58 protein-coding genes, 1 rRNA gene and 4 pseudogenes are annotated in these 57,671 nt (G+C 30.1%); 15 read left to right on the forward strand and 48 right to left on the reverse strand.

Features of this window, described 5'->3' with window-relative positions:
* From LGK95_RS12335 to LGK95_RS12350, 4 genes and pseudogenes are all read right to left on the reverse strand, one after another.
* A 16S ribosomal RNA gene (locus LGK95_RS12335) occupies positions 1 to 328 on the reverse strand; the annotation flags it as partial.
* 735 nt (positions 329 to 1,063) lie between these two features.
* Positions 1,064 to 1,174, reverse strand: a pseudogene (locus LGK95_RS12340) (ribonuclease Z); the annotation flags it as partial.
* Between the two features lie 51 nt (positions 1,175 to 1,225).
* A complete protein-coding gene (locus tag LGK95_RS12345; RefSeq protein ID WP_226125096.1) occupies positions 1,226 to 1,480 on the reverse strand; it encodes a hypothetical protein in 255 nt (84 codons plus the stop codon).
* A 254-nt stretch (positions 1,481 to 1,734) separates the two neighbouring features.
* Positions 1,735 to 2,271 (reverse strand): DUF7010 family protein, encoded by a 537-nt coding sequence (locus tag LGK95_RS12350; protein ID WP_226125097.1) that lies wholly within the window; start codon positions 2,269 to 2,271, stop codon positions 1,735 to 1,737.
* Between the two features lie 147 nt (positions 2,272 to 2,418).
* Between LGK95_RS12350 and LGK95_RS12355 the strand changes: the two are divergent.
* A pseudogene (locus LGK95_RS12355) lies at positions 2,419 to 2,535 on the forward strand (8-oxo-dGTP diphosphatase MutT); the annotation flags it as partial.
* A gap of 161 nt (positions 2,536 to 2,696) precedes the next feature.
* Here the strand turns inward: LGK95_RS12355 and LGK95_RS12360 are convergent.
* The 6 genes from LGK95_RS12360 to LGK95_RS22830 form a co-directional block, all read right to left on the reverse strand.
* Entirely contained in the window at positions 2,697 to 3,353 is a 657-nt protein-coding gene (locus tag LGK95_RS12360) for a DUF975 family protein (RefSeq protein ID WP_226125098.1), read from the reverse strand.
* Between the two features lie 233 nt (positions 3,354 to 3,586).
* Complete coding sequence (locus LGK95_RS12365; protein ID WP_226125099.1) at positions 3,587 to 3,964, reverse strand: GerW family sporulation protein; 378 nt, start codon at positions 3,962 to 3,964, stop codon at positions 3,587 to 3,589.
* A 56-nt stretch (positions 3,965 to 4,020) separates the two neighbouring features.
* On the reverse strand, positions 4,021 to 4,638 hold the full coding sequence (locus tag LGK95_RS12370; protein WP_226125100.1) for a DUF2953 domain-containing protein: 618 nt from the start codon (positions 4,636 to 4,638) through the stop codon (positions 4,021 to 4,023).
* Between the two features lie 539 nt (positions 4,639 to 5,177).
* On the reverse strand, positions 5,178 to 5,450 hold the full coding sequence (locus LGK95_RS12375) for a UTRA domain-containing protein (RefSeq protein ID WP_264174546.1): 273 nt from the start codon (positions 5,448 to 5,450) through the stop codon (positions 5,178 to 5,180).
* 197 nt (positions 5,451 to 5,647) lie between these two features.
* Positions 5,648 to 6,055 carry an RrF2 family transcriptional regulator gene (locus tag LGK95_RS12380; RefSeq protein ID WP_226125101.1) on the reverse strand — a complete coding sequence of 136 codons (408 nt, stop codon included), beginning with the start codon at positions 6,053 to 6,055 and terminating at the stop codon, positions 5,648 to 5,650.
* A 74-nt stretch (positions 6,056 to 6,129) separates the two neighbouring features.
* Positions 6,130 to 6,825 carry a C40 family peptidase gene (locus tag LGK95_RS22830; RefSeq protein WP_404814437.1) on the reverse strand — a complete coding sequence of 232 codons (696 nt, stop codon included), beginning with the start codon at positions 6,823 to 6,825 and terminating at the stop codon, positions 6,130 to 6,132.
* Between the two features lie 382 nt (positions 6,826 to 7,207).
* On the opposite strand from LGK95_RS22830, the gene LGK95_RS12395 reads away from it, so the two are divergent.
* A complete protein-coding gene (locus LGK95_RS12395; RefSeq protein ID WP_226125102.1) occupies positions 7,208 to 7,525 on the forward strand; it encodes a hypothetical protein in 318 nt (105 codons plus the stop codon).
* Between the two features lie 89 nt (positions 7,526 to 7,614).
* On the opposite strand, the gene thpR is transcribed toward LGK95_RS12395, so the two are convergent.
* The 7 genes from thpR to LGK95_RS12430 form a co-directional block, all read right to left on the reverse strand.
* Positions 7,615 to 8,178 (reverse strand): RNA 2',3'-cyclic phosphodiesterase, encoded by a 564-nt coding sequence (gene thpR, locus LGK95_RS12400; RefSeq protein WP_226125103.1) that lies wholly within the window; start codon positions 8,176 to 8,178, stop codon positions 7,615 to 7,617.
* Between the two features lie 144 nt (positions 8,179 to 8,322).
* The gene (locus LGK95_RS12405) at positions 8,323 to 9,204 is read right to left on the reverse strand and encodes a hypothetical protein (RefSeq protein WP_226125104.1); all 882 of its coding nucleotides are present in this window, start codon (positions 9,202 to 9,204) and stop codon (positions 8,323 to 8,325) included.
* Positions 9,205 to 9,517: 313 nt separating this feature from the next.
* On the reverse strand, positions 9,518 to 9,859 hold the full coding sequence (locus LGK95_RS12410; protein WP_226125105.1) for a cupin domain-containing protein: 342 nt from the start codon (positions 9,857 to 9,859) through the stop codon (positions 9,518 to 9,520).
* Positions 9,860 to 10,104: 245 nt separating this feature from the next.
* Entirely contained in the window at positions 10,105 to 11,541 is a 1,437-nt protein-coding gene (locus tag LGK95_RS12415; protein WP_226125106.1) for an MDR family MFS transporter, read from the reverse strand.
* A complete protein-coding gene (locus LGK95_RS12420) occupies positions 11,525 to 12,439 on the reverse strand; it encodes a TetR/AcrR family transcriptional regulator (protein WP_226125107.1) in 915 nt (304 codons plus the stop codon). Before LGK95_RS12420 ends, LGK95_RS12415 begins: the two co-directional genes overlap by 17 nt.
* Before the next feature lie 658 nt (positions 12,440 to 13,097).
* Complete coding sequence (locus LGK95_RS12425; RefSeq protein ID WP_226125108.1) at positions 13,098 to 13,934, reverse strand: nitroreductase family protein; 837 nt, start codon at positions 13,932 to 13,934, stop codon at positions 13,098 to 13,100.
* A 124-nt stretch (positions 13,935 to 14,058) separates the two neighbouring features.
* A complete protein-coding gene (locus tag LGK95_RS12430) occupies positions 14,059 to 14,367 on the reverse strand; it encodes a hypothetical protein (RefSeq protein WP_226125109.1) in 309 nt (102 codons plus the stop codon).
* Between the two features lie 722 nt (positions 14,368 to 15,089).
* Between LGK95_RS12430 and LGK95_RS12435 the strand changes: the two genes are divergently transcribed.
* Entirely contained in the window at positions 15,090 to 17,513 is a 2,424-nt protein-coding gene (locus LGK95_RS12435) for a hypothetical protein (RefSeq protein ID WP_226125110.1), read from the forward strand.
* Between the two features lie 194 nt (positions 17,514 to 17,707).
* Here LGK95_RS12435 and LGK95_RS12440 read toward each other — a convergent pair whose 3' ends face one another.
* Positions 17,708 to 17,881, reverse strand: a complete 174-nt coding sequence (locus LGK95_RS12440) for a hypothetical protein (protein WP_226125111.1) — start codon at positions 17,879 to 17,881, stop codon at positions 17,708 to 17,710.
* Positions 17,878 to 18,123, reverse strand: a complete 246-nt coding sequence (locus tag LGK95_RS12445) for a helix-turn-helix domain-containing protein (protein ID WP_226125112.1) — start codon at positions 18,121 to 18,123, stop codon at positions 17,878 to 17,880. The genes LGK95_RS12440 and LGK95_RS12445 overlap by 4 nt, the downstream gene beginning before the upstream one ends.
* A gap of 160 nt (positions 18,124 to 18,283) precedes the next feature.
* Between LGK95_RS12445 and LGK95_RS12450 the strand changes: the two genes are divergently transcribed.
* Positions 18,284 to 18,682, forward strand: coding sequence for a (deoxy)nucleoside triphosphate pyrophosphohydrolase (locus LGK95_RS12450; protein ID WP_226125113.1), 399 nt, complete (start codon positions 18,284 to 18,286; stop codon positions 18,680 to 18,682).
* Between the two features lie 110 nt (positions 18,683 to 18,792).
* Here LGK95_RS12450 and LGK95_RS12455 read toward each other — a convergent pair whose 3' ends face one another.
* The 8 genes and pseudogenes from LGK95_RS12455 to LGK95_RS12490 form a co-directional block, all read right to left on the reverse strand.
* Positions 18,793 to 22,122, reverse strand: coding sequence for a DUF3427 domain-containing protein (locus LGK95_RS12455; protein ID WP_226125114.1), 3,330 nt, complete (start codon positions 22,120 to 22,122; stop codon positions 18,793 to 18,795).
* A gap of 170 nt (positions 22,123 to 22,292) precedes the next feature.
* Positions 22,293 to 26,684 carry a metallophosphoesterase gene (locus LGK95_RS12460; RefSeq protein ID WP_226125115.1) on the reverse strand — a complete coding sequence of 1,464 codons (4,392 nt, stop codon included), beginning with the start codon at positions 26,682 to 26,684 and terminating at the stop codon, positions 22,293 to 22,295.
* 587 nt (positions 26,685 to 27,271) lie between these two features.
* Complete coding sequence (locus LGK95_RS12465; protein WP_226125116.1) at positions 27,272 to 27,592, reverse strand: topoisomerase DNA-binding C4 zinc finger domain-containing protein; 321 nt, start codon at positions 27,590 to 27,592, stop codon at positions 27,272 to 27,274.
* 76 nt (positions 27,593 to 27,668) lie between these two features.
* The gene (locus tag LGK95_RS12470) at positions 27,669 to 28,178 is read right to left on the reverse strand and encodes a nuclease-related domain-containing protein (protein ID WP_226125117.1); all 510 of its coding nucleotides are present in this window, start codon (positions 28,176 to 28,178) and stop codon (positions 27,669 to 27,671) included.
* Between the two features lie 902 nt (positions 28,179 to 29,080).
* On the reverse strand, positions 29,081 to 29,641 hold the full coding sequence (locus tag LGK95_RS12475) for a flavin reductase family protein (protein WP_226125118.1): 561 nt from the start codon (positions 29,639 to 29,641) through the stop codon (positions 29,081 to 29,083).
* A gap of 261 nt (positions 29,642 to 29,902) precedes the next feature.
* The gene (locus tag LGK95_RS12480; protein ID WP_226125119.1) at positions 29,903 to 30,475 is read right to left on the reverse strand and encodes a cyclase family protein; all 573 of its coding nucleotides are present in this window, start codon (positions 30,473 to 30,475) and stop codon (positions 29,903 to 29,905) included.
* A gap of 13 nt (positions 30,476 to 30,488) precedes the next feature.
* Positions 30,489 to 30,959, reverse strand: coding sequence for a MarR family transcriptional regulator (locus LGK95_RS12485; protein ID WP_226125120.1), 471 nt, complete (start codon positions 30,957 to 30,959; stop codon positions 30,489 to 30,491).
* A 352-nt stretch (positions 30,960 to 31,311) separates the two neighbouring features.
* Positions 31,312 to 31,407 (reverse strand): annotated as a pseudogene (locus LGK95_RS12490) (ClbS/DfsB family four-helix bundle protein); the annotation flags it as partial.
* Between the two features lie 513 nt (positions 31,408 to 31,920).
* On the opposite strand from LGK95_RS12490, the gene LGK95_RS12495 reads away from it, so the two are divergent.
* Complete coding sequence (locus LGK95_RS12495; protein WP_226125121.1) at positions 31,921 to 32,418, forward strand: hypothetical protein; 498 nt, start codon at positions 31,921 to 31,923, stop codon at positions 32,416 to 32,418.
* A 746-nt stretch (positions 32,419 to 33,164) separates the two neighbouring features.
* The gene (locus LGK95_RS12500; protein WP_226125122.1) at positions 33,165 to 34,322 is read left to right on the forward strand and encodes a GmrSD restriction endonuclease domain-containing protein; all 1,158 of its coding nucleotides are present in this window, start codon (positions 33,165 to 33,167) and stop codon (positions 34,320 to 34,322) included.
* A 165-nt stretch (positions 34,323 to 34,487) separates the two neighbouring features.
* Here LGK95_RS12500 and LGK95_RS12505 read toward each other — a convergent pair whose 3' ends face one another.
* The 7 genes from LGK95_RS12505 to LGK95_RS12535 all read right to left on the reverse strand — a co-directional run bounded on the left by LGK95_RS12505 (position 34,488) and on the right by LGK95_RS12535 (position 40,030).
* Entirely contained in the window at positions 34,488 to 34,871 is a 384-nt protein-coding gene (locus LGK95_RS12505) for a PH domain-containing protein (protein WP_226125123.1), read from the reverse strand.
* 456 nt (positions 34,872 to 35,327) lie between these two features.
* On the reverse strand, positions 35,328 to 35,648 hold the full coding sequence (locus tag LGK95_RS12510) for a topoisomerase DNA-binding C4 zinc finger domain-containing protein (protein WP_226125124.1): 321 nt from the start codon (positions 35,646 to 35,648) through the stop codon (positions 35,328 to 35,330).
* Positions 35,649 to 35,693: 45 nt separating this feature from the next.
* Positions 35,694 to 36,218, reverse strand: a complete 525-nt coding sequence (locus LGK95_RS12515; RefSeq protein WP_226125125.1) for a nuclease-related domain-containing protein — start codon at positions 36,216 to 36,218, stop codon at positions 35,694 to 35,696.
* Positions 36,219 to 36,336: 118 nt separating this feature from the next.
* A complete protein-coding gene (locus LGK95_RS12520) occupies positions 36,337 to 37,032 on the reverse strand; it encodes a hypothetical protein (protein ID WP_226125126.1) in 696 nt (231 codons plus the stop codon).
* Between the two features lie 357 nt (positions 37,033 to 37,389).
* The gene (locus tag LGK95_RS12525; protein ID WP_226125127.1) at positions 37,390 to 38,100 is read right to left on the reverse strand and encodes a hypothetical protein; all 711 of its coding nucleotides are present in this window, start codon (positions 38,098 to 38,100) and stop codon (positions 37,390 to 37,392) included.
* Positions 38,101 to 38,102: 2 nt separating this feature from the next.
* Complete coding sequence (locus LGK95_RS12530) at positions 38,103 to 38,975, reverse strand: HNH endonuclease (RefSeq protein WP_226125128.1); 873 nt, start codon at positions 38,973 to 38,975, stop codon at positions 38,103 to 38,105.
* Positions 38,976 to 39,697: 722 nt separating this feature from the next.
* The gene (locus tag LGK95_RS12535) at positions 39,698 to 40,030 is read right to left on the reverse strand and encodes a hypothetical protein (RefSeq protein ID WP_226125129.1); all 333 of its coding nucleotides are present in this window, start codon (positions 40,028 to 40,030) and stop codon (positions 39,698 to 39,700) included.
* Between the two features lie 459 nt (positions 40,031 to 40,489).
* Here LGK95_RS12535 and LGK95_RS12545 point away from each other — a divergent pair, with 459 nt between their 5' ends.
* Entirely contained in the window at positions 40,490 to 40,777 is a 288-nt protein-coding gene (locus tag LGK95_RS12545) for a hypothetical protein (protein WP_226125130.1), read from the forward strand.
* A gap of 159 nt (positions 40,778 to 40,936) precedes the next feature.
* Here the strand turns inward: LGK95_RS12545 and dhaK are convergent, their stop codons facing one another.
* The 3 genes from dhaK to LGK95_RS12560 all read right to left on the reverse strand — a co-directional run bounded on the left by dhaK (position 40,937) and on the right by LGK95_RS12560 (position 45,082).
* Positions 40,937 to 42,697, reverse strand: a complete 1,761-nt coding sequence (gene dhaK, locus LGK95_RS12550; RefSeq protein WP_226125131.1) for a dihydroxyacetone kinase subunit DhaK — start codon at positions 42,695 to 42,697, stop codon at positions 40,937 to 40,939.
* Positions 42,697 to 43,833, reverse strand: coding sequence for a glycerol dehydrogenase (locus LGK95_RS12555; protein ID WP_226125132.1), 1,137 nt, complete (start codon positions 43,831 to 43,833; stop codon positions 42,697 to 42,699). Before LGK95_RS12555 ends, dhaK begins: the two co-directional genes overlap by 1 nt.
* Positions 43,834 to 44,044: 211 nt before the next feature.
* Positions 44,045 to 45,082 carry a PocR ligand-binding domain-containing protein gene (locus LGK95_RS12560; RefSeq protein ID WP_226125133.1) on the reverse strand — a complete coding sequence of 346 codons (1,038 nt, stop codon included), beginning with the start codon at positions 45,080 to 45,082 and terminating at the stop codon, positions 44,045 to 44,047.
* A 396-nt stretch (positions 45,083 to 45,478) separates the two neighbouring features.
* Between LGK95_RS12560 and LGK95_RS12565 the strand changes: the two genes are divergently transcribed.
* Positions 45,479 to 45,766 (forward strand): type II toxin-antitoxin system PemK/MazF family toxin, encoded by a 288-nt coding sequence (locus tag LGK95_RS12565; protein WP_226125134.1) that lies wholly within the window; start codon positions 45,479 to 45,481, stop codon positions 45,764 to 45,766.
* 724 nt (positions 45,767 to 46,490) lie between these two features.
* Here the strand turns inward: LGK95_RS12565 and LGK95_RS12570 are convergent.
* The 3 genes from LGK95_RS12570 to LGK95_RS12580 form a co-directional block, all read right to left on the reverse strand.
* The gene (locus LGK95_RS12570) at positions 46,491 to 46,688 is read right to left on the reverse strand and encodes a hypothetical protein (RefSeq protein ID WP_226125135.1); all 198 of its coding nucleotides are present in this window, start codon (positions 46,686 to 46,688) and stop codon (positions 46,491 to 46,493) included.
* Positions 46,689 to 47,396: 708 nt separating this feature from the next.
* Positions 47,397 to 48,443 (reverse strand): phosphodiester glycosidase family protein, encoded by a 1,047-nt coding sequence (locus LGK95_RS12575; protein ID WP_226125136.1) that lies wholly within the window; start codon positions 48,441 to 48,443, stop codon positions 47,397 to 47,399.
* Positions 48,444 to 48,556: 113 nt separating this feature from the next.
* The gene (locus tag LGK95_RS12580) at positions 48,557 to 48,838 is read right to left on the reverse strand and encodes a hypothetical protein (protein ID WP_226125137.1); all 282 of its coding nucleotides are present in this window, start codon (positions 48,836 to 48,838) and stop codon (positions 48,557 to 48,559) included.
* Positions 48,839 to 48,934: 96 nt separating this feature from the next.
* Between LGK95_RS12580 and LGK95_RS12585 the strand changes: the two are divergent.
* The 3 genes and pseudogenes from LGK95_RS12585 to LGK95_RS12595 all read left to right on the forward strand — a co-directional run.
* Positions 48,935 to 49,098, forward strand: a pseudogene (locus LGK95_RS12585) (YjjG family noncanonical pyrimidine nucleotidase); the annotation flags it as partial.
* Between the two features lie 44 nt (positions 49,099 to 49,142).
* Positions 49,143 to 50,000, forward strand: a complete 858-nt coding sequence (locus LGK95_RS12590) for a MurR/RpiR family transcriptional regulator (protein WP_226125138.1) — start codon at positions 49,143 to 49,145, stop codon at positions 49,998 to 50,000.
* A 170-nt stretch (positions 50,001 to 50,170) separates the two neighbouring features.
* Positions 50,171 to 50,389 carry an alpha/beta hydrolase gene (locus LGK95_RS12595; protein WP_226125139.1) on the forward strand — a complete coding sequence of 73 codons (219 nt, stop codon included), beginning with the start codon at positions 50,171 to 50,173 and terminating at the stop codon, positions 50,387 to 50,389.
* Between the two features lie 216 nt (positions 50,390 to 50,605).
* On the opposite strand, the gene LGK95_RS12600 is transcribed toward LGK95_RS12595, so the two are convergent.
* Together LGK95_RS12600 and LGK95_RS12605 are read right to left on the reverse strand one after the other, a co-directional pair.
* Positions 50,606 to 51,016, reverse strand: a complete 411-nt coding sequence (locus LGK95_RS12600; protein WP_226125140.1) for a peptide deformylase — start codon at positions 51,014 to 51,016, stop codon at positions 50,606 to 50,608.
* 151 nt (positions 51,017 to 51,167) lie between these two features.
* Positions 51,168 to 52,541, reverse strand: a complete 1,374-nt coding sequence (locus LGK95_RS12605; protein WP_226125141.1) for a DUF4317 domain-containing protein — start codon at positions 52,539 to 52,541, stop codon at positions 51,168 to 51,170.
* Between the two features lie 339 nt (positions 52,542 to 52,880).
* Between LGK95_RS12605 and LGK95_RS12610 the strand changes: the two genes are divergently transcribed.
* The 3 genes from LGK95_RS12610 (at position 52,881) to LGK95_RS12620 (ending at position 54,546) form a co-directional block, all read left to right on the forward strand.
* Positions 52,881 to 53,066, forward strand: coding sequence for a hypothetical protein (locus LGK95_RS12610; protein WP_226125142.1), 186 nt, complete (start codon positions 52,881 to 52,883; stop codon positions 53,064 to 53,066).
* A gap of 606 nt (positions 53,067 to 53,672) precedes the next feature.
* Positions 53,673 to 53,858, forward strand: a complete 186-nt coding sequence (locus LGK95_RS12615; RefSeq protein ID WP_226125143.1) for an H-type small acid-soluble spore protein — start codon at positions 53,673 to 53,675, stop codon at positions 53,856 to 53,858.
* 37 nt (positions 53,859 to 53,895) lie between these two features.
* Complete coding sequence (locus LGK95_RS12620) at positions 53,896 to 54,546, forward strand: HAD family hydrolase (protein WP_226125144.1); 651 nt, start codon at positions 53,896 to 53,898, stop codon at positions 54,544 to 54,546.
* A gap of 147 nt (positions 54,547 to 54,693) precedes the next feature.
* Here LGK95_RS12620 and LGK95_RS12625 read toward each other — a convergent pair whose 3' ends face one another.
* The 6 genes from LGK95_RS12625 to LGK95_RS12650 form a co-directional block, all read right to left on the reverse strand.
* Entirely contained in the window at positions 54,694 to 54,855 is a 162-nt protein-coding gene (locus LGK95_RS12625; RefSeq protein WP_226125145.1) for a hypothetical protein, read from the reverse strand.
* 201 nt (positions 54,856 to 55,056) lie between these two features.
* Entirely contained in the window at positions 55,057 to 55,449 is a 393-nt protein-coding gene (locus LGK95_RS12630; RefSeq protein WP_226125146.1) for a PTS sugar transporter subunit IIC, read from the reverse strand.
* Between the two features lie 115 nt (positions 55,450 to 55,564).
* The gene (locus LGK95_RS12635) at positions 55,565 to 55,768 is read right to left on the reverse strand and encodes a hypothetical protein (RefSeq protein WP_226125147.1); all 204 of its coding nucleotides are present in this window, start codon (positions 55,766 to 55,768) and stop codon (positions 55,565 to 55,567) included.
* Positions 55,769 to 55,814: 46 nt separating this feature from the next.
* Positions 55,815 to 56,153, reverse strand: coding sequence for a hypothetical protein (locus LGK95_RS12640; protein WP_226125148.1), 339 nt, complete (start codon positions 56,151 to 56,153; stop codon positions 55,815 to 55,817).
* An 11-nt stretch (positions 56,154 to 56,164) separates the two neighbouring features.
* Positions 56,165 to 56,536, reverse strand: coding sequence for a 4-fold beta flower protein (locus LGK95_RS12645; RefSeq protein ID WP_404814446.1), 372 nt, complete (start codon positions 56,534 to 56,536; stop codon positions 56,165 to 56,167).
* Between the two features lie 31 nt (positions 56,537 to 56,567).
* The gene (locus LGK95_RS12650; RefSeq protein WP_226125150.1) at positions 56,568 to 56,897 is read right to left on the reverse strand and encodes a hypothetical protein; all 330 of its coding nucleotides are present in this window, start codon (positions 56,895 to 56,897) and stop codon (positions 56,568 to 56,570) included.
* Positions 56,898 to 57,079: 182 nt separating this feature from the next.
* Between LGK95_RS12650 and LGK95_RS12655 the strand changes: the two genes are divergently transcribed.
* Complete coding sequence (locus LGK95_RS12655; RefSeq protein WP_226125151.1) at positions 57,080 to 57,478, forward strand: hypothetical protein; 399 nt, start codon at positions 57,080 to 57,082, stop codon at positions 57,476 to 57,478.
* Positions 57,479 to 57,671 lie beyond the last annotated feature (193 nt).

A 57,671-nucleotide genomic window follows, 5' to 3' on the forward strand; every position in this document is an offset into this window, starting at 1 on the left:
TTCCAATGTGGCCGATCACCCTCTCAGGTCGGCTACGCATCGTTGCCTTGGTGAGCCGTTACCTCTCCAACTAGCTAATGCGCCGCGGGTCCATCTCAAAGTGGAATAATCCGAAGAAAATTCCTTTGATGTTTCGATCATGCGATCAAAACATATTATGCAGTATTAATCTCCCTTTCGGGAGGCTATTCTCCTCTTTGAGGCAGGTTACCCACGTGTTACTCACCCGTCCGCCGCTAATCCACCCCGAAGGGTTTCATCGCTCGACTTGCATGTGTTAGGCACGCCGCCAGCGTTCGTCCTGAGCCAGGATCAAACTCTCAATTTAAAAGTTTACACTTTTTATTTGAAATGAATAATCTGCGACAACTGTTAAGTTAATTCGCAAGCTCATTACATACTTTTTAGTCTTACGACTAAAATATTACTTTTACTAAAGTAATTAACTGGTTAAAACAAAATGTTATTTCGTTTCTTTACCTATTTCTCTGTTTAATTTTCAAAGACCAACTTGTTTTGTCATCATGTGACGACTTCTACTATATTACTAGGTTTTTCTTGTTTTGTCAACAACTTCTTAGAAATAAATTTTCATTTGAAAACCTATTAAATTGTAATTGACATTTAGTTTAGTGTGCCACTCGTTCGTGACGACAAGGAGTATTCTATCACATTAATAACAGTATAGATTGACCAGATATATGTTCTAGTTAGAATACCTTCATATTTCTACATGTATGTCTATATAATTCAATATTTCGTATTGTGATACGCATGGCTAAATATTAGAAGTCCATCTTATCTACCATTGAGAACTTACTCCCACTTTAGAAATGGGGACTTCTTGATACTACTTTCTACTGGGCATAAATTCACCGAGCTAATAAGGTATAACAACCTCTTTTTATTTATAATGTGAAAATTAAACTAGCTAAAAGTTATGCCAATTATTATAACCGGTTCCGTTTTAGGATTCTAATCATATAGTAGTGTTTATGAAAATCTCCTCTGACTATACTTGAATTTAAAAGGTATAGCAAAATTTTGCTATACCTTTGATTTTAAGCCAATTTAGTTTTTTTATAATGTCTGTAATACCAATAGGTCCAATTATGGTAATGGGTTCAGTTATACCACTATTACCAATTGTTATAAGAATCCCAATTAAATTCAATCTTAAATGTATGATTATCTATAGTTAAGACATCTATAAAATATAGATGTCTTAACTTTTCTTTACACCATCAATAAACTCAGCGCCTTTCATTTCTGATAAAGCATCTTCTACCGATATACTGTCTAATATCCTTCCAGTAAGAATTAGACCCTTTTTTAAATCTTCATCCCATTGAAAATCAGTCATCACACTATCAATGCCTAGCTCCTCAGCCATATCTTCTGCACTAATATTATACTTATGATAATTATCTAGACCTTCTTCATCAATCATTATTTCGTAGATTGTGTTTTTCTCTGTCATTCTTATTCCTCCATAAATCATAATGTAATATTTAAAATACTACATATAATATTCTACAAAGGGCCGAATAATATTCCTATATTTTTGATTTAGGATATAAACTAAGAACACTAATTTATAAGCAAGTTATCTACTAATTAAATTTTATTGTCTAAACCTTTTTTCTTAAATTTAAAACTACAGTAAATATAAAACGCTTCTTTGGCTCTAATAACAGTGTTGGTAATATGACAATTTTTATTATGCTCATGATTCTATTTGGCTAATGATTTATTTTCAAGCATTAGCCATATACAAAATATAATTTCAAACGCTACCATAACTATTGAAACTACAACCGCATTAAAAATAATGCCAATAGTAATCGCAGTAATAGATATAAGTATAGACATTACTGAATATGCATTTGATTTATATAACCATCCAAAAGGTAGTAAGTGTGCTCCGAAGATAATTGCCAAAACCATTACCATTTTATCTGGCACTGTCGGATATATCCACATTGGAATTAATAGATATAGAAATTGATTACAGGAAAATAAAACTCCTAATTTATTTAAAGGGTTATCACTTGTTGAAAATTCTGCTTTTATTATCTTTGAAATCATATATGCAAGTGGTGGAAGCGGTGCTGTAAAACAGAATGTCAGTAAATTTTTTGTTTGAATATCTTTTATTGGCAGTAACGATACAACAAGCACAGCACACCAAATAATTACAGATGCAATAATAAAATGTAGCCCTTTTTTACCCCTTTTTGCAATATCAATTCTTAATTCATCTAAATTCACTTCTTTTTCCCCCTATTATAATGTATAAAAAACTTTGAGTTATATAACTATTGTGTCCTTATTCAATTATACAACGTGTTGATGGAATTATTTACTATATTATCTAGTGGATTATTAGCAAAATCAACTTCTACTAGCTTATTAACTCCTACAGCCAATGAACATTCAAAATTGATATGGTTACCTAGAGAGAATTTACTTTCTCTAAAATGGGCACCAGCAGATATAAAGGCTGTAAATCAGCTTGCATTAGAAAAGGTATAGCAAAATTAAGCTATACCTTCTTTGAATTTAAGTTTCTTGTGCAACCGTGTTGTAAAACATCAAACCGTGTGTGGCCAGATTTTACTTGCTACCTGTCCAATCAACACATATGATTGCAGTTGTCTATATCTTGCGATGTAAGTTTTAGCGGTTTCCGAAGGCTAAATTAAATTATATTTTAAGTCTTGATAAAAATTAGCCTTAGCCGTCTCGTAGTATGGAATAATCCAAAGAAATCCTATGCCTAAAGTTACTATTCCTAATATGAACCACCCTAAATAGCTACACCATAAACTAAACAGTTTAAATTTAAAGCCAGCCATCATGAGTTTACTTTGGTTTAATGATTCAAATGCACTTAGCTCAGGGTTATCCATCATAATATAGTATGACATAGAATATCGCAAAGTAGCAATAATTCCTGGAATGATTAGAAGCAAAGTCCATAAAATTGTAAAGATCGTAACAAGGAAATTTAGAACAAATGATTTTATGAAAAATTTAAACCCACCAAACATATTCTCAATGAGCGGTCCTTCATTCCTTATCAACTTAAGAAAGTAGCATGATACCCCCAGTGTTATTGGTCCCGACAAAACAAAACTTAATAAACCACCCAAGTCATTAGCTGAGTTTGTAGTATTAACCCTAACTAATTCTCCATTCTGCCAAACATTTTGAACGGAGTGTACTGCATCCCCACCTGTAAATGTCATTGTAACTACCCAAGCAATGAAACACACAATTCCAGCTTGAAGCCATTTCCCATGTAACTGTTCCCTTGCCTTACGTTTTAAATCATAGCTGTTTTGAAGCATGTTTTTCCCCTCTCCTTTATAATTTATCTAAAAACACTTAAATTGCTGGGCTATTCATATTATTAGCCCTTATTAATAGTATTCATTTATTGAGTTAAATAAGCCTAAAAAAGTCGGTACAGTTGTAATAATCTTTGCCTTTCCTTAAACTGTGCTAACAAGTAACTTGCATATATATATGTTTTTTAAGTTCTAACTAAAACCAACAAGATTCTTTGCTGGTTTTAAATGTTCTATTCTTCTTTACTCTTCTCTTTCTTTTTAGAAAATTTTATCTTTTCTATAATGTCTGGTACCATATTTAAGAGATAATCTAAATTGCTTTTGTCCTTTACAGGAAGCATAGTAACTTCGTTATTCTTAATTACAACAATAGCATTTGGAATTATTTTTGCAGCTGAACCTAGTCCTGAACCTGACCCGTCATTTCCTTTCGGATCCTTTCCTGAACCACCTCCAGTACCACATCCAAACATAACTGAAACTATCGGTACTAAAGTGGTTTCTCCTATAACTATTGGCTGGCCTATTACAGTCTCAGACTTTAAAAACTTTTCAAGCTTATCAAATAGAGTCTCAAGGTTTTCCTTTACTACATTCACATTATCCATATTTCCCCTCCAACATATATTAAAATTATTTTGAGTACTTATACCTATTAATACACTTAAACTTTATTTAATGTTTCAATTTTTCTAGATTTATGAAATAATACTTTTCTAACTTCTTTCTTGAACACATATTTGGGCATTATAAGAATCAATATGATCAAGCTTACGCTTCCATAAGTCCTGATTTCAACCCGCATTACCTCTTCTTCAAATACTGGGTTTAAATCAATTTGTGCCCAAGGTATGACTTCAGCAATAAATATTAATACAATATTAAGTATTCCAGTTATAGATGGATCTTCAAAGCCATAAGTCCCCGTTGCTATAAATTCCTTAGGTTTAATAACTTTAAAAACCTTCTTGCTTAATGAGAACATTTCAATAAAAAATTCTTTATTAGGCATTTCAGTCTTTTTCTTTTCACGCTTGTTTTTTAGTTGAGATTTTTTTCGAATAGGTGAATTAATCCTTATGTGTTTTCCAAATATATAAATTTTTATATTAGGATTCTTTTCTTCAATTAAAAACTCAACCTTCAATATTGCCCAGTTTAAATATAAATTAATATTAGTTTTTTCTTCTATTAATACTAAAACAGAATATTTGAATGGAGCAAATAAAATTAAAAGTATAAGCCCTAAGATTATAAGTAATATTATTTGAAGTATTATCATCTACCATCAACCTACCTTCAATAATTTTAACAGGTTAAACTTTAGTTTCTTCCTATTTATATAATGCTTTATGATAAGTTTAATGGTATTTAACTCTTTGTTGCATTTCACACAATACTTAATCAAAGCCTGATAAATTATTAAAGACTTTTATAAATGTTTCTTGCATCATATCTAACTCTTCCTGTTCATTTTGTGTATAACTACCCCTCCTCTCCATATCATATACAATACTATATACATTTACATTATAAAATGTTACTCTTCCACATTTAGGATCAACCGTTGAGAAAACTCGTTCTAATATGGCTATTTTAGCTGCAAAGAGTCTTGTTAAGGCACTATTAGGACAAATGCCTTTATGAAAAATTTAAACCCACCAAACAAATTCTCAATTAACGGCCCCTCATTCCTTATCAACTTAAGAAAATAGCATGATACTCCGAGTGTTATTGGTCCCGACAAAACAAAACTTACTAATCCCCTCAAGCTATTGGATGAATTTGTAGTTAAGTTTTTATTTTTATCTAAAATACCCATTACATACAAAGTAAGACTAATAATAATTTTCGCTGAATATTCTTTGAATATTCAAAGATTTTACCATTTTCGAGGAAAGCTATCTTTTCGATTTCCATAATAAAGTCATAATCAGTTAAATTTAAATACTTCTTATCATTAGAGTTAGCTTTATCGCCTCTTATAGATATATGTGAACTTTGAATTTTAAACCCAAGCTCATTATTTATATAATCATAAACCGATTCTTCTAAGTGTTTTTCTTTTAGTCCAGGTATAACATAAATAGGCATATAAGTTTCTTCTAGTATTTGAGGGATATTAATTTTTTTGAATAACCAGAAAACTGCTCGAGCTCTATAGTTGTTCTAGAAGGAAAATTTTCTTTTACATATGTGCCGGAACCTTGCCTTCTTATTAGCTCTTCCAGACTATACTATACCTTTTTGGTGTTGTATTACTTAAAAAAAATGGTTTTACCCTATTTTTTTTACCATACACCATTTTTTAAATCTTCGAAATTTATACTTTCTAACTCATTAGACAATTTTTCTTGAACATTACATAATGCTCTATGAATACAGCAGTTACCATTCATTTTTGTATTACAAACCTCTGCGTCATATAAGCATCTGTTTATTGCTATGTTCCCCTCTATTTCTTCAATTATCATTTTTAAGTTTACTGCTTTAGGTTCTTTATTAAGTTTATACCCACCATTAACGCCTCGATAGGATTTTACAATACCAGCCTTCACAAGTTTTCCTAGAAGCTTCAGCAAAAATCTAATGGGTATATTCCCAATTCGACTTATAGAATTAGCATCTAAAACTTCATTATTATTTGTTAATATGAGAACTGCTCGTATTGCATAATCGCTTTCTTGAGTAATATTCATAGTTTCACATCCATTTTTAAACTATACCATTTAAGTATAGTTCTTATAATATTACATTACATTTTATTTGGTCCTCACTTTTTCAAATTAACTCTACGGCCATATGTAAAATCACTATTTAATGTTTGAATTCTAATTACAGCACCTGTGTGAGGTGCATTTATCATTTTACCGTTCCCAACATATATCCCTACATGATGAGCCGGCCTTCCGAAAAACACCAAATCACCTGGTTGAAGATTAACTCTAGATACAAGTGTTCCTACATTTTGTTGGTCTTCTGAAACCCGTGGTAAATTTACTCCAAAATGTGAAAATACATATTGTGTAAAGCCTGAGCAGTCAAATCCTAAAGGGCTTGTACCACCCCACACATAAGGAATACCAAGAAAATTCGAAGCATATGCTAAAACTGAATTAGAAGAAAATGCAGCCGCATTACTTATTTTATCTAGTTCAACTTGCTTTGCTGCAGTAGTAGCAGCGCCTTTATTTTGTAGCTTTTGCTGTATACTAGGACTACTTTTTATTGAAATATTAAGAATTTGCCCTACGAAAATAGAATGATTCCGTTTATTATTAGCTTTCATTAAATTATTTAATGATTCTCCATGCTCTTGCGCTATTACAGATAAGCAATCCCCACTTTTCACAGTATAGGTATTAGTTGTTAATGTAGCTGCAAATAAATTCACTGATGTAATTACTGAGATACCAATTGTTAATACTGATATTAAGAAAATAGATCTAAAACTTTTAAATTCAATCATTATTTCCCTCCTTGTGCCCATCAGTAAGTATTGATGAAGTAATAAAACAACTCAATGCAGTATTTATCATCAATTTAATAATAGGTTGGTTATTTAAATTATAGACTATTTTTCAAATTCTATTCACCACATCCTAACGAACTCATATTGGGGCTACGCAATTATAAAGTTCATGTTTGTATACTCATGGCTTATACCTGCTTCACTAGCTTTTGTAATTATTGAAAATCAGTCATCACACTATCACCGTCAATTTTACAGCTAGTGATATTTTCCAATATAAAAGCTGTAGAATAGTTTTTATTAGAAACTGAATATTTTTAATGAATATAATCAATTCTATAGAATATATAATAATTTTAAATTTGTAAGGAGGTATCCTATGATAACAAAAACTGATTTAACCTGCTTAACCTGGCATGAAGTTTTAATAAAGAAAGGAATTAACCCAGAAATGTCAAAATCATTGATTGGGTTTACATCATGGAACCAAAACGAATTTCCTGATAAACTCGGAAAACATATTACAGCTATTTTACAAGAATATCGTGGTAAAGTAATTGTAAAAGATGTTATTGGCACTAGATATAACGATATAGGATTATTATTTTTAAATAATGACATGCCAGAGGATGTGGCAACTAAGGTTTTTGATATAATTATAAAATATGAGCAAGAAGAAGTTTATGATATTTTATAAATAAATCATTATTTTAAAAAACTCCCTTTGGCTTTAACAGTAGTGTTTGCCAAAGGGAATTAATTTTCGCTTATTAGTCATCTAATCTATTAATCACACCTATTCATAACTAGAGGCAATGTCGCAATCGGTACATATATTAATTTCCCATTCTCCTGTTTACTTTCCATTATCGTAATATTATTAACGGGAATTATTATCTTATCTACAGTTAGTAAGTTTATAGGTTCACCTATTTCTTTTTTAAATATAATGTGCCTGCCTAAAGTTATATGAGGTCTAAGTGGTTTTTCATCAAAAGCTATTCCCTCCTGTTTAAGTACAAGGAATAATTTTTCATAAATTTTCACTAGATCTTCACTATAATTTATACCTATCCATACTATATTGGAATTTCCTTTTTTAAAAATTCCGGGTTTATCTAATGTAAGTCTAAAGGAATCATGTTGTGAAACACATGCTTGTATCGCATCGAGTAAATCTGGAATGTTGCATTCTTCTAGTTCACCAATAAACTGTAGAGTCAAATGGAAGTTTGCTATATCTGTAAATCTCCCCTTACTGCAATATTGCTCTAACTTGTTTTTTACATGTTGAAAGTAAAGTTTTGTACTTTTATCAAAATTAATAGCAATAAATATTCTTATTTTCATCACCCTCCTTATATAATCTAGTTATAAGTATTATTATAGCGAAAATTTCTACCAATCAATACATAACAACCTTAAAACATACATCTCTTTTCTAATTAATTTTATTTAGTATTTCCTTTATTTAGACTTTTATGAGAACATGTTTTAATTATTTATAGCCGTTATCATTAATTTATGAATCCCAACAGTAGGAGTCACCTCATTAATCCAAATATTAAATACATCCTGACCAAACATTATTCCTTGATAGTTTACAAATAGATACTTTGTAAATGAATTACTAATTGCTATCTTATAATTTGGATAGAAAATTTGATCATAATTCTTAATAAAATAATCTTTATTTTGTATTTTGACAACTTTACCATTAATTTTAGCATTTATAGGATATTTTATTTGCTCAGCTAATTGCTGCTTATCCCCATTTACTACATAGCTTTGAATTTTGCTAACAAATTCCTCAACCTCTTTGTCACTTTTAGTATTCAAAGCTACAGCATATCTTTTCCCATATACGTCTGCCACAATGTTACTTTTAAGTGTTAATGTAAATGGATAACTAGTTTTATTATCAGCACTTACCCATTTTCCCTCAATTTTATCAACTGTTTTCATTGTTCCCATAAATATACCCGTATTTTTACCTGCCGCATCATATTCATATAGAATAATATCTTTTTCATCCGACTTTCCTTTTAGTTTAATTTCCTTCCCCTGCTTTTCATAGAAATATGTCCCAACGATCTCTTTGTCTTGCTTATAAATACTCATTTGAATTTTAATATTATTATTTATAGTTCCCTTATAATCATAATATCCTTTTTCAAATAAACTTTTATTAATATCTATACTTTCAAGCAAACTAGAAAACGCTTTACTAATAGTATCTTTATCACTTTGGACTGTGTTTACTGATTTTGTCTGTTCTTGTTTACTATTGCTTTGAGTATTATTAACGGTCTGTTTTACACTTGAACACCCTGTCATTATAGTGGTTAACATAATAATCAGTATTATTTTTCTCACATTAATCCCTCCTATATATAGCATTTACATAAAAGCTGTAAAAAATTTATGGCTCTGTTATTAACCCTTGCAATATAGTACCTATACTAATTCAAACAGTTTCACCTGACAATAAAACACTTAAATTTGTATTTTTTTCCTTATTATAACATAGGCTATGTTCTTTTTATTAGTAACATGAGCTAACATCAGAAAAGGTATAGCAAAATAAATTGCTATACCTTTTCTATCCCCTGAAACTTCCACACTGTGGTCCAAATATTCCTGAGTTATAAAAATCACGTTAATAATTAAATTTAAGTTAGATTTTTTACTAACCATTCACTATAACTAACATCATTTTAAATCTCTCATTAGCCTCTAATCCATGAGGTGTATTTGCTGGCATTAATATCATTTCACCTTCGTTAACTTTAACAGGTTCATTATCTCCTATTGTTATTGTAACTTGTCCCTCTGTTACATATACTAAGGCGTCTCCAGGTGCTGAATGTGTACTTATTTCTTCGCCCTTATCAAAAGCAAATAGTGTTATGCTAACGTTACTAGTCTGTGTTAGTGTTTTACTCACAACTTGATTTTCTACATATAATACCTCTTCTTTTAGTCCTAATGCTTTTGCAGCCTCTATATTCTTGAAAAATTTAGTGTTCATATTTTTTCCTCCTAATATTTTATTCTCACATATTCTTGCTTTCCTATGACTCTATTCTATATCTATTTAAGTTATAAGAATGTGATTTGAATCAAATTATTAGGATTAAGCCTTATTATGTTGAATATTTTCATCCATTTTATCCACAATATCATGATAAAAAAAGTGTCATCAATTTTTACATTGATGACATTTTTCTTTATAAATGTGACTATTTTAAAAAGTTTAAGTAATCTTCATTTTATTTATTCATTTGGCTCCACTGCGCAATTCCCAAGATTTACAATTTCTTCTTTTGATCCGCCATCCTTTACATAAAGGATTATACCTACAAGGCCAATTGCAATTAGAATTGAGGCCATTCTAAAAGACACATTCATTCCATGTATACTCGCAAGTATAGATGACGTTTGTCCACTATGCTTAACAGCATTTGTCATGACAGTAATAAGAATAGCTGAACCAATAGCACCCGATACCTGACGTAATGTGTTATTAATTACAGCACCATGTGCAATATGTTGGTTATCAAGTGAATTAATTCCCCAAGTTGTAAGTGGGGATAAGATCATGACCAGACCTATCATTCTAAAACAGTACATAATAGATACGTAGATTACTGAAGTATTTTCACCTAAATATGAAAAAGCATATGTTCCTATACCTAACATTGACATACCAACTATACATAAAATGCGTGGACCATGTTTATCTAGAATTCTCCCAGTTGCAGGGCTTAATATAGCTAGAAATAAAGCACCTGGCAACATTATAAGCCCAGAACTAACAGCAGAATACCCACGAATACTTTGGATATAAATAGAAATCAGAATTGTAGCTGACATCATAGCAGCATAAATAATACAGGTTAAAATAGTACTAACTGTAAAAACACTAGTTTTAAACACTCTTAAGTCTAAAAATGGAGTCTTAGAACTAATTTGTATTCGCGTAAAAACAATAAGCGATATCACGCCAACTACTAATGGAACATATGTAATTGGATTCGCCCATCCAAAACTTCCTTGATTACTAACACCAATAAGTAGTCCTCCAAATCCTAATGTAGATAAAATGAGAGACCTTATGTCCAATTTATCTTTCATTGTTTTGCCAACGTTTTTTAATAAGAAAAATGCCGTTACAATATCCAAAATAGATATACCTGCAAGTATATAAAATAAACTTCTCCACCCAAAGGCGTCGATTGCAAATCCCGAAAGTGTAGGCCCAATTGATGGAGCAAACCCAACTGTAATCCCGATTATACCCATAGCAGCACCCCTGCTCTCAATAGGGTATAGCTTTAGTATAACAATTTGTACCAATTGTACAAGAATACCAGCTCCCATGGCCTGAATAATACGTGATATTATCATAAGATTAAATGTTGTAGCAAATATAGAAAATATACATCCTATTAAAAAAAGTCCCATAGCGCTAAGATATAATTTTCTTGTGCTAAACCTATTTACTAAATATCCTGTGGTTGGAATAGTTATACCTAAAACTAGTAAATAAATTGTAGTCAACCACTGACCTATATTAGCATCCACTTTAAAATCTTTCATTATACTTGGTAGTGCTGCCGTAAGCACTGTCTGACTAAGCAAACTTAAAAACGACCCTACTATTACTATAGTTACAATTATATTTCTTTCTTTTTTACTTATTACCTTCACGAGTATCATCCCCTAATTTACTTTTCAACTTATTAAATATAGCTATCTCTATTTTTAACGATTTTTCTTTTTCCAAAAATGAGAGCATTGCATCCATAATTAAAGAATCATACAATCCTAATTCAGCTTCTTTTTCTACCATGTTTACTGCCTCTGTTAATTTTTTTTGATCAATAACAGTATCATGTTTTACAATAAGATCTTTTATCTCTTTTATTGTTTTATAAATAAGCAATTGCTCAGAAGAGAATAAATTATCCTCTATATCACCATTCTCAGAGTAAAAAAAAGATTTATCTATAACAGCTGGAACTTTTTTCAGCTCTTCAATTGTCATATCTATTATTCGTATAACATAATCTCCAACAAAGTTAGGTTCAAATTCTTCCTTCTTAAGGCGCATAATCAAAATAAATTCATGCACTAAACTGTCTATTAAAAAAACCGTTTCCCACACAATAGATTCTATTTCCTCTCCATATAGCGTAGTTAAACTCTTGTGATACTCTGATAATAAATTATCTCTTATTGTTTCTTTAAATTTATACATTGGTTGTCCTTTGATCTGAGAAAAATTTTCTATTATAAATAGATTAAAAGGAGTATTAGAAACCAAATACTCCCACACTAGAATTATCTTCTTTTTTAATTTATCTTTATTATTTATTTCAAGATTTTCATCAATAGCTCTCGCTCTACTTAGAAAACTTTTATTAGAATAAGCTAATATTTCATAAACTAAATCCTCTTTTGTTGAAAAATGTTTATAAAAAGTTGCTTTGGATATTTTACACGTTTTTACAATATCATATATTGAAGTAAATTGAAGTCCCTGCTTATTAAAACACTCTTTTGCTACATCCATAATCAATTTTTGTTTTTCGTCTATCTTAATCATCTCCCATTAGAACTTACAAGTACTATCTAGTACACTATAGTACTGTATTAATATACCCCTTTTTTAGAAATAAATCAAGGTTCTTAAATAAATAAAATGAAGGAATGCATAGGATTTCTCCTGCATGTCCTTCATTTTTTTGATAATAAATGCTATAAAGAATCCAAATATTTATTTTAAAATACATTATGTTTATCTCTTAATCTTTTATTTGTAGATATTTATTATTAATTGAAAATAAGTCTTTACAAATATTGATTACCGTGTTATTATTAGTTCATAAACAAAGAAACAGAATTAACTTAGTACAAGAAGTGGAAGTAATTCCACAAAGATATTAACTTTCATTAGATAAATTAAAAGAACCGCTAATAGAAAGGGGATAGTCCAATGTATCCAAGTAAATCTTCAGTGTTTTTAGAGGGTAGTAAGAATTTATAAATAACAGGTCTTTATGATATGTGATAAGACAAAGAAAAATTTCTTAAATTAAAATAAATCACTATACTCTACTTAGTTTAAAATTGAATATACGAATATATTAAAAGGGAATTCAATAAATGAATTCCCTTTTGTTGATAAAAATTTTAAAAACAACTTATGCTCGATTTACACTGAACCACTAACCATTTTATCCACAATATGATGATAAAAAATATTATTTAGACCAGCTGCAACAATATTCCCAGTCATTTGGTATACTTATACTTTTTATTTCTACCCACGTGCCTTTTAAGCCAAGTTCATTTGCAGATAACTCAAAATGGCATTTAGCTATACCAATGTCGTTTTTTTGCATATCATAACCAGCTACTCCATAGCCTTTTGTTCTGCAAAGGAAAAAGTGATATGCATTCTCATCCTTTATAATTCTCCAAGGTTGTTTGTTTGAAGCAGAAGGTCCAAGTCTTACCATCTCTAATGGAACAGCATATTGACCCGCACTATCTTCACTTAGTGGTACTAAACTATCTGTTTCAAAAAACAATTCACTCCATGGTTTTCGTTTATTAGCACCAATAACTTTTCTCATAACTGATTCAAAAACTCTAGGCTTTTCTTTTTTTATTCCCACAGGAGAAACTATAGGTATGAATTCATTATCAACTAAACTCATATTTTGTTCAAAATTACCCTTATTAAAAGTTCCACCGAGCCAACATGTTTGAAGCCCCAAATCCGTTGCGAAGAGAATAATTTTTTCGAATAAATACCCAAATTCAAGCGCATCTTTTTCTTCTTTTTCAAATATTCCAATAATAAATGAATTAGCACCTGATATAACCCCATATGTCCCTAATTTTTTTGCTTTCCTAGAATCATTATCATTACTTTGTATAAATATAACCCTAGCCCTTAATTTTGTTTCTTCATTACTCATTTTAATATAATCCTTTAGCTTTTTAAGGGTTATACTTTCAATATATTTTTGATCAAAAGATCTGCTTGACGTCCTCATCTTTATAAGTTCAATAACTGACTTTTGAAATTCCATACTTGCTCCTTTTAAGTTATCATTGAGTTTGGGCTTAGATATATCCCTAAACTTCCAAATTTCAATTCTAAACTTCTTTTATTTTTAAAAATTCATATACATTTATTTAAAGCTAATAATTTTCTTATTGAGTTATTTTAATACTTTGTATAAATTCAGAATTTATAAGTTCTATACCTTTTTTAGTCTCAACCTCAATCCAGTTTTCTTTCACATCTATTATTTTTCCAGTTGCACTTGTACCAAATTCACCTGTGGATATACTAACTGTTTTTCCTTTATATTTTTTAATTAACTCGTTCGTCATAATTATTAACCCCTTCCTCTTCTTTCTTTTTAGAATTATTAATTTTTTCATTTCATGTTTTTGCGGTAAAACAATAAAAAATATTACAAACAATGGTATACATATCGCAATCCACGATGAACTCACCTAAATACACCCTCCTCATAATTGCCTTATAATTATCTCTTCGCAATAAATACTCAGTTATAATCTATTAATAACAATCCAAACAACTATCTACTGAATTATAATGTCTTTATTTACTAATGGTAACATTTGTTTTCTGTAATTAGTTACTATTTTTATATTTATTAAAATTTGTGTACTATATCAATCATATCTATAAAAACTATGTAATTTGTTTCTTCTTAGTAACAAAAAAATTCAGCAGCACTATAAATTACTCTGCCATTACAACTTATTCTAATTTATTACCCCCTCCTGTAATCTTCGCGATCCCCTAAGATACCTAGATTAGAATATAAATATACATATATATTACAAAAAAACAAAAATACCTTATTTATATAAGTATAAAAATTCACTATATAAGTGAGAATTAAAATTTAAAAACTCTAATACACTGCATACCCCCATTATAAATTTGTAATGCAATAAGTAAATTACTTATAAACCCTTATATATCAATGCTCCAAGCTAATTACATGTCTCATATTTAGTTACAATATTACTATAATTAGAAAATTCTCGTAATAATTTAAGTTTTTCAATGCAAAACTACAGCAAAAGGTCATATATGTTTAATGAAAATGTAATGCATTCGTTATTCTTATTGTTTTAAAGGATTCTATCCTAGTAATAATGCTTAGAAATAAGCCGTACAAAAGTAATTAGGGGGTCAAAATTTTATGAGAAGTAAAATTAGAGAAAGTAGTATACGCAAAATACAGGATCATTTAAAAGATTACATAATGGAACATAGTAGTAAGAATAAAAATAGAAAATTCACTTGTTTTAATAAAAGTGCACATAGCCATATGGATAAGGATCCAAGTGCAGCCATAGTCCCAGGGAGCAGCGGAAGGCATTGGAACTGCTTTAGTTGTGGAGCTAAAGGTGATATTTTAACTGCCGCCCAGTATAACGAGGGTATAGAGGGATTCCATAATAGTGAATGGAGCTTTGGAATAAAGGCTGCGAGACATGTTATTTATAAGCTACGGTCGGTTTTAGAGGGTATTAAAAATGATAAGACTATTTTCTTTGTAGAAGGAGAAAAATGCGTGGATGAGATTTTCAAATTAGGACAAGTTGGAACTACCACTGCTTTTGGAGCTAGAGGGTTTTCAGCTTATAGTCCGAATTATGTTTCTTCTTTAAGGGGAGCTACTATAGTAATTCTACCTGATAATGATGAAAGTGGTAAAGCTTATGCAAAGGATGTTCTAAGTGCAATGAAAAATGAGGTCAAATCTATAAAAATAATAAACCTTCCAGGCTTAAAACCTAAGGAAGATATTGTAGATTGGGTGAGAAATGGAGGCACTCTTGAAGAATTAATGGCTTTGGTTAATGCAACAGATGAAACATTTGTAGAAAAGGTTGCATTGCAGGATAAACCTATAGGGAATATTTATGAAGATAAGTTCTGTTACTACAAATATTATAAGAAACAGATAATTAATATCTCTAATTTTATTATTAATCCAAAATATTATATTGAAAATGATGGTGATACTCAAATTATAGGTCATATTGTTACAGAGGAAGGTATTATAGGCGAGCGTACATTTAAGACCTCCGATTTTGATGATGTATTATCTTTTAGAAGAGCACTAAACAGCTTTAAGACTTTTTATATAGGAAGGGTTGAGGACCTTCAATATATAAGATTTATTATTTCAAGTAAAACTAATGATACACGGAAGGGCGTTACCTACAGTGGTTTTCATAGAGTTAATAATCAGTGGTGCTTCGTGACTGAGCATGGTGCTTTAAATTCCGAGGGAAAGGCCACTCTAGATATAGCTATGCAAAATCAATATGCAGAGCTTAATACTAACATTCTAAAGAATGATGTTATAACAAAAGAAGAGCTTTTAGAAGTTGCACCATATTTATTTAAATTTAGTATACTTAAAAATACTGCCGCCATATTAGGTTATGTATGTGGTTTATTTCTGAAAGAAAAGCTTAAACACAATAAAATTCAATATAACCATCTTTTAATAGAAGGTGAAAGTAGTAGTGGTAAAAGTAGTGCTGTAAAGTATATTATTACGCCTATATTGTGCATGGAAGATGGAATTTTAAATGCGGCACAATGTACAGACTTTGCCTTAAACAAAACCGCCAGCAGTAGTAATTTTATACCTCTTATTTTGGAAGAGTACAAGCCTCACATAATAGGTAAAAATAAAGTGGATTTAATATCAGGGGTTATGAGAAATTCCTATGATAACTACAAAGGAATAAAAGGGGTAGCCACCTTAGATAAAAATAGAAGTTTTACTCCAAGAGCTTCAGTTATTTTATCCGGAGAAGTAGGCATAGAAGAAACGGCTAATGTAGGAAGGAGCCTTAGAGTTATATTTGCGACTTCCTATTTTGATGAAGAAACCAAAGAAAGTCTAGAAAAATTAAAGGTAAATTCTATTTTACTTAATAAACTTGGAGCCAGTCTTTTGAAGGAGGCCTTAAAAATGAGTGAGGAAAAAATCAAAGAAATCCATAGTGCAATTTTTGAAAAAGCCATTAGTAATAATATTAAAAATGACAGAGTTAAAAACTCCATAGCTAACTGTATGATTGGTATAGCTTTACTTAAGAGGGTATTTAATGATTTAGATTTGAATATGCAAGAATGCACAGGTTTTACTATGAAAGAAATTATTTCCTCAATTGAAACAGGGGCTTATGAGGACTTGTTAGATGGAGGAACATCGAATAAAACAGTTATAGAACAAAATTTTGAAACCATGAATCGTATGGCAGCTAATAATGAACTTTATAGAAATATCGACTATGATGCAGTACTGGATTTAGATGGTGATTTTGTGCTTCGCCTCAATTATACATGCTTTTACGATAGATTTGTAAAGTACTGTAGAGAGCATAATGTGACTCATGAGGTATTGCCACTGAGTAGTTTCAAAAAACAATTAAGTAATATGCAATATTGTAAATCCTACAATAAGCCTGTGAATTTTTCAGTGAGACAAGAAAATCCAAAGGATAAAAAAACTTTTAGGTGTGCAGTTGTTTATATTAAAAAGCTTCGCGAGAAGAATGTTGATGTTGATTTTATAGCAGATGATAACATGGTAGATTAGCCTCTCATTTATTAAAAATTTGATCTTCCTAGCTATCACTGGGTCTGTAATCATTTTGGGACTTATGAAAATTTAATAATGCATTTAGATAACCTCATAGATACTACTCACTAATATTTAAAACCATCTTATCCACAAAATTAACATAAAATAGTTACTTGTCCACAAATTGAATGTGTACTATTTTATCTTAATTACTCTATTTCTCTTTTTACCAAGTCACAAACAATATCAATACCATTTGATATTGTTTGTTTTTGCTGAGCATTTATTTCTATATTATTAAGAAGTATTTTTCCGTCTTCTGCTAAATTCTTTATTAAAATTGCTATTTTTTCTAGTTCAATAAATTCAGAATCATTATTCATATTGTATTTTTGACCATAACATGGATATCATTACACAACAAATAATCCAATGAAACATTAAAGTATTCTACAAAATTTCTAATAGCATTCATCTCTGGTTGTCTTTTGTTATTTTCGTATTGGCTAATAGTTGTTTTTGTAAATGCATATCCGTATCGCCTATTAAATTCATTAGCCAATTGTTCCTGTGTCATTTTTTTAGACAACCTTACGCTCTTAAATCTTTCTCCAAAAGTATTCAAAATAAATTCCTCCATAATCATAACTTTATTTATAATTATGGCCAAACATTCATTTGTCTACTCAACGATTATTGTTAAATGTTAATACCCGTAATTAATAATTAACCTGTTGCTTTTACAATTACCGTTTTTATGCTAAACTTATTTAGAGGTGTTTTCTATGAATAAAGTAATAAAAGTTGTAGGTGCTATTATCGAAAATGAAAGCAAAGAAATTTTATGTGCTCTTCGTTCACCAAGAATGTCACTTCCAAACAGGTGGGAGTTTCCTGGTGGTAAAATAGAAAGTGGTGAAACTTTAAAAGAAGCTATTGAACGAGAAATAAAAGAAGAGCTTTCTTGCGAGGTTAAATTTATTAATAGCTTTAATGATAATACTCACGAATACGATAAGTTCGCGGTGAATTTAATTACTGTAAGATGCCATCTAGTAGCTGGTACCCCTACCGCATGCGAGCATTCAAAATTGATATGGTTACCTAGAGAGAATTTGCTTTCTCTAAACTGGGCTCCTGCAGATATACAAACTGTAGAACAACTAATAAAAGAAAAAGTATAGTTTTCTCCATTTAGAGATTACTATACTTTTTTATTAAATTCATTAGGTATCCTAACCTAGCTGATATTCAATTAGATGTTATACTCTCTGTATTAATTCATATTATTTTATTAAGAATCCGCTCTCGTTAAATACTCATAAATAGAATCTTCAACAGGTTGACTCATCAGGAATCTCATTTTAACAACCGAAACATTATTGCCTTTTCCATCTGGCATTGTTGTTTGCTCTATGCTTTCATCTATTGGTGTCATATCACCCATATAATAGAAATCGGTTCCTTCATCATTACTTTTTTTGATATATAGTGGAAGCCTAAGCCCTTTTTTATAATTACAAATAGCCACAACATCTGGACTATTTAAAGTTCGTCTAGATTTTGACATCCATTCAAATTCATAATTGTTTATAAACCCATCTTCGTATTTAGTAGTATCAGAAATATTATCATCTTTGTGATAATTCACAAAGATTGGACAATTAGTTTTATCACTACTAACAATGTATCCTCCAACATTTTGAGCTATAGGGTTTTTATCCCAGTTTAGAATTCTAAAAACATCTTTTCTGGAATACTTCCTATACAATATAAAACCATTAACATACTTGTTCTTATCAAAATTTCTATCATATATTATTCTCGAATAGTTTAACATATCATTTAAATAACTAATAAAAATTTTATTAGTAACTAAGAGTTTCAAATCTTTTCCAGCTGAAATTTTCTCATTGTTATAAGATATAATATTTAAATTATATTTTTCTCTTACACTTATTAATTTTTTATTTTGATTCTCGGTTACAAACTCAAAATTGATGTTTCTTATGCTTGATTTCAACGTTTCGTTTGAAACATGAATACCATATTTATTAAAAACAATAGTTTTAAATTTTTCTTTTTCAATGGATTCATTCTTTATGAGTTCATCAAGAAGAATGACTTCCTCAATTCTTTTAGTATTTGCGATTTCATTAGAAAATAGTTCAAGTAATTTTACTTCTCCTGTAGATAAACAATTTTGTAAAGAATCTTCCTGATTCGCCACAAAGTTAAAATAAGATCTAGAATAATCAGAATAAAGTTGTGGATCCCTTGAACCATGACTGAGAAAATCTATCATCATTGGAATCCTTCCAATCTTAAATTTTAATAATTCATAGTCCTTAACAAGGTCCTTTTTAAGTTGCATATTTGAATTATCAATAGAAGCAAATATTTGTTTACGAGCAATTTTATCAAAATTAACGGTAGATGCACCAGGTATTAAATTACTCCCGCTAACCATTAACTTACGCAAGGTATCTTTATTGTAAGACGTATTTCCATACAACGCTATTGGAACTAAGTAACTATTTTTATAATTACCAATAAAATCGATTATAGTTACATACTCTTTGTTATAAGTTTTCCGCAAACCTCTTCCCAATTGTTGAACAAATACTATAGCAGACTGAGTTGGTCTTAGCATAATTATCTGGTTAACTCTAGGAATATCAATACCCTCATTAAATATGTCCACAGTGAAAATATAATCTAATTTATCTACTTCAATGTCACTCTCTAGCCTAAATATTGCTTCAGCCCTCTCGTTTTCACTACTTTTGCCGTTTAATGCAACAGAATTATATCCTCTTTCATTGAATGCCATAGAAAGTTCGCCGCTTTCTTCAACAGAGCTACAAAAAACTAACCCCCTTACACAACCATTATCACATCCATAAAACTCCATCTTTTTAACAATACAATCTATACGTTCCTTTGCTATTAATAGATTGAATGATGCATTCTCCTCAAGTACCGTCCCTTCAATTGTAATGTCAGTTACACCGAAATAATGAAACATGCAAAGCATTTTTTCTTCTAAAGCTCTATGTAGACGTATTTCATATGCAATATTATAATCAAATTCATTGAAAATATCAAAACCGTCCATTCTTTCAGGTGTAGCAGTCATTCCCAATAAAAACTTAGGTTCAAAATAATTTAATATTTTCTGATAAGTAGCCGCACCCGCGCGATGTGTCTCATCAATTACAATATAATCAAAATAATTCTTATGGAATTGTTTTAAGTTATTATCTATTGAAATTGTTTGTATCGTAGAAAATATAAAATCGGCATCAATTTCTTTTTTCCCTCCTGAATACATTCCCATAGACTTATTTTTGCCAAAAACTTTCATATAACTTTTCATAGCAGCTCTAGCAATATTACCTCTATGTACAATAAATAAAAATTTTTTAGGATTTACTGCCTTCACATCAAATGCTGACAAGTAAGTTTTTCCTGTCCCCGTTGCTGAAATTAACAAAGCTTTATTTCTATTCTCAGATCGCAATTTTTTTAGATTTTTTAATGCTTCTATCTGCATTGAGTTTGGTTCAACAGTTTTATTTTGAAGAATTTCGAAGGTGTTTTCATCCTTCCTAGAGAAAGCCATTTGAGCCTTATATATTTTTTCATATTCATTAATAAAATCAGTATTTACAATTACTGAGCATTTAAATTCATTATTAAATTCTCTAATAACGTCAGAAACCAATTTTCCTTTATTGGTAGATGTTACCTTTAAGTTCCACTCCTTATTAGCACACAACGCACTAGCTGTAAGATTACTACTTCCAATAATTAAATCATAACTGCTACCCTTTTTAAAAATATAACCCTTAGCATGAAAGTCACCTTTAACTACTATCCTTAAATCAATATTTTTAAACTTCAATAAGGTTCTTAATGCCTCTGGTTGCGTGAAATTTTGGTATTGAGAAACAAGTATTTTACCATTAATATTTTTCAGTTCTAGTTCCTTTAACAAATTTATTAATACTGTAACACCACTCTTTGTTAAAAATGCAACTGAGAACCAAAATTCATCACACTCCCTTAAATCTTTATCTATAGTTGTCAAAACTTTTTTACCATTTACTTTATCATTTAATACCAACCTAGGTAAATACTCTTGTTTAGAAGGGTGAAGTTTGTCAATAAAACCTGTTATTAAGCTTTGTGGTAATTCAGTGTGAAATGTATCTCTTTTATACTGCTGCATTAACTCCTCAATTATAGGTATATCAGCTTCTGCCCACTGAAGCGTTTCTAATTCATTTTTGGTTAACCATTTATAATTACTGTTATCTTTTAACACAAGGTCGTTTGTAGATGATTTGCATATAAAACTATGGGTTGTAAGATTAAAAGTTGGATATTGATGTGATACAGTAATGAACTCATCCTCTATTTCAATTTTTGCTTCAAATTCTTCCATAAACTCTCTTGCTAATGCTTCCTCGTTTGTTTCATTTTGTTTTATTTCAATCCCTGGAAACTGAAACTGTTGTGAAATATCTTGATATTCATTTACATTTCCTTGCATACATAAAACTTTATCATCATTTATAATAATTGCAGTAGCAACTTCATAGTGTTTTATGTATACCACCCCCTTATATGAACTATTACTTGAAAATTTTTTAATACAAAGACAATAAGGAAACGTATATTAATATTATAACAATTAAATTCTAATATACGTACAAATTCTTGCTATATGAACTTCTTATAATAAGAATAATCTGCAGTTGTAATTGTTTGTATTCTATCTCCAATCTACTAATTTAACATATACTTTTTGATATCATCAATCTCCCATGGATCATCATGTTGGTTATAAAATTGGTTTTTTATTTCAGCAAGATTATGGTTACAGAAACTTTTAAACTCTTCGTTATCACTGTTTTCATTTTTAGCCTTTTCAAGTTTTTCCATTACTATAGTAGCATCATTCTGACATATATTTTTCAATGCTTTAGAAACACTATTATATAATCCAAAATAACGATTATCTTTAAACCCTTTACTAAAAGAAAGTTCACACAATTTAATAATACAATCCAAATTTTTTTCTTCTTTTATTTCTCTTATGGCTTCAGTAATTGGAGGTGTATTGTTGTCATCTGTCAAATCTGGAATTGAATTCTTCATCTTTGCGATATCATAATATTTTTCTAATCCGTATTCACTTTCCATTAATATTAATGATTTAAGATACAATACTCCATCTTCTGATAACTGATTTTCTTTTATTAACCGTTCGATAAGTCTTACATCTTTTTTGGGAATCAACTTATCAATAATCAAATTCAATAATACCGTATCTGCTTTAGGCAGAATATTTTCAAATATATATTCATCTCCAGCTATTACACATAAATAATCCAAGGCCTTCCTTCTCGTCCATTCTGAATATTCCTGATCAGTAATAACGTTAAGAGCCAGAGACAAAGCATATTCTATATTATTTTCTTTGCAATATTGCAAATATGTTTCCGCCAATGTTCCTTCAATAGTCTTTTCTTTAATATTTATGCATACTTGTTCTTGTATCTCTTCTGGTTTTAAACGCTCTATTACATATTTAGAGAATTGTTCTCTCCCATTTTTGTCCTTACCAAAAACAAATGCTGGCACCATAAGCATATTAAGTACAATTTGGTGATCATACTCAATTGAAAAATATTCTGCAAAAAACATACACAAAACTGCTCTCAATGAGAATGAAGTAGTTCCATCTTTACCAAAAGTAAATTCTTTATTGAAGTCTATTTCATTAACAGTTTTTAAACTGTACTCTCTAATGTAATCTACTTGTATTTCACTAATAATAAACTCATGTTTATTTTCTATTGCCCTGTAAATGTTACTCATTGAAAAGTTCTCCCAATCAACATACTTTAGGAAATCAACAATTCTGTGATTTTCAAACTGATTTTTTGCTATGTCCCAATGTACCTTATCTAAATCATACCTTTTTTCGGTTCTTTGAAATGAAATATGATCTAGGTCATCATAAACCGTGTTGAGCCCGTTGAATATATTAGCCAATTCATTTATTAGTTTTTGATATTTCTCCTTACTAAATAAGGCATTAAAATACTTTTGTGCTCCTTCTTTTCTTAACAAGTCATAATCTATTACCTCTTTTTCCTCTATAACAATGTTATCCTTTTTTAGCAACAAGTCCCTGAGTTCATCATATCTATAACTTCCCTTTCTAAGTCTTTGTACATACTGATTGAACAGGAATTTATCACTAATTTTATCTTCCTGATATCTCTTCATAAAATCGTCAATACAAGATTCATCCATAATAGCTTCAATCAAAAATACAATATTATCACCTTTTAAATTTTCCAGTATATACTCATATGTACTATAGATATTGTTACTATTCTTTAAAAACTTTTTTGTTTCATTCATTGATATATGTTCAAATTGAGAAGATGCCTTGATAAAAACTTCACGAATATCATTTAAGATTTTTTTATTTCCAGCAAAATATATCTTCTCGGCCTCAATACATAATGTATTTATTACATCGTTAAAATACTCCATGGTTTCATAGTAATCTTTGCTTGTAATCAAAAATTCAATGGTTTTATGGATAGATTCATATTCATTTAATATCATTAAAATATCTTTTAGCCTATATCTCTCACTAAAATTTTCAGTTCCTCTTACATTTAATATGTCTATCCCCTGCAAAACATAATCTATAGATTCATTTTGCAAATTATGCTCTAAAATATAGCAATATAATGAATACCTAATTTCTGTATTATATTCCTCAGAAAATTTATCTAATAAAATATTAATATCGCCCTTTTGATATAGTTTTGAATTCGCCAAAGCTAATACTGCAGCTTTTACTTCATAACATCTTGTATCCTTACAAAAACAGCAGTCAAACAAATACCTTCTTACATCTTCCTGTCTTCCAAGAAAATCAGTCATAGCACCAATAATATGTAAAGCATTTGATTGCGATCTAAAATTAGCAGGTTTACTAATTTCATTCATCAAATAGACAATACTACTCTCAGCTTGCCCAAATAAAGCTAACTCATCTTCATCATTTTGATTCCGAGAAATCCACATGTTTTTATTTTTGTAATCTTCCAATATAGAACATAGTATATTAGCCCTAATAGTTACATCGATTCTTGAAATTTCGAATCTAACTACAATTGATGGTGCTGTATCAATTAACCATTGAGTTAATTCATCATCACCATATATAAGCATTAAAAATGATAATGTATTTACCCACGAAGTTTTAATTTCGTTTTTATTATTTTTATATGTAACTAGATCTATAATTTCACATAATGTCTTTTTACAAAGATATTTTGCTGCTAAATATTCTCTAAAATTATTATGTTCGAACTGCCACTTGTTTCCATTTGTTTTGCACCATATTCCACTGTATCTTATCCAATTTCGTTCCTCACTGTTCAATAACCTTTGATATTCTTCTTTAATTAAGAATGTCTTTTTTAAGCATTGCATAGCAAATGCCAACTGTTTCAACGAATTTATAATATTAATTTTCTGATTTTCAACATCTATTGTTACTGCATACTTAATCTCATCTTCTTTAAACCGACTATAAATCAATTTCTCCATTGTTTTATCTTGATTTGGCAAATAACCTTCTTTTAAAAAAAGATCCGCCAATTGTATTAGAAAAAATGGATTTAATATCTGTTCTTTTAAGTTCTTACTTTTTACTTCTTCAAAGAAAAGTACCGAATCAATTTTTTTCTTTTCTAAAAACTCCTTTATGTCTTTTTCTTCTATTGGACACAATGCATACTCCGCGAAATCATTAAAAGTCCCTACACTTGCTTTATCTAAGGCATTTTTATAAAAATTATTTCTAGTCGAAACAACTATTATCTGTTCTGGGTGTTTATTTGCAAACACATTTAGACGTCTAGCAAATGTGTTTAAATTTTTAGCTTCAATTTCATCATATCCATCAAGAATTAGTACAACTTTTTCTACCTGGATATCTTTAAACTGTTCAGTAATTAAATCGTCTATGGTTTCATCAACATATAAATTTAACTGAATGTATACTGGTATTGTCTTACATTGATTTTGCAAAACAAATGCCAAATTTTTCAACTCAATAGATTTTCCTACGCCAGCATCTCCAACCAAAACAATTTTTCTTTTTTCTACACAAATTTCATCTAATTTTTTAATCTGTTCCCGATTGTACAATATATTAATTCCTCCATGATGTACAATATCATATGGTGCTACAAACCTTTGAATATAATTTTCTAACTGATCATATTTCTTAAATTCATTAGGTAGATCTACATATATAATATTTTTTTCCTCATCACCTAATTTAATAGGATCACAAAGAAATTTATCCCTATCAATTCTATATATATAATTACATATTTCCGCTATTTCTCCATTTACAATTGACATTAAATTAAATTGACTCCCCATCTCTTGAGCAGCCAAAAATAATGCCCCTACACCTATGGATAGGCAGTTATTTCCCATTTTATATGGATAAGTTCCATGAGTATGTCCATGTAAATGATAAATAATATTATTTTGATTAATTGCATCTAACAATCTTGGCATATTTCGTATAGCTGATGAATCATTATCATCTTCACTTATAGTACTATGATGAGTAACTAATACATTATCCAAGTAAGAACTTGCATTTAAAATTATTCCTTCTACATCAACATTCCCATAATCCAACTCTTTATGATAAGCTGAATTTGTTAATATAAAATTTATATTTTCCACGTTTTTAGAATAGCAATTATCATCATCAAATCTACAACCGTCCATTTGGAATTGTTCACAAAAACTATCAAACGCAGCAAACCCATTATTACAAATATCATGATTTCCTGGAATCATAACAAACTCAATGCATCTTTTTCCTGCTTTATTACGAATATACTCAAAAATCTTTTTTGCGGTTTCATATAATATCGCATTTCCATTATTACTAACATCTCCGCACATTAATATAACAATTTCTTCCAATAAAGTTGTTTCTCTATTTATAACTTCATACATTTTATCAATTCTATGATAAAGTATTTTAATATACCCTTCTGTACTATCATATATATGTAAATCTGAGACCATTACAATCTTCATCATCATTTTTCCTTTCACATTTAATGTCTGAATCTTCTCTTCAGATTATCTTAAATATTTGATTAACTTTCCTACTATAACTCTTATATCTCTGATAAATTTGCTCACATTATATTCATTTGCTATATTCTCCATTAAAAACATTGAACTATTAACTTCTACATTTCAGGGCCTTACTCATATATTCTACTTAATTTAAAACACACTTCTATTTACGTATATATCTATTATAAAAATGCAAAATTCTTTAATTTCTAAATGATAAGTCAATTTTCAATTTTGGATTAAAGACATTATGTAAAGTTAGCAAATTCGCCCCGCTCATAAAAAAATGGGGGACATGAACAAGTTGCAGATAAAATTTGTTTTGCTAAGCTGACTTTACCATCTGCAAACCTCTTTCAGCCCTATGTAATATTCACACTTATAGACCTATTTTCTCCCTGCGACGTCTGCTGTAGCAACATAGCTTGTCCGCTTAACCTCCAAACTAAGTAAGGGGCCAGACCCTTGGGTAAATATGTATATCAGTATATTTTATATAAACAGCTCTCCCTGTTTTCAGGTGACTGTCCATACCAATAGTTTGTTACTCAAGCTAACTTCTATTTTGAAATAAACCTACATCTAGGAAAATTTCCACATCCTTTAAATGGACCATACCTTCCATTTCTTAATACTAATTTCCCTCCACATTTAGGACAAAACCCACTGTTAACTTTGGTTTCTTTTTCAGCTAAAGTCTTGTGAATTGCATTTACATGAGTTTTTCTAGTTTCTTTACTATCAATATTTAAAGAGATTAATTTTTTATATACATCTTCTTTAACTAAATCACTTATATTCTCAATATTATATTTTTTAATTGTCTTAGGCAAATTTATAGTGTACACAACATCTATTTTTGATTTTACTTTTAACGACATTCAGAAGGAAAGTCTCCCCCTTCTATAAATGGGAGTTACATACCCTAACAAATAGAAAACTTCAGTGGGTGTATAACTATCCTTCTGAAGTCGTTAATGCATCTTCTGCGAAGATGTCGCAGCTCCGAAGGAGATGATTTAACTCTGGCCTTGTTGTAAAAGCTATTATTGAAATATACTTTATATCTTTAAAGTCATTCAGAACCTCTTTCAATGCTTGTATATGTCCATAATTTTGTTTTATTGGATTCTGTAGTTTTTCTTTGTGTTTATAAATTACTTGTTTCCAATTATCATCAAATTCATTACCTAAAATCCACCCTTTGTAATTTTTAGTTTCTATTACAAAAATGCCATAGTTAGATACTATTACATGATCTATCTGTGTTGTTTTGTTACCTACTAATAGCATTATATTGTTAATTAACTTATACTTTCTTTTATCAAGACCTGATAAGAAAAAAGCAACGGACTTCTCACCAATTGCACCCTTGATTTTAGGCATGAAAATTTCTAATACCCCTGCCGCAATTACTAAAAGCCATAGATACCAAAACTTCATTGACAATTCAAATAGCATTTCCATCTATTTTCACTTCCTTCATATTCTATATACCCTATCGCGATACGCTTACAATTTCTAAATGTTTTCTTTTTAGAATCTGATATTTTACTATCAAAATAACAGTGTAAGTTCCAATGAATATCCGTTGTCTTTTCATATTTATCTATTTCTAATCATTTAAGTCTTCAAAACTATAATTCTACATTGTTTTCCAATTACCTTTATATAATGTAACATTTTTGTCAATATGTACTGTTTTTGTATGATTTATAAAAATATCACCACAGCCAATTATGAACTGCTACTTACTCTATATATTCATCATCTATTTTTTATAATATCTAGTCTCTAGTCATAATTTCACCTTGGATATTAAGACCTAGTAGACACATCATTCTTAATTGTCATTCATATGATAATAATCAGACAAATTAATTTTTAAACACCTATTTTATAATAAGGTATCGTGATTATTTAAGCACTAAGTACATCTAAATATGGACTTGTCTCGTTGCGAAAAATAATAAATTCAAACATAATAAAATAATATTGGTATAAAAATCAATGCTATTTTAAATAATTTCATAATTTATTTGATACAACATAAAACACCATAAATTCAGTTATGAATATTACAGTGTTCTTATAGATTACTCGATTTTAGTAGTTGTGACGCTTTAAAAGAATATTGTTCATTAGCACAATATAAAAACTAATAATTCTTATTACTTATATTTGTATTTTTTTCACAATGACCTCCATGATAGAATAAAAATCCCTACAAGTAACATTTTATTCCTTGTAGGGATTATTAACACTAAGGCATACTCAATTTTTTAGACTGCTCATCTGATAATCTACTCTGCAACCAGTTCTGAACACTTCATTGCCTCTCTTTTTTGAATTTACACAGCTTTGGTCTATTATTTTAGTGCCAATCCATCACGGTACGCATTGCCGACCTTTTCTCCGACTTTCAGGTAATCCTTACTCATCCAATCGTAAATAATCGGGTCAAACTTCGTCAGTGATACCTTCCCGTTTTCTCCCAGAATACGCTCATCTATGCTGACGTTAACGATTTCTCCCACCATTCTCCAGGTCTCTTCGTCGTAACTTTTCATTCTGCACTCCAGAGCCATTGGCAGTTCCTCAATCAAAGGTGCATCTACAAACTCAGACTTCACCGCATGAAAGCCAGCTTTTTCGAATTTGTCAGACACCTTATTACCAGATTCAATTCCTACATAGTCACAGGCTACAACGTTAGCCGCATCTGCCATACTAACGGTGAACGCCCCACGGGCAAGGATATTCTTCACAGTCTTACGTTGTGCACTGAGGCATATTGATATCTCAGTTTCATTGCTGATACCTCCCCATACGGCAAGCATCGCATCTGGTGTACCTTCTTCGCCATAGGTGGAAATGATAAAAACCGGCTGCGGTAATGTGTACGGTTTTGCTCCAAAATTCTTTCTCATCGTTTCATTCTCCTCTACTACATTTTACTTAAATCTTTCATTAGTGCCATAACATCAATGTTTTGTGAACACAGGAGGATATGATAACCTCCATTATACGATATATAGAAGTTTTAATTTAGAATTTACATATATAACACTCAAACTTGGCTATTTGAGCTTTTTCACTAAATAGTTAGCAATTTTTTAAAATTGTTTATTTTGATCCATCATATTGCTTTCCTATTGATATATATTCCAAAACAAATTGCATTATAATATTTATTCCCTCTCAGCTACTACCCTACAAGGTAATCCTGTCATATCTGCAAAGTTAATTGGATATGCATTAGCTGTAAATTTAATTGATTTTTTTTGATTTAAAACTTTATATAAATTACATAAATTTTCAATAACAAATACATCTCTATCTGCACAATATTGATCTTTAGGTGTATGGTCTTTACCACGTCTTACTCCCGCAAAGTCTATACCAATAATTGAAATTTTACGATTAACCAACTGAGTAATTAATTCATCCGATAACTGTGGATGTGATGTGAAATAAGTTTTTGTACCATATCCTTCTTTTTCTATATATCCTGTGTAAAAAGCAACAAACATATTTTCATTCACTAAATTGATATCTATATCTGATACATCAATGTCTTTATCTAATATCTGACTTACATCAAATACTATAGCGTCCCTCTTTGTATATTCTAGCGGAAACTCTTTGTCCATTACATCAAAATGAGTTCCCAAATGACCGAATGAAGCCATTTTTGCCTCATCATTATTTAAAACATTTTTATTGGATTCTTTGGTAATCTTTACGCTTAAATCTATTAACAAAATTTATCACTCCTTATTTTAATTTCTCTATTTGAATTTCTAAGTATTTGATATATTTACTTAGGGACTTGCTTACAATGTGCGAATCATTATCATCAAGTTCTTCAAAAAACTTTTTATCTCTTTCTCTCCCAGAAAAATGTATTTTTAAATGTTCATCAAATAATTCTTGACCTTTTGGGGTCAATTTGTAATAAATCTCTTTTTTATTACATTCTGATTGGTAACTTTCAATATCTCTATTATTTAATAATTTTTTTACTATTCTACTAATAGCACTTTTATCCATTTTTAACTTTAATGATATTTTTGTAACATTTGGCTGTTCTAATTTACCTATTAGGTGAATGCAGTGGATTTCCGAATGTCCATAGTTATGTAAAATTTCTCTTGAGTTTAATTTATCTAATGCATCGTGTTTTTCAAAAAGTTCTGTAAATTGATCAAGTAATAATTCTGAATACAACATATGTTTTTTGTTCACTTCCTTTCAACAAATACAAGTAAAATGTTTTTGTTGCGTAAGCAACAATATAAGTATAATGCATTATTGTTGCATAGTCAACAATAATTGATTTTTTTACTTAATCCAAATACACTGATATTAATATTTCTATAACAGAAATGAGGAGTATTTTTTCTTATACTCCTCATTTTTCTCATCCCAATATAGAATTTTGATAAAGTTTTTATTTATTTATGATATAGTTCTCAGTATCACTAGTAAGTTATAATACCTTTAGTATATTAGTTTTTTAGCAATGATGATAACTCTTCTAACCAGCTCTAGGAATTGAAGTTTATATTTGAGATTTTTATATTTGTTGCAACTTTTTTCACTTTCGTATTTTTGTTCTGAAAGACTTGAATGGTGCAACAGTATTGATGTAAATCCATTTCTATATTGCCCAATTAGATGTAGTTGAGTTTGCTGAGTTGTTTTACATCATTCATAAGTCGTATAATTCTACTATTTCGACATATCGACATTATTCTTTTTCCCTACACTAATCAATTAAGTGTTGAATTTTTCAACTTCCGATTATAGACATAATGCCCATACATACTTCTAAAACATTCTACTAACAATCTTTCTCCATTCTTTTATCATATTCCTCCTAAATTTGTATAATAAATCAAAATTAGCAAGTAAAATCTGTCCGCATACGCTTCCATATTTTACAATGGGGTCGCACCAACAACCTAATAAATGTAAAGAGAATAAACTTCACAATAAACATTTCTACTCAACTTATTCTCATTTAAATCTTAATCAAACAGTTCATTCTAGCCATCTCTCTGCTTTATTACCTTTTTTTAGGTGGCTGTCCAGACCCCATAGAAGAAACTGGGAACAGTTTGTTCTTGCTAATAGTAATCCTACAAAATCAAAAAACACCGAAGAAAAAAATAAAAAAATTTTATAAAGTCTTTACGGAAACAATATGATTTATTATATCTCAAACAGGGGTGTCAAGACCTATAACGAATTTGCAGGACTAAAAACTCTTAATAGTCTCTCTCTGGCAAGAGTTAATGAACTTCATGCTGATATAAAAAATTATATCTATGGGCATATGGTAAATGTAAGCACCAAATATTTGCAAGATTACATTGGTTTCTTCACATACATTAGGAATTGGAGAGTAACCAATGGTAATTATCCATCATCTATGAAAGATACAGAACAGATACTCATTGATATACTCAAACTAAAAGTAAAATATACTGTCGCTGACATCAATAAAAAAGAACTTGTATTGCCAATGCCTTCAACAAGGTACATAGGCATTTTAAAAGCTCAAACAGAAAAAATAAGGATAGCAACAAGTAATAAATATTTCAAGTTTGACGAAGAAGATGGTGTCAAAAGTTTTAACAGAAGAGAATATCTTCTTGACCAACCTAAATCAAAATTATATGCAATCTGTAAAAATTACTAGCAAGTAAAATCTGTCCGCATACGCTTCCATATTTTACAATGGGGTCGCACCAGAAACCTAATAAATGTAAATAAAGCGAACTTCACAAGAAACATTTCTACTCAACTTATTCTCATTTAAATCTTAATCAAACAGGTCATTCTAGCCATGTCTCTACTTTATTACCTTTTTTTAGGTGGCTGTCCAGACCCCATAGAAGAAACTGGGAACAGTTTGTTCTTGCTATAGTTTAAATCGTTATGTAAGAGTAATGTGAATATTATGTGCAATGTATTTATTTAAAAGTTGCATAGAAATTAGTTTTCGCTCAAGCTTCTGGGGTACGTGAACAAATTGTATCCACAATTTGTTTTGCTATCTAAAGTATTAATTTGATGAAACATGCATCTTCTTCAGTAAATAATGTTAAATAAATTATTTACTCAACACTTATTTCATTACTCAGCACAAAATCGAAATACATTGCTGAAGCATCTATATTTTATCTATCACCACATAAAATGTTAATATAATTGGCTTCGCTAAAACTTTCCTCTTGATTTTTTACCAATTCTCCTTTTATCGCTATATCATTTATTATTTTACTCACTAATTATAATAATTTAATGCATTCATGAATATGATGTATATATATGTTTTTGGAACTAGATTCTTTACCATATGTTGTAATTAACCTAGTGGACTGTATAAGCATATCTATTGATAAGTTGAATACTAAAAGTAATTTATAAAGGGGAGCAGTATTAATGAATAAAGAATTAAAAAAAGCAGCTTCATTTAATCCAACAAATAAAACACATCAAATGCCTATTTTTGAAATATGTAAAGAGGTTGAGAATAAAGAGATAATGTTACCATTATATCAAAGAGATGTATGTTGGACTTTAGAAAAAAATGTTAGCTTATTAAATTATGAATTATTAGGAAATGCACCGGTATCACCAATATCAATGAATGAAATAAAAAATCTTGCTGTAGCAGTAGATCAAGTTAGTTTTATTGATAGAGAGAAAATAGAAGGTGATTTAAGAAACAAGCTTTCTGTAAGTGATGGTCAGCAAAGAATTACTTGTAATTATAAGGCTTACATTAACCATAAAGATTTTAAAAATATTGTATTAGATATAAATAAAGGTAAGTTTAAAATACTTGAAGAGAATATACAAGAATGCCAAGTACCTGTAGGGATACTTTTAAATAAAAATGATGAGTGTATATTTGAATATTGTAAAAATAAGAGTTTCTTATCAAAGGAAGATGTTAAAAATTTACTTTTGCAAATAAGAATTAAGTTTAAATCATATAATTATACAATAAATAAGGCTGAGGACCTAACTGAAAAGGATCAAATAGAATGGTTTGAGGTGTTGAACAATGCGGGAAGTAGAGTTACTAGAATACAGATGGATATAGCTAAACAGAGATCAAAGAATATAGATATATATAAAGATTATGTACAAGTCTTCACAGACAAAATAAATTATTTTACAGAGAATGCTTTTAAAATGAAAACTACAGAGGTATCCTATCCTATGGCTATGTTAAATCCATCCTATGAAGTTATTCTAAATAAAAAACATTCAAACAATTATGCACCTATTGCATCAGATTATAAGTTCGGGCTAATGGATGAGTTTAAAAGTAAAACGGAAATTTTAGAATTAATTGATATAACATTAAAAAATGTTGATAAAGCTATAGAATTTATAAAAATAGAAAAATTAGAAATACCTAATAGAATTGATTATATAACATATTTAACTGGATATTTTATATTCTTAGGTAATAATCAACTAACTGGAGATAAGATAAATGCACTAGTTGATTGGTATAAACAAGTTGATTTTACTAATCAAAGCAATCCCGCAAGAAGACAAACTTTTTCAGATTTATTAAAAATATAGTTACTCGCTCTATTTATAACTTAAAAGAGCTACTACAATAATTTGTAGTAGCTCTTTTAGCAAACAGAAGTTTTCACTGCGTTAACAATTTCTATAACGGACTCGTGCCACTCTCCTAAAAATATCTATAAAAAAACACCTGATTGTACAGATGCTTAAATATTTCTAGCATATAACAAAATCATTTAATAAGTGATAAACCTTAAAAAGTAATTGAGCCATATTTTTATCTTTAAGGAATTTCATTTCTATTTTTATGCCACCTGAAATTAATAGTTTTATTTCCGAATCAAAATCAAAAAATCCTGCAGTTTCAACTGCGTATGTAACTATGCTCTTATAAGGTATACTATAATATTCAATTTTTTTACCAGTAATTCCTTGTTTATCAGCAACTAGAATACGTTTATCTGTAAATACCGCTATATCCCTAACTGTCTTCACACAAAAATGTACATTTTCTTTCTCTGAAATAAATGGTTTTAATTCTTCAGATAACGGAACTTCCTTGTAAAAATTGAAAATCCTATTTAAATTTATATCAGCCATACTCTTCCCCCTTATAACTTTAATCACCGATATTATACATCTATTTATTTATATTTAGCAAATTTGATTTGCTTATAAAAAATAGCAAACTCGTTTCACTCATAAACACCCTCAAGGGTCGTAAATAAATTATGAACACAATTTATTTCTCTAACAGTGTAATATTCTCAATATTATATTTCTTAATTGTCTTAGGCAATTTATAGTATACACTACATCTGTTTTTGATGTTACCTTTAACTCCGCGACCATAATTCTGTTTTATTGGATTGTGTAACTTTTCTTTACGCTTATAAATAAGCAAACAGACCTTGCCCACTCCGTTTCCAATTTCTGTAACGGGGTCGTGTCAGTAAACCAATAAATGTAAAACATCTATAAAAGATTATAATAGAACCAGCCCTCCCTATTTTTAAGTGACTACTCCCCCCCATAGTTTATTACGGAAGTTAACTTCTATTTTGAAATAAACCTACATCTAGGGAAATTCCCACATCCTTTAAATTGACCAAACCTTCCATTTCTTAATACTAATTTTCCTCCACATTCAGGACAAAACCCACTATTAACTTTAATTTCTTTTTCAGCTAAGGTCTTGTGAATTGCTTTTACATGAGTTTTTCTAGTTTCTTTACTATCAACATTTAAAGAAATTAATTTTTTATATACATCTTCTTTAACTAAATCAGTTATATTCTCAATATTATATTTCTTAATTATTTTAGGCAAATTTATAGTGTACACAACATCTGTTTTTGATCTTACTTTTAACGACATTTCAGAAGGAAAGTCTCCTCATTTTATAAGTGGGAGTTACATACCCTAACAAATAGAAAACTTCAGTGGGTGTATAACTCTCCTTCTGAAGTCGTTAATATTGCAGCTCCGAAGGAGATGATTTAACTCCGCCCTTGTTGTAAAAGCTATTATTGAAATATACTTTATATCTTCAAAACCATTTAAAACTTCTTTCAATGCTTGTATATGTCCATAATTTTGTTTTATTGGATTATGTAGTTTTTCTCTGTGCTTATAAATTACTTGTTTCCAATTATCATCAAATTCATTACCAATAATCCATCCTTTATAATTTTTAGTTTCTATTACAAAAATACCATAGTTAGATACTATTACATGGTCTATCTGTGTTGTTTTGTTACCTACTTGTAACATGATGTTGTTAATTAACCTATATTTTGTTTTATCAAGACCTGATAAGAGAAAAGCAACAGACTTCTCACCAATGGCTCCTTTGATTTTAGGCATAAAAACTTCCAATACCCCCGCTGCAATAATTAAGAGCCATAGATACCAAAACTGCGTTAATAATTTAAAAGCTATCTCCATCAATTTTCACTTCCTATTCGTTCTTTCATTAGAATAAATAAACTTACAGTTTATTTAACGACCTCCGAGGTCGTAATAAAAACTGGAAGCTTTTCTTTGTATTTATATTCCTTATCATCTAATTACTTACAACTATATAGAATTTATAAGAACTATCCCAATCATATTTTTCGGGAACAATGGTTATATCTCCACCACCAACAGATGTCATTAGTATATCTTTAGAGTCGCTATTATAAGCATCTTTTGCTATTGAGTCCATCATACTCATCATAACTCTTTCTGTTGCACCATTAATTAAATTCCCCTTTATACGAAGCGTCTGTCCTATTTTGAATTGTAGCGTTGCTCCATTTGGATAATTGCATGCTGATATATACTTACCATCAATTGTATAATTTAGGATAGTTACACTACTTGAATTTGTTGTTGCACTAACTGATTGTGTCTTTTCATTAGCGATTCTTGTACTCTCTATTTTTGCAAGTCTCAATTTTTCATCTACTATCTTATCGCTTGCTATCTTCGCAATTCTTGCGTTTTCATCCGCTATTTTCTTGTCTGCAACCCTTTGAGCTTCTACTTTTTCTGCAATAATCTTATCGCTAATAACTTTATCGGCTATTCGTTTATCCTCAATTATTTTATCTACTTTAGCTTTATCTTGTAATCTTTTTGTCTCTGCTACTTTAATTGCTTGTTCTTTTTTAATTTGCTGAGTTTTCTTTATACCCGTTGTAATAGGTATTGCTATCCCTATTGTTAGCAATAATACACTGACAATTATAATAATCAATTTAGATTTTTTCTTCAATGCAATACACCCCTCTCGTATTATTTATAATCTTCCTCTTTAACAATGATATTTTATTATCGTTATATATTAGCAATTATTAAGTGAATTGTTATAAAAATATTCTACTTTTTCCCTCTAGCTCTCGGAAGTATATCCTCTAGCAAATTCGCTTCGCTCATAAAAACCCCCGGAGCACGTGAACAAATTGTAAACACAACTTGTTTTGCTACTTGACAGGGGGCAGTTCAGTGATGAGCTGCTGGTATTTTACTTAGGCAATCTTAGCTGAATGAGTTTCTTCTTTTACATAGAACTTGTTGTGGTTGTTGATTAGCTTGTGAAGGAATGCTTTGGTATTATTGGCATAACAGGTGGCTATAAAATAATATGATGTAGATAATTCATATATTTATCCATCTTACTAACATCATTAATTAAGATCTTACCTAAACATTCCCCAACATAACAATAATAGCTAATATAATTTGTTCTCTTATTTTCGGGTATGAATTCTCTTAACTTATCTATGTCATTTATCCTGTTTGAAATATTGTGTAATATAGGTAAAATGTATATATCTTTTTCAATATCTACTTCGGAATTTTTACTAAAATGTTCACCTATTGTTTTAATGTTATATTTGTTTTTAGTACCATATCTATGTTGTTCATTACCTTCATAACTTTTTAATACAGCTCTTACTGCAAAATAAGCAAAATCACCAAGGCAAATTATAATCTTATACTTAAACACCTTATTTTTATCATAAATTTCTTCATTTAAATTTAGTAATTTTTCTTCTTCCTTTTCCGGATTTAACCCTTTTTTATTGTCACTATCCTCAATTGCATTGACATATCTAAATATATCTTCTTTATCATTAAAACACTCAGCCAATTTATAATTATATTTACTCAAATATTTTTCAGTATAATATTTAATTGGAATAATTATACTATTGTATATCCCATGATTTCTATCAAGTACTGCCCTTACATTTTTAACATTTTTAGAAGGGGAATCTCCTACAATTAGTATAGGCTGATCTTTAGGGCCTCTAGTTTTTTCATAAATACAGGTACTCATTTTTATAATTCATCCCCAAAATAAATATTCTTATTATGATAGTCGACATATTTTTTCCCGATAACATGTACATCTCTTTGTTTAATATCCTCTATTTTCAACTCCATAGCACCATAGTCACATAAGACATGGTGATTTGGGCAAAGAATTATTATATTTTCCACTATATCTGGGCCATTATGAGGTTTTCCCAAAGATTTAATGTGGTGGGCTTCTGAATAATATATTCCCTTCCCAAGTTCCAATGCCTCTCCACATATTTGGCACTTATGTTCGTGCTGTTTTTTTAATGTTTTAGTAAGATTAGAATCTCTTACAACTCTACATATTAAATTTTCTTTTCTATCTGGGATGCCGTCTAACCCATTGCTTGGTTCCTTTTGCACGTCTTGATTTAATTTATTGGAATAAGTATCTTTAACTGTAATAACAGAACTAAGATCCAACTCGACAGGTATCGTATTATTCTTTCTTACTTCCACCAGGATTGCATAATATTCTTCAGGTTTAATTTTTGATATTGTAATCGGTCCAATTTTAGCATTTAAAAATTCTAAATTCTTAAGGGCATCAATTTTTCTTATTTCTAGTAACCACAGTTTCCGTTCTAAATGAACTATCTTCTTAAATGTAATGATATCATTTTTTAGTTTTTCTGTTATAATTCCTAACCCGGAAATATACTTTATACTTTCATTATCTGTCTTGTAAATAACTACCTTATCTCCAACCTGTACATCAGAGAAATAACTAAATAGCTGTCTTTTTTTGTGTCCACTTCGTATCCCATACTGCTGTAATTCTCCTGTCTTCATTTTGTCAGGATCGAAGCCGTGTACTTTTTCATTACCAACAATCCACCAGCAATTAACCATATAAAAAGCCTCCTCAAAAATACTTTATATCAATTCTTATAACCACAATTACTCGAATCATCAAGTACAATGTTTAAACTGCAACCAACTTTCATCGCTTCAATGTAAATTACTTTCCTTATGTTATATATATTTAAACATAATAATGATATTCCTAAGTTAAATAAAAAATAACTATTTCCACTGGCTTAATTTTTCTCTTATCAAGAATTAATAGCAAACAGAACTTGTCCTCTACGTTACCAATTTCTGTAACGGGGTCGTGTCAGCAAGCCAATAAACGTAAAACATCTATAAAAGATTATAGTCATGTTGAATATTATTTTATAGAACCAGCCCTCCCTATTTTCAGGTGACTAGCAAGTAAAATCTGTCCGCATACGCTTCCATATTTTACAATGGGGTCGCACCAACAACCTAATAAATGTAAAGAAAATAAACTTCACAATAAACATTTCTACTCAGCTTATTCTCATTTAAATCTTAATCAAACAGGTCATTCTACTCATGTCTCTGCTTTATTACCTTTTTTTAGGTGGCTGTCCAGACCCCATAGAAGAAACTGGGAACAGTTTATTCTTGCTAACAATTCTGAGTAAAGTTAACCTTGTTCAACTCATTCACTTCCTTTTTCTGAAATAATAAAATAAGCCAAGTAAATACCTTCATCATTAAGGCAATTTACTTAGCTTACTTATTCCCAGATTTTCTATTTTCGAAATTTAATATCTTGGTTGCGACATTATATATTCTTGAACCTCTTCATCATTCGCTATTGGTGGGGCATTCTCACTGAATAATATTCCTTTGAATTTTTTATAATCACTTGCGTTAATTATTTTAAAAGTAAATTTATCATTAGTATTTGATTTAATTATCATTTCATCCCCAGAAAACTTCACCATCTTTCTAACCTCTACAGAAACACTGTGATTGGTTAAACCGTATGATATCTTTCGATTATTTCCCCAGACACCAAACGCTAAATCTAAAACTTCATCACCGTTTTTATAGTTTATCAATACAGAATATGCTTTATTTTTACTAAGTTCCATTTTCATCACACTCCCTTATTTGAGCACTTTCTGCTATAACCTCTGTGTCATATCCTACTAAATCGCCTTTAAGAAACGTAACTACAATTACTATAATAGAAATTATAATACATTTTTTCTTATTTTATATCTATGCCATGTCGTCGCCTGCCATTACAATCAGAACAGCTTTTTCGTCGAGGAAAAACGACATTGTTTTTGCAATACGCTCTGGTTCACAACCAATCATTTCATCACTGATTGAAATCTCTTGCATATTTAAACTAATAGTGAGGTTAGTTTTAATATGACAGCTCCACTATTTTGAAAACTTACTATTGAGAATTAAGCCTTTAATTGTAAAAAATAGCTTGGTTAAAACTACAGAATCATAACTAGTGTATAGTTTTAGTATATTTTATGCTGTAATTATATATCTATATTTCACATTTAATAATTAGTAGGAGTGTGAATAGACTTTTGACATGCAATACTTTCGTAAATGATTTGAGAAATGCAGATTCTGAAAAATTAATAGAGGCAATTTATCACACAGAGTTAAAAAAGCAAATAAACAACGCAGGTGGACAAGTGGTAGGAATACAGACAGGAAATAAAACAGATGGTATACTAACTGCAGAATTTTTGTTTGATGAGAACCCAAAGGTATTAAATTTAATAATTGAAACAAAATATGCTGCAACTTTCAGTTCAAATTTAGTTCGAGCAAAAGTATTGGCTCAAGTTTCGTTAAGCAAAACTCAATAATAAAAGCTGTTATGTTATAATTATTTGCCAAGTACAAAAGAGGTTTTAGAATGCTTACAGCTAGATGGACTGATGGCAATACACTGAACAACAAAATACCCCGTAAACAGTTATATTAACCTATCTACGGGGTTTAGTATTAAATACTAAAGTGAATTATTATTTTATAGAATTTGAAACTTCTGTAAATATTATAGCGAGTCCTGTTGCACCTGCATCTGGATATCCTAAACTTCTCTCTCCAACTGCTCCTGCACGACCCATACGCGCCACAATTTTTTCAGTGCTTTTAGCTCCCTCAACTGCTGCTTTAGCTCCTTTTACAAATGCTTCTTTGAAAGCTATGTTTTCTTTTGCACTTTTCATCAAAGAATTGGCACATGGAACTAATGCATCTATTAAAGTCTTATCTCCAACTACAGCTCCTCTTCCAAAAGAACGTTCTCCTACAACTTGAATTCCTTTAGCGGCTGCCTTCATCATTTCTGCAAAATCTAAAACTGTTAATTCAGTTTTTGTTCCAAGCTGTTTACCCGCTGCTCTAAATGCTGACCCCCATATTGGACCTGATGCTCCACCACAATGTTCCATTATTACCAAAGAACATGCATTTAAAAATTCTCCAATACTCAAATGTTTTTCTGAAAGAATTTCTTTCCATTCTCTTTTTAATTGTTTAAATCCTTTTGCTACACTCATACCGAAATCACCATCTCCAGCATGAGAATCTAACTCGCAAAATGGAACTTCATTGTCAATAATAACTTCACTCATTTTATCAATAATATAAATCATATTGTTAAAATTTACTTTTTCATTATTAAGCTTTGCAAATCTTTCATCTGTCTCTACCTTAAATGATACTGCATCTGCATTGTCACTACAAGTGTCTAAACTTACATATTCCACTTGATCTACTGGACCCGAAACCTTAAATGCTGGAGTATCACTTTCTTTTGATAATAACTCTTTAAGCTGAGCATCTAATTTCATAATTGATACAGAAGCACCTTGCATATCTATACTTGTCATATAATTCCCTACAAAAATTCTGTTTATTTTAACATTTTTCTTTACTAATTTTGAAACAACTGAATTGTTAAATAAATATAATTCTTGTAGTGGCGTGCCTCCAAAACCATTTATTAATAATGCAACCTCTTCATTATTTGTACCATCTATTTTCATATCTTTTAAAATAGAATCTACAACTTTTTCTGCAAGTTCATCTGCTGTAGCCATTTTTTCTCTCTTAATTCCTGGTTCACCATGAATTCCAACTCCAAATTCCATTTCATCTTCTGCTAATTCAAAAGTTGGAGTTCCTTTAGCTGGTACAGTGCATGATGTAAATGCAAATCCTAAACTTCTAACATTTGCAATAGCATTTTGCGCAACTAATTTAACTTCTTCTAGTGATAATCCAAGTTCTGCTGCTGCACCTGTTACTTTATGTACTAGCACAGTTCCAGCAACTCCACGACGTCCTACAGTATACAGACTATCTTTAACTGCAATGTCATCATCTACTTTAACATAATCAACTTTAATACCCTCTTCAATTGCTAAATCAGCTGCATTCTTAAAGTTCATCATATCTCCACTATAATTTTTGATAATTAATAATGTTCCTTTATCACTAGCAGTAGCTCTAATTGCTTGATATACTTGGATTTGAGATGGAGAGGCAAATACATCTCCACACACCGCTGCATCTAACATGCCTTTGCCTATAAATCCGGCGTGAGCTGGTTCATGTCCACTTCCGCCTCCGCTTATTAGACTTACTTTGTTTTTATTAATATTTTTTTTCTTTATTATTTTATATTTTCTAATAAACTCTAATTCTGGGTGTGCCAAAACTATACCATTGCACATTTCCATTACTACAGTTTCCGGACTATTAATTAATTTTTTCATTAGTTAGACCTCTTTTCTTTATAATCTCTACCTATTTTATCTGCAGTTATAATTGATGCAGCTACAGCTTCAACAGTTATTGGGAATGGCATAGCATGAATTGATTCTTCTGGAATACATGCCTTTTCAGCTACTGCCATAAGTTCTTCTTTGGTAATACTATCTACTCCTATATCTGACAAACAAACTGGCAATCCAATTTCTAAACAGAAATCTAATACTTCATTTATTTCTTCTGTAGGTGAATTTTCGAGTACTAGCTGAACGATTGTACCAAATGCTACTTTTTCACCATGAAAGTATTTATGAGTTCCCTCCAAAATAGTTAATCCATCATGAATTGCATGAGCTCCACCAAGTCCTGCGCTTTCAAATCCAAGCCCTGATAAAAGAATATTTGCTTCTATAATATTTTCTAATGCTTGTGTTACTAAATTACAATCTGAAGCTGCTTTTGCTTTTACTCCATCCTTCATAAGAGTTTCATAACACAGCTTAGCAAGTGCTAATGCTGTATTTGTTCCCTTTGCTTCACCACATAAACCTTCTCTAACGCCACAAGGCAATCCTGCATTAACATTAGAATATGATTTTGAAGTTGCTCTTGCTTCGAAGTATGTTGATAATGCATCTCCCATTCCTGAAACCAAGAAACGAGTTGGTGCTTTTGCAATGACTGATACATCAATAAGAACTACACTTGGACTTTGCTTAAAGTAAGCATAATCATCAAATGCTCCGTCTGGTGTATAAAGTACCGCCGAGTGACTTGTTGGTGCATCTGTAGCCGCTATAGTTGGAACTATAATTAATGCTTCTCCCTCTGCAACACATTTAGCAGTGTCAATTGCTTTACCGCCACCAAGACCGATTATACAACCACATTTATTATTTTTAGCAACCTCTTGTAATCTTGCAACCTCTCGTCTTGAGCATTCACCTATAAATTCACTTTCTATAAAAGAAACCCCAAATTTTTTAGCTGTTAAATCTAATTTATCTTTAACACGTGCAACATCTTCACTATTAGCAATTAATAGAGCTGATCCTGCAAAACTTTTTACAAAGTATCCTAAATTTAATAGTTCATCCTCACCTTGTACGTATTTGGTTGGGCAAATAAATGCTTTTCGCATATTAATCTCTCCTCTTTATGTATAAATTACTTTTTCATTTTTAACTTGTTTTTATTGTAACATCGTTTACATAATAACGCATTGGAATAGCATGTCATAAAATTACGATTTTAAATCGTAATTTTATGACATTAAGTTATTAAATCGTAATTTTATGCTATTAATAAATTAAACTAGTTGTATGGAGATGATTTAAATCATCTCCATACAACTAGTTTCCCTTACAATATTTTTTATAAATAGCTGGTGTTACACCTTCATATTTTTTAAATACTTTTATAAAATATCCTGTTTCATTAAACCCAAGTTCATCACTAATTTCATTAATAGACATATTTTTTTCCTCTAATATATTCTTGGCCCATTCCACCTTTAATCTTGATGAAAAGTTAGAAAAATTTTCTCCAGTTTCTTTTACAAATAACCTACTAAAGTAGCTTGGGCTAATATGGCAAACCTTAGCCATTTTTTCTACTGTAACATTTTCACTTTTATTTTTATAAATATACTCTATTGCTGGTTTTAAAGTGTCACTTACTTTAATCCCAACATCGTTACTATAAGGCTTTTCTTTAATATAAGCATTTAATAGGGCATTAGAAATTTCTTTTTTACCATGTTCCATATTTTTTATTGAGTATCCCATTAATGTACTCGAATCTATTTCACACTCTTTCTTTATAGTCTTTTGGTACATTTCTAAAATCAAGTTTTTATCTAGTGCTTCTTCTACTAGATAGTTACATAGTGAAAATAAGATATTTGAAATTTGTTTTACTTCCTTATAAGATAAAACAGGCAATTCTTCATAATACTCTTTCAAATCCTCTAAAACATTTTTAGCTATAGAATTTTTGGGTGTGACTATTATTTTTTCTAATATATCTGAAGCATTAAAATCTGATAATTTTACTTGACCTGCCATAATTGCACCAATATATTTACCATCAATTATTATCGGAATAGCTATATCTACTATATTGAAATGACATAAATATATATATGCACTATTTAACCGAACTGCTTCCAAGCCACCTCTGGAATCACATTTTCTACAATATTTTCCAAGTTGAGGATCTGCTCTCACCGCTTTGCAGAACCTATGACAACCACTATGCCTCGTAACGGGATTACCTTTATAGTCAACAGTTATCATTGCGAGCTTAGTAAACATTGCAAGAAGTTCTTGTAAGCCAACCCACTTTTCTAAATTTATCACTTTATTTAAATTCAAATTATCATTCATCAATTTTCACTACCCCCTTACTTTGTAAAATTTAACGATAACAAATAAAAACCAGAAATGACCGTTCTTAATTAATATAATTATAACAAAGAATGATAAATTAGATATTGATTCAGTAATATTTAAAAAACAAACTTCACAATAAACATTTCTACTCAACTTATTCTCATTTAAAGCTTAATCAAACAGTTCATTCTAGCCATGTCTCTGCTTTATTACCTTTTTTTAGGTGGCTGTCCAGACCCCATAGAAGAAACTGGAAACAGTTTGTTCTTGCTAATAGATTATTAAGCGTTGATGGAACGATATTAGAAATAAATGATACTGAAAAATTAGCAAATTCGCTTCGTTCATTAGAACCCCCGTTGGTAGCAAAACAAATTGTAAATACAATTTGTTTTGCTACCAATTATAAGACCTGTGATTATAATACAAAATGATATAGGTAATAAGTATTCTTCAGCAGTTACAGTAGTGCCTGGTACTTCCCGAATTAACAAAACGAAATTCCCAACTCATGTAGAAATAGAAGCAAGTAAATGCGGGCTTAAGACAGACATTGTTATTTTAACTGAGAAGGTACAGACTATAGCTAAAAGTAGAGTCAAAGAGAAACTAGGAAGAATAACTCATAATGATTTGAGAAAAATCGACACAGCATTGTTGATACAATTGGGTATTGTTTAAAAATATACTCTTATTATACTAAAGTATATTTACTTACTGGGAGAATTCTTTACAATCACTATATAGGAATATGCTATATTCTATAGCTGAACAAATTAATGCCCCTAATAATTAGACACATCTTTAGTGTAGTTAAGTTCTAAGCAATCTTAATCTGCTTTAAGTGTTAGAACAAAGATTTCATGTTCTTTTCATTGTTAAATGCTCTAACTTTAAAAAACGGAACAGTATTTGGAAAATACTTGATAAATCAGTTTGTAAAAAAACATATCCTAAATAAAATTGATAAACTGATAGTAAAAAGCCTTTGATAAAAATCAAAGGCTTTTTTTTCATAGTATAATTTTTATCAAATTTGATAAGAAATAATACTAGAATACTTGAAATAAAAAAGTTATTAGTATATTTAATTAAAATATAGAAGGATTAAATGGTGAAGCATATGAAGATACTTTATAAAATATTTGATTATTGGTTATTTATAACTTTACTGCCAATACTAATTGTTTTATCATTAACTAAAAGAAAAAATCATATAAAAGAATATTGGCAAAAGTTTATGCAATGATATTAAAACATTAACTATTAAATTACCGATTAAAATAAGTAATATAAAACAAAAAAACATTTTTTAAAAAGCATTAAAGTCATCAGATAAACTGATGGCTTTAATATTTAAATTAGCAAAGGAATTATAATTTAATAGTAACATAGCTTGTTCGTTTCACTTCCAACCTATGTAAGGTTCCAGACCCTTGGGTAAATATGTATCTTTATCTAAATTTGCTTTTTTAGCAAGTTCTGAATCTCCATATTTACTAAAGGCATTATTGTACCCAGCGTTATCTTTAATACTTATACCATATTTAACACATGTACCATACTCTTCTGCAACTTCCTTATATTTATTATCAGCAATCATTGTAGCTGCTTTATCATTTTCAACATAAGATATGAATTCTTAAAAACATCATCATTTAGTATGTCCTTAGCTAAAAGCAATGCCTTTTCAGCTTTAACTTAATTTATTTTTTACTCACTTTGTATTAGTTCTATACATGCTGTAGCATTGGCATCACTTACTTTATACTTCATTGCATTCATTAACATTTCTGCCTTTTCTTCAATCTCTGTTAGAATGTTATCCACAGCGGTTTCCTATATAATAAAAATAACCCCATAGAAGAAACTGTTTCCAGTTTCTTCTATTAGCAAACAGAACTTGTCCTCTACGTTACCAATTTCTGTAACGGGGTCGTGTCAGCAAGCCAATAAATGTAAAACATCTATAAAAGATTATAGTCATGTTGAATATTATTTTATAGAACCAGCCCTCCTTATTTTCAGGTGACTGCCCATACCCCCATAGTTCGTTACGCAAGTTAACTGCTATTTTGAAATAAACCTACATCTAGGAAAATTCCCATATTCTTTGAATTTACCATACTTTCCATTTCTTAATACTAATTTTCCTCCCCATTTAGGACAAAAACCACTATTAGCAAATTCGCTTCGCTCATAAAATTCCCCGGGGGACGTGAACAAATTAGCAAGTTCGCCTTCGCCTCACAAAGAACCCCGGGGATCATGAACAATTTGTGATCACAAATTGTTTTGATATTTATTTAGGTTATTTAGTTATTACAAAAGCGTCTGGAAGTGTTCTTTCTCCTGCGGAAGAACAGGGACTGTTTATAAGTTGACCTTTATAATATATAGTTGAAGATGAACCTCCATCAAGATTGGCAGCATTAACGGCTCCGTACTGAATCATTACTCTTTGTACTTCCTGAATAGTTGCACCATGAGAGCTTAATTGCCTTCCATCTATTTCAAGAAGAATAATAGTACCATCTTTCTTTTGTCCGATGACACTTCGAGGGTTAATTCCCCACCCGCCATCTCCTATTATTCTTGTTGGTTTATTATTTACGATAAGTTTAGGACCAAAGGATATTGCGTCAACAATCTGTTTCTCTTTAATTTCTTTAATAGTGAGATTTCCAAGAGTCAAGATGCCATCTTTATCAAGTCCAATAATGTCATATTTCTTTTGAGAGGGAACACTCCAAACGACTTTCCCGTTTTTAACTATTATTCCAGTTGGAATTCCACCGTTCCCGACTCCACCTCTATCTGTGAAACCTCCTGCGTTTATGCCACCAATTGCATTTTCTGAATTTATTAGCTGTGTTAATCTAGCTCCAACTTTTCCTATATTTTTAGCTACAGCAAGTTTTAATCGTTTAGGGTTACTGACTATAAACATATGACCTTTATATCCATCTCCCTTAATATCAATCAATTTCATACTATTATCTGTATTTATCACAATGGGAAGTGTTTTTGTACTTATATGAATAACAGGGGTTAATGCACTAGCTTTCGGCGGTATAGTTTCTGGAATTACTATTTCACTTTTGTCAAAGACTTCAACGGTTTCTTCTACTCTGTTTTCATTCATTATCTTTTTAATTTGAGCTTCACTTGCAAAAATTCTAGCTATATATTGACTCTTTAGCGTCGTCATAGTTGAAGTTACTATTAAAGTTTGAATACGTGGGAAAACTTCAAGTCGAATAAGAGATATTCCTACAATAATAGTAATTAGTAAAACGATTATTATACTTAGCAATAATTTACCTATCTTTTTTAATATCTTTTTAAAAAGCACCATTAATCCGCTTGCCTCCCTTCGCTAAAAAAAATGTTTTTCTATAATATGATTGTATAAGCCAAACATTGCAAAGTCTATTTTTATTAATACAATTATAATTTTAAATAGCAAAATTAAAGAAATAGCAAGTTCGCCTTAGCCTCCCAAATACCCCCGGGGGTCATGAACAATTTGTGATCACAAATTGTTTTGCTATTAAACAGGTCATCTGGTGAGTTAAATAATATCCTATAAACATAATGCTCATTAGGATCAATGCAGACCCAACAAGTAGCCGTTTGATTATTTAAGACAGAGCCACTAATAACATGAAGATATCCATTATTTATAACCCAATAAGAGGATACTGCATTTGGACATACCTCACTATCTTTAACAACAAAGGTGAAAATCAACACTTTACGTTTTAAGTGAACTATGAAAATTTTCTAAATATTTTTGAAATATAGCATTTATGTTATAATTAATAAAACAACCATACAGGAGGGTTTATAAGGAAGTATGAGGTTATAATATTTGATACAGATAAACTTTATTGGACTTTAAAAAATCTGAAAAAGATGCTTTAAAAAATGCTATGCTTAAATTTAACATAAAATACGATGAGAATTATCATTTAAAAATATATCATGATATAAATACGGCTATCTGGAGATAATTTGAGCAGGGCCTTATTAAATAGAAAGGATCGAGTTAATTATGGAGAATAACAAACAGGATTTAATGAAGTTAATTCAAATTAAATTACCACATATGAGTAAAGGTCAAAAGATAATTGCTAAATACATACTAGAACACTATGATAAAGCAGCGTTTATGACTGCTAATAAATTAGGTACTACAATAGGTGTAAGTGAATCAACTGTTGTAAGATTTGCCGTCGTGTTAGGATTTAATGGTTATCCAAAACTACAAAAAAGTCTTCAGGAATTAATTAAAAGTAAATTAACTTTAGTACAAAAAATGGAATTATCTAATGATTACATCACTCAAGAGAATGTACTAAAGAGTGTATTAAAAGCTGACATTGAAAATATTAAAATTACTTTAGAAAAAATAAATCACCAAACTTTTGAAGATATAGTTAATTCATTATTTAAAGCTAGAAAAATATATGTAATTGGATTAAGACAATCAGCTGCATTATCTGGATTTTTAGCTTTTTATTTAAATCTTATTTTAGATAATGTTAAGTTAGTTGAATATGGTGTTAGTGATATATTTGAGCAGATGCTTAATATTGATAATAAAGACATATTGATCGCGATAGGCTTTCCTAGGTATACTACCAGAACAATTGAAGCCATCTCATTCGCAAAAGGTAAAAATGCCAATATTGTAGTAATTACAGATAGTTTATTATCTCCATTAGCAGAGAAGGCTGACTATACGCTAATAGCACAAAATAATATAACTTCTTTTGTTGATTCACTTGTAACCCCACTTAGTATAATAAATGCGTTAATAATAGCAGTGGGCTTAAGAGAGAAAGAAAAAATTTCTAGTACATTTTCTACTTTGGAGAACATATGGAAAGAATATAAGGTTTATGTTTAAAACAATTAATTATAAGGCATGTATTGTTGTTTAAGCAACAACCACAACCATCGTGAAACTATATATTTGCATTTCATAGAACTAGCAAACAGAACTTGTCCACTTCGTTACCAATTTCTGTAACGGGGTCTGACCCCGTGGAATAAACTGTAAATAGTTTTTTCTTGCTAATGTATGGAACTAAATATGGATTCGTCGGAAAAGATAAGATTGATGAATCTAAAAAATTATTGCCAACAAGTACAAAATGGATTCCTATCAATGGAGGTAATCATTCTCAAAATGGTTGGTATGGATTCCAAAAGGGTGACAATACAGCGACTATAACAAGAGATGAGCAGCAAAATATTATAGGAAAATCTATAGTTCAATTTATGAGTGGAAATTAGGGAGTTCAAGCTCAGGAATAAATCCCTCGTTATGTAACCTGCTATCTGCTGGTTTGTGTCGAGGGACAATTGTGTATTTATTTTACTTGTTTAGCTTTTATTTGAATTTGTGATTGATAGATAATAATGAAAGTAAGCGACTTTTTTAATAGTCAGTCGCCTTCATCTTTCTTTAATTGATATGATTCCACCTTGAACAGCGATCTTACCTTTTTTCTATATGACTATCCCATCACAATGGTCTACTTCATGTTGAATAATTTGAGCAATCCATCCTGAATATTTTCCCCTTCGCTTCTTAAATCCCGAATCAAAATACTCTACTTCTATCTCTTTGAATCTATTCGTTTTTCTAACACCTATAAGTGAAAGACATCCTTCTTCTGTTTCATATTGACCCGATTTATTCACTATCATAGGATTAATCATCGGAACGTTCATATCGCCCATACTGATCACAATAATTCTTTTTTTTACACCAATCATATTAGCTGCCATTCCTACACAGCCTTCTTTATTTGCTTTAAGCGTATCAAGCAAATCCTGTATCACCTGAGCATCTGCTTTTGTAGCAAGTTCTGATTTTTGATTAAGAAAGAATATGTCTTTCATAATTGATCTAACCATATGTTATACTCCTTTAATATTTGTCTTTTTTAATATGTTCTGTTCTATAACTGCTGACATATTAATACGAGGTCGTAGTATAAGCTGTAAGTTTTTACTTTCTATTATATAATAAAAAATGCCTCCGTATAAAATAGTTAATAAAGCTTCTTTAAATCAAATTATCTATACCATTAACCGTAGTTTGTTCATTGTCATTAATAGGAATAACTATGCATTTTTGGCCATTAATTATTTGAGATTTTATTTGAGATACTTTTTCGGGTTTTACTTGTAGTATAACATCATAATCAGTGCTAACATTATTATCTTCTGAATATGAATCTGGAACTTTCTCTAAATCAGTTTCTAAAGTTTCTTCTAAATCAGTTGCGCAGGCTTCTTCTAAAATCACATTGTCATCGTTAACTTCTGTAGACAGGTGAGTTTCATTATCTATAGTATTATCTTGTTTAACTTGATCAAGTCTAGCTTGAAGCATTTCTACTTGTTTATTAAGGCGTTCTTCCTTTTTTCTTTGCACATTAGCCTTAAGAACCTTTGCGTCAATTAAATTTTTTGCTAAAGTGATATCATCACCAAAGTTCTCTACATAGGAGTTTTCAATCTCAGTAGTAATTTCTTCAGGAACTTCACTTTCTATTAAAAGGTTTTGTATATCCTTCTTTGTTAAGCTTATAGGTTCACAATCTGCATCATCATTTAGATCATTGTATTCTTCTATCATAGTGCTTAGGTTTTCTTGTATATCCATAAAAATTTTATCAGCTTTATTTTCATCAGAGCTAAAAGAATCTTTAATAATTGATTGGAATGTTTCCTTTTGCACCGTAGCCGTTTGTTTTGAAGGACAACCTAGAACATTTTCCATTAATTCAGTATGTGTATCCTTTGCATTTTTTGTGTAATACATAATAGAGTTAACATCTGAACTACGATCAATAAAAGCAGGAAACACAAAGCCATTAGTTGGTGACTCGACTACCCAATCTCTAATACGTGCTTTTATTTTGTTTTGTTCTTCAAAGTATCTAAGACCAGGCTCTGAAAGTGAAACTGGACATATTGCACATAACACATATTCATATACTTCTTCAGATTCATCTATCTTTACATTATCTCTGGTTTTGCTAATAACATCATAAGCATCATGGAAAAAGAGTATTAAAAAATTACCGGTGTAATCATAATTAGCTATAATCAAATCATAAAGATTATCAAGAAAAGCATCATCTTTTAATTGACTGTTTTTAAGCTGCATAAGCGAAGTTTGTCTTTCATTTGTAAAATCTTCATTAGTTGAAAAGTTAAGTTCTAAGATATTATTCCCAATAGTTCCAGACAGTACTTTTTTAGCAATTTCTAAATATTTAAAGTATTCATCCTCATCTAAATTTAGAAAGCTTTCTTTAAATTTTAAAATAGTATGTTTTTCTCCATTAACATAGCAGCCACACACTTTAGTGAAGGTGCATTGTTCTTTTTTAAAACGTCTTTTTAACTCCAGTATATCTTTTCTTCTCATGTATAAACTCCTCAATTTATAGACAAACCTTACGTAAATTTATAATTGTAATGGTTTGTCTTTAGTATTTTTTATTTGTAGGTATAATTAATATATTATCGTTATTAATTATAGTATTTCTTTTACAAAAGATAAAGGATTTATATATTAATCAATTTTTTAAATGGTTCCTATTGAGAATAGGAGATGGCTAACCCTTATGTAAATATGTATAATTTCATTATATTCTAATATTATTTTCCTTTAAATTTAACAGATTCGCTTCGCTCATAAAATCCCCCAGGGGTCGTGAACCCATTGTAACCACAATTTGTTTTGCTACTAAATCATTTCTTCTTTATGTCAATAAATAGTCTAAAACAATTATCTCTAGGTAACACCCCAAATGACGACATATACACTGACATTCAAAATTATGCTGAAAACGAACGTTTTGTATACACTAAACTTGAAACTGTTACTTTATCTCCTGATGCTCAGGAGGTATTGAATAAAGCCCGAGAACTTATAATATCTTCCTTTTAGTATAGAAAAGTTTTCAATGAAGAACATCCAGAATATTATATTAATACATGGGATGCTGGTTGGTATCAAATTAAAGGTATGTTAAAAAAATATATGCCAGGAGAACTAAAAGATTTCAATATTTTATGTAAAAAAATTCGAAGATAGAATGAGACCATTGATTTATGAGTTAGGTTTTCTATATAAATAGATGTACGGAGACGACTATTATGTGACAATATAATATTTGCAAATTCCCTGGTACACGACGAAGTGCATACCCGGATGAACATCAACAAATTGTAATCGAGTTTTTTGCTGTCAAATAAATATGGTATTTTTTCATAAAAAAGTAGCTATTAAATATAATAATAATAGCTACTCATATATAGTAAGGGCTCTTATCTTTAAAGGTTTAATAACAATGAAATCAATGGTTTTGACATACCAAGTGTTAATTTAAATTTAGTAGAACTTAATAAATGGGCAGGCAATTTGATGTGTGGAACACTGGGGTATGCAAATTCTATAGATTTATTTAAAAAAGAAATAAGTGAAATAAAAGTGTGAATGATATATTTTCTAGTATAGAATATATATTATTTCAAATGCTATAGTTATAAGGAGATGATAAGTTTGGATAAAAGAAGATTAGGAGAAATACTGGAATCTTATGGTATCATAAATGTTACATACAAAAACAATCCTGTATGGCTAGAAAGTATTAGTACTGATAAAGATGGTGTTATACAAGTAAAGGATTTAAAAACAGATAAACTTATGTCCGTAGATATTAAAGACTTAAAAGAATAATTTAAAGCCTGAGGTCAGTAAATAGGAGGGTGATTTTATGCTAAAAGCAGTTATATTTGACATGGATGGAGTAATTATTGATAGTGAACCAACACATATGAAGCTGGAAAATGAGACTTATAAAAAATTAGGCATAGAGGTTACAGACGATGAGCATCACTCTTTTGTAGGATCAACTTCTCATTATATGTGGGAAGCTCTAAAAAATAAATATAAGCTTAATCAAACACTTGATGAGTTAATTGAATATGATCGAAGTAAATATTTTAAATACCTTAATTCAGATGAATGCGAGATAACTCTTATTGATGGGGTGAAAGAGCTAATAAAAAACTTTCATGATAATGGAATAAAGCTAGCCATTGCCTCATCATCTCCACTAAATGTAATTGTGGCTATTGCAAAGAAATTTCAAATAGAAGAATACTTTGATGTTTTTGTTACCGGTGACTATGTACAGAGAAGTAAGCCTGAACCAGATATATTTCTTTTTGCTTCAGAGAAGCTTGGGGTAAGCCCGGAAAATTGTATAGTTATTGAGGATTCTCATAATGGGGTTCGTGCTGCTAAAAAAGCAGGTATGAAGTGTGTAGGAATTAATAGCGGTGCTGCAGGAAGCCAAGACATTTCCATGGCGGATTTAGTGATAAATAGCTTTAAAGAAGTGGATTACATGAAATTAAGTTAATAATTGTAAGATCACTCTAAAAGAAGCAAAATGGAGGATGCTATTTTGAAATAGCAAATTTAGCAAACAGAACTTGTCCGCTACGTTACCAATTCTGTAATGGGGTCGTGTCAGTTGCCTAAAAAAAAGTATATATAGGCTGCGCATTTAGTGTTGAATAAGTCGTGCAGAAAAATTAAAAATAAAGTCTTCCATAAACTTCTTATTGTTTTTACATTTATTAGGTTTTTGGTGTGACCCTCCTGTAGAATATGTAAGCGTATGCGAGCATATTTTACTTGCTAATGTTTGTACACAAATTCGCTTCACTCATAAAATCCCCCGGAGTACGTGAACAAATTGTAAATACAATCTGTTTTGCTATTCCACTATTTAATATTAAAATATAATTTACAAAATAAAGAATAAGAGTCAGCAGATATATAAATATCCACTAACTCTATTTTTTCTCTAGACACAAAATGCTCCTAGTATAGACTACTGTTATTTTTATTAAGTAAATTTATAATATTAACATTTTACTGAATTTTCATATGCATATCGCCAGTTTTTATAATTCTTGATTTTTTTCATTGCAATATAAATAGGCATTATTATAGCTGTAGGCAAAATTATGCCAGTAAATAAACAAATTAAAATTCCTTTTATTCCTCTTGTTGCAAGGATATTAAGTGGTGCAATTAATGAATTAAGTCCAAGCCCTGCAAGTTCATAGGTAGCAGTAAATTTAAATAAAACTGTTGCAATAGGTGCACATATAATTGCGGCTATAAATGGTGGTATTAAAAGTTTTGGATTTTTTATAACATTCGGAAATTGTATTTTTGGTGTTACTAGTCCTTGTGCTATATTAGCCCCAGAATCATTTTCCCTAAAAGACATAGGCAAATTCGCTTCGCTCATAAACACCCCCGTTGGTCACGAACAAATTGTAAACACAATTTGTTTTGCTAATTTTAAATAGTCCTCAAAGTGGCTTAGACTCCCACTTTGTTTTTTAAAGAGATGACGTATCAGATTAATATACTGCATATTCTATTTTACTTTTATAAATTGTATAAGTTATAAATGTTTCAATATTATCACTATTTTGTTTTAACACATAGACGTTATTTGGATTTTCACTATCATTCAACCAAGAGATCAATTTTCTCCTTTCATTATCATTAAGACTTAATACAACATCGTTTCCACTAACAAAAATTATATTAACTGTTTTCAATATAATCACATCCTCTTCTATAGATACACATTCTGTATAAAATAATTTAGCAGTCATCAGGAACATTATCGAAGTTTGGAATAAGTAGTTTATTAAAGCTAGAAGTTAGGGCCAATGTGGTAGCTTTTTTTATTTTAAGTTCAATTTCATCAATCCCTCTGGCTCTAATATAGATAATAAGAACGTCATCTTCACTTGTAGTCCGTACATTAATAAATCCTCTGTCATCTAAATAAAAAAGAGCTGCAATTATCTCACACTTGTTTACACCTGAGACTTTGTATTCTTGCCTTGTAATATTTCTGTAAGTGCAAATACAAAATAAATTTTCATATAGCTCAAATAAAATTTGAGTTCTAATTAAATCTCTTTCTATCTGAAGCATAAATTAAACACCTACCTTTGATTAATCCATTGAGTGAAGGTTAGTTTCGACCATTCGCCTGCAGGCTCAGGGGCGTACCCAGGATTAAATGGAAACTCATGAATAATTGGTACAACTGACAGAAATGGGGGGCCAATATCAAGCGGCGCTTTTATGATTTCTAGACCGCCCACCACAGGTCCGCTAATACTCCAAGCTACAATCCTCCCATCTCTATCTAATAGATTAGTACCTCTTAATCCACCAATCCATATTCTGGTTTTTTTTGCCCAAACATAATTACCATATATATATGCTACCCATTTTAAATCATTATTAAATACATTACTATGTTCTAATAACCAACCAACAAAGTTAGCCTTTTTATCATATAAAGGATCCATTATTTCCAATATTAACTGAACCTCCACTCATTTATTCTCTATTTATAACGGGTATGAGCAAATCCTCAAATACATTTGAAAGTACAAATTTACCAGTTTCAGTAAAATAATTCTCCACTTCCTCAATGCCGCGGCCTAAAACAAAAGCAGAAACTGTTTTATCTCTTTCTATGTTAAAAAAAATCCATCTTTTATAGAAGATGAAATAAAGAGCTGCAATTATTTCAATTCTAGAATCATTAGGAATCTCATAATCAATATTACTGCACACTTCATAGCCGTAGGTAAAGAAGTCCCTATATAACTGAAATAACAAGCTATATCTAAGCAATCTATGTTTTTCAAATATTAATAAATCCATAAAACACCTCATGCAATTATTTAGGCATCCAACTAGTTTTTTTCGGAGGCACCTTATATATAATATGCATATTGTATATAAGGTGCATATTTAAATATAGGAGACGAATCTCCAACTTTTAAATAACAAAAACATATAATGCGCCATATACTGTATAGTAAATACTTTAAGGAGTTAGTTTAATGTATATTGATGATGATACTATTAGATTTTATAATTCAATGTATAACTATGAATTAGAAACTCAAGATCTTCCTTTAGAATGTCCATACAGGCAGATGGCTCCTCCTACACTCTTCGCACAAGGGCCTCAGGGTGGACCGCCTTCTTCACCTCCAAACTTTACACCACCTCAGTCTCAATCACAACAATTTGGAGCTACCCCTCTAGCTATAGACCAAGGTGCAATTAGACCTTGCCTCTATAGATTTGTATATATATGGCCAAGAAGAGGAAGAGGTTTCTGGACATGGCTTACATTTGTGGGACCTAGATCTATATCAGGTTTCCGTTGGACTGGACGTAGTTGGAGATTTTTCGGAATGGATCTGAGAGATATTAGTAGTTTCCAATGTTTTTAAAATAATAATGAAGGAATAGGGCCACAAACTATTTTAACAGTCAGTTGGTGCGTAGCGATAATAACAATGTCAACATAGATTGTTCGTTTGTTTTGCTACAGACTTCCCCAGATAGGTCTACCTACCCCCTGCCGCTTCTTTCAGCCTATCGACTCAGCAAACATACTGGGCATACAAAAAAGAAGGAAGCCAA

It is taken from the genome of Clostridium algoriphilum, assembly GCF_020443705.1.
GTDB lineage: Bacteria > Bacillota > Clostridia > Clostridiales > Clostridiaceae > Clostridium_AD > Clostridium_AD algoriphilum.

Bases quoted from the DNA above. Each gene is read 5' to 3' on its own strand.
- LGK95_RS12345 (WP_226125096.1), bottom strand. From the start codon at position 1,480: ATGACAGAGAAAAACACAATCTACGAAATAATGATTGATGAAGAAGGT.
- LGK95_RS12360 (WP_226125098.1), bottom strand. From the start codon at position 3,353: ATGCTTCAAAACAGCTATGATTTAAAACGTAAGGCAAGGGAACAGTTA.
- LGK95_RS12365 (WP_226125099.1), bottom strand. From the start codon at position 3,964: ATGGATAATGTGAATGTAGTAAAGGAAAACCTTGAGACTCTATTTGAT.
- LGK95_RS12370 (WP_226125100.1), bottom strand. From the start codon at position 4,638: ATGATAATACTTCAAATAATATTACTTATAATCTTAGGGCTTATACTT.
- LGK95_RS12375 (WP_264174546.1), bottom strand. From the start codon at position 5,450: ATGCCTATTTATGTTATACCTGGACTAAAAGAAAAACACTTAGAAGAA.
- LGK95_RS12380 (WP_226125101.1), bottom strand. From the start codon at position 6,055: ATGAATATTACTCAAGAAAGCGATTATGCAATACGAGCAGTTCTCATA.
- LGK95_RS22830 (WP_404814437.1), bottom strand. From the start codon at position 6,825: ATGATTGAATTTAAAAGTTTTAGATCTATTTTCTTAATATCAGTATTA.
- LGK95_RS12395 (WP_226125102.1), top strand. From the start codon at position 7,208: ATGATAACAAAAACTGATTTAACCTGCTTAACCTGGCATGAAGTTTTA.
- thpR (WP_226125103.1), bottom strand. From the start codon at position 8,178: ATGAAAATAAGAATATTTATTGCTATTAATTTTGATAAAAGTACAAAA.
- LGK95_RS12410 (WP_226125105.1), bottom strand. From the start codon at position 9,859: ATGAACACTAAATTTTTCAAGAATATAGAGGCTGCAAAAGCATTAGGA.
- LGK95_RS12420 (WP_226125107.1), bottom strand. From the start codon at position 12,439: ATGATTAAGATAGACGAAAAACAAAAATTGATTATGGATGTAGCAAAA.
- LGK95_RS12425 (WP_226125108.1), bottom strand. From the start codon at position 13,934: ATGGAATTTCAAAAGTCAGTTATTGAACTTATAAAGATGAGGACGTCA.
- LGK95_RS12435 (WP_226125110.1), top strand. From the start codon at position 15,090: ATGAGAAGTAAAATTAGAGAAAGTAGTATACGCAAAATACAGGATCAT.
- LGK95_RS12440 (WP_226125111.1), bottom strand. From the start codon at position 17,881: ATGAATAATGATTCTGAATTTATTGAACTAGAAAAAATAGCAATTTTA.
- LGK95_RS12450 (WP_226125113.1), top strand. From the start codon at position 18,284: ATGAATAAAGTAATAAAAGTTGTAGGTGCTATTATCGAAAATGAAAGC.
- LGK95_RS12465 (WP_226125116.1), bottom strand. From the start codon at position 27,592: ATGTCGTTAAAAGTAAAATCAAAAATAGATGTTGTGTACACTATAAAT.
- LGK95_RS12470 (WP_226125117.1), bottom strand. From the start codon at position 28,178: ATGGAAATGCTATTTGAATTGTCAATGAAGTTTTGGTATCTATGGCTT.
- LGK95_RS12475 (WP_226125118.1), bottom strand. From the start codon at position 29,641: ATGAGAAAGAATTTTGGAGCAAAACCGTACACATTACCGCAGCCGGTT.
- LGK95_RS12495 (WP_226125121.1), top strand. From the start codon at position 31,921: ATGATTTATTATATCTCAAACAGGGGTGTCAAGACCTATAACGAATTT.
- LGK95_RS12500 (WP_226125122.1), top strand. From the start codon at position 33,165: ATGAATAAAGAATTAAAAAAAGCAGCTTCATTTAATCCAACAAATAAA.
- LGK95_RS12505 (WP_226125123.1), bottom strand. From the start codon at position 34,871: ATGGCTGATATAAATTTAAATAGGATTTTCAATTTTTACAAGGAAGTT.
- LGK95_RS12510 (WP_226125124.1), bottom strand. From the start codon at position 35,648: ATGTCGTTAAAAGTAAGATCAAAAACAGATGTTGTGTACACTATAAAT.
- LGK95_RS12515 (WP_226125125.1), bottom strand. From the start codon at position 36,218: ATGGAGATAGCTTTTAAATTATTAACGCAGTTTTGGTATCTATGGCTC.
- LGK95_RS12525 (WP_226125127.1), bottom strand. From the start codon at position 38,100: ATGAGTACCTGTATTTATGAAAAAACTAGAGGCCCTAAAGATCAGCCT.
- LGK95_RS12530 (WP_226125128.1), bottom strand. From the start codon at position 38,975: ATGGTTAATTGCTGGTGGATTGTTGGTAATGAAAAAGTACACGGCTTC.
- LGK95_RS12535 (WP_226125129.1), bottom strand. From the start codon at position 40,030: ATGGAACTTAGTAAAAATAAAGCATATTCTGTATTGATAAACTATAAA.
- dhaK (WP_226125131.1), bottom strand. From the start codon at position 42,697: ATGAAAAAATTAATTAATAGTCCGGAAACTGTAGTAATGGAAATGTGC.
- LGK95_RS12555 (WP_226125132.1), bottom strand. From the start codon at position 43,833: ATGCGAAAAGCATTTATTTGCCCAACCAAATACGTACAAGGTGAGGAT.
- LGK95_RS12570 (WP_226125135.1), bottom strand. From the start codon at position 46,688: ATGATTGCTGATAATAAATATAAGGAAGTTGCAGAAGAGTATGGTACA.
- LGK95_RS12575 (WP_226125136.1), bottom strand. From the start codon at position 48,443: ATGGTGCTTTTTAAAAAGATATTAAAAAAGATAGGTAAATTATTGCTA.
- LGK95_RS12590 (WP_226125138.1), top strand. From the start codon at position 49,143: ATGGAGAATAACAAACAGGATTTAATGAAGTTAATTCAAATTAAATTA.
- LGK95_RS12595 (WP_226125139.1), top strand. From the start codon at position 50,171: ATGTATGGAACTAAATATGGATTCGTCGGAAAAGATAAGATTGATGAA.
- LGK95_RS12600 (WP_226125140.1), bottom strand. From the start codon at position 51,016: ATGGTTAGATCAATTATGAAAGACATATTCTTTCTTAATCAAAAATCA.
- LGK95_RS12605 (WP_226125141.1), bottom strand. From the start codon at position 52,541: ATGAGAAGAAAAGATATACTGGAGTTAAAAAGACGTTTTAAAAAAGAA.
- LGK95_RS12610 (WP_226125142.1), top strand. From the start codon at position 52,881: ATGTCAATAAATAGTCTAAAACAATTATCTCTAGGTAACACCCCAAAT.
- LGK95_RS12615 (WP_226125143.1), top strand. From the start codon at position 53,673: ATGATAAGTTTGGATAAAAGAAGATTAGGAGAAATACTGGAATCTTAT.
- LGK95_RS12620 (WP_226125144.1), top strand. From the start codon at position 53,896: ATGCTAAAAGCAGTTATATTTGACATGGATGGAGTAATTATTGATAGT.
- LGK95_RS12630 (WP_226125146.1), bottom strand. From the start codon at position 55,449: ATGAGCGAAGCGAATTTGCCTATGTCTTTTAGGGAAAATGATTCTGGG.
- LGK95_RS12640 (WP_226125148.1), bottom strand. From the start codon at position 56,153: ATGCTTCAGATAGAAAGAGATTTAATTAGAACTCAAATTTTATTTGAG.
- LGK95_RS12645 (WP_404814446.1), bottom strand. From the start codon at position 56,536: ATGGATCCTTTATATGATAAAAAGGCTAACTTTGTTGGTTGGTTATTA.
- LGK95_RS12650 (WP_226125150.1), bottom strand. From the start codon at position 56,897: ATGGATTTATTAATATTTGAAAAACATAGATTGCTTAGATATAGCTTG.
- LGK95_RS12655 (WP_226125151.1), top strand. From the start codon at position 57,080: ATGTATATTGATGATGATACTATTAGATTTTATAATTCAATGTATAAC.